Annotated in this window: 53 protein-coding genes and 1 pseudogene (2 of these 54 running past the window's edge); 26 read left to right on the forward strand and 28 right to left on the reverse strand. The window is 75.4% G+C overall.

Annotated features, from left to right (window positions below; translation table 11 throughout):
• From ABZ497_RS09955 to ABZ497_RS10005, 11 genes are all read right to left on the reverse strand, one after another.
• Positions 1–1462 carry the 5' portion of a glycosyl hydrolase family 18 protein gene (locus ABZ497_RS09955; protein WP_359804221.1) on the reverse strand. Its footprint begins 593 nt before the window's first position, so 1462 of the gene's 2055 nt are visible here — the first part of the coding sequence; the start codon lies at positions 1460–1462; its stop codon lies beyond the left edge, outside the window.
• Between the two features lie 458 nt (positions 1463–1920).
• A complete protein-coding gene (locus tag ABZ497_RS09960; protein WP_359804222.1) occupies positions 1921–2523 on the reverse strand; it encodes a hypothetical protein in 603 nt (200 codons plus the stop codon).
• 247 nt (positions 2524–2770) lie between these two features.
• Entirely contained in the window at positions 2771–3376 is a 606-nt protein-coding gene (locus ABZ497_RS09965; RefSeq protein ID WP_329490472.1) for a hypothetical protein, read from the reverse strand.
• A gap of 195 nt (positions 3377–3571) precedes the next feature.
• Entirely contained in the window at positions 3572–4513 is a 942-nt protein-coding gene (locus ABZ497_RS09970) for an ABC transporter substrate-binding protein (protein ID WP_329490473.1), read from the reverse strand.
• Positions 4514–4581: 68 nt separating this feature from the next.
• Complete coding sequence (locus ABZ497_RS09975) at positions 4582–5277, reverse strand: ABC transporter permease (RefSeq protein WP_329490475.1); 696 nt, start codon at positions 5275–5277, stop codon at positions 4582–4584.
• A complete protein-coding gene (locus ABZ497_RS09980; RefSeq protein ID WP_359804223.1) occupies positions 5274–5942 on the reverse strand; it encodes an ABC transporter permease in 669 nt (222 codons plus the stop codon). The genes ABZ497_RS09975 and ABZ497_RS09980 overlap by 4 nt, the downstream gene beginning before the upstream one ends.
• A complete protein-coding gene (locus ABZ497_RS09985) occupies positions 5932–7068 on the reverse strand; it encodes an ATP-binding cassette domain-containing protein (RefSeq protein ID WP_359804224.1) in 1137 nt (378 codons plus the stop codon). Before ABZ497_RS09985 ends, ABZ497_RS09980 begins: the two co-directional genes overlap by 11 nt.
• Before the next feature lie 390 nt (positions 7069–7458).
• Entirely contained in the window at positions 7459–7845 is a 387-nt protein-coding gene (locus ABZ497_RS09990; RefSeq protein ID WP_359804225.1) for a rhodanese-like domain-containing protein, read from the reverse strand.
• Entirely contained in the window at positions 7839–8405 is a 567-nt protein-coding gene (locus tag ABZ497_RS09995) for a cysteine dioxygenase family protein (RefSeq protein WP_359804226.1), read from the reverse strand. The genes ABZ497_RS09990 and ABZ497_RS09995 overlap by 7 nt, the downstream gene beginning before the upstream one ends.
• Before the next feature lie 175 nt (positions 8406–8580).
• Positions 8581–8658 (reverse strand): putative leader peptide, encoded by a 78-nt coding sequence (locus ABZ497_RS10000; RefSeq protein ID WP_101948289.1) that lies wholly within the window; start codon positions 8656–8658, stop codon positions 8581–8583.
• 47 nt (positions 8659–8705) lie between these two features.
• Positions 8706–11783: a hypothetical protein gene (locus tag ABZ497_RS10005; protein ID WP_359804227.1), complete on the reverse strand. Its 3078-nt coding sequence runs from the start codon at positions 11781–11783 to the stop codon at positions 8706–8708.
• Between the two features lie 411 nt (positions 11784–12194).
• On the opposite strand from ABZ497_RS10005, the gene ABZ497_RS10010 reads away from it, so the two are divergent.
• From ABZ497_RS10010 to ABZ497_RS10025, 4 genes are all read left to right on the forward strand, one after another.
• A complete protein-coding gene (locus tag ABZ497_RS10010; RefSeq protein ID WP_329490481.1) occupies positions 12195–13037 on the forward strand; it encodes a nitrilase-related carbon-nitrogen hydrolase in 843 nt (280 codons plus the stop codon).
• Positions 13038–13051: 14 nt separating this feature from the next.
• Positions 13052–14464 carry a dihydropyrimidinase gene (hydA, locus tag ABZ497_RS10015; RefSeq protein ID WP_329490482.1) on the forward strand — a complete coding sequence of 471 codons (1413 nt, stop codon included), beginning with the start codon at positions 13052–13054 and terminating at the stop codon, positions 14462–14464.
• A 75-nt stretch (positions 14465–14539) separates the two neighbouring features.
• Entirely contained in the window at positions 14540–15577 is a 1038-nt protein-coding gene (locus ABZ497_RS10020; RefSeq protein ID WP_359804228.1) for a TIGR03842 family LLM class F420-dependent oxidoreductase, read from the forward strand.
• On the forward strand, positions 15567–17096 hold the full coding sequence (locus ABZ497_RS10025; protein ID WP_359804229.1) for an NCS1 family nucleobase:cation symporter-1: 1530 nt from the start codon (positions 15567–15569) through the stop codon (positions 17094–17096). Before ABZ497_RS10020 ends, ABZ497_RS10025 begins: the two co-directional genes overlap by 11 nt.
• Before the next feature lie 80 nt (positions 17097–17176).
• On the opposite strand, the gene ABZ497_RS10030 is transcribed toward ABZ497_RS10025, so the two are convergent.
• Positions 17177–18415, reverse strand: coding sequence for a glycosyltransferase (locus ABZ497_RS10030; RefSeq protein ID WP_359804230.1), 1239 nt, complete (start codon positions 18413–18415; stop codon positions 17177–17179).
• Between the two features lie 136 nt (positions 18416–18551).
• Between ABZ497_RS10030 and ABZ497_RS10035 the strand changes: the two genes are divergently transcribed.
• Positions 18552–18818: a GlsB/YeaQ/YmgE family stress response membrane protein gene (locus ABZ497_RS10035; protein WP_329490487.1), complete on the forward strand. Its 267-nt coding sequence runs from the start codon at positions 18552–18554 to the stop codon at positions 18816–18818.
• Positions 18819–18927: 109 nt separating this feature from the next.
• On the opposite strand, the pseudogene ABZ497_RS10040 reads toward ABZ497_RS10035, so the two are convergent.
• The 5 genes and pseudogenes from ABZ497_RS10040 to ABZ497_RS10060 form a co-directional block, all read right to left on the reverse strand.
• Positions 18928–19689: pseudogene (locus ABZ497_RS10040) on the reverse strand (ADP-ribosylglycohydrolase family protein); the annotation flags it as partial.
• A gap of 15 nt (positions 19690–19704) precedes the next feature.
• Positions 19705–19860 carry a hypothetical protein gene (locus ABZ497_RS10045; protein WP_359804231.1) on the reverse strand — a complete coding sequence of 52 codons (156 nt, stop codon included), beginning with the start codon at positions 19858–19860 and terminating at the stop codon, positions 19705–19707.
• Between the two features lie 137 nt (positions 19861–19997).
• Positions 19998–20585: a TetR family transcriptional regulator gene (locus ABZ497_RS10050; RefSeq protein ID WP_329490489.1), complete on the reverse strand. Its 588-nt coding sequence runs from the start codon at positions 20583–20585 to the stop codon at positions 19998–20000.
• 123 nt (positions 20586–20708) lie between these two features.
• On the reverse strand, positions 20709–21722 hold the full coding sequence (locus ABZ497_RS10055; protein WP_359804232.1) for an aldo/keto reductase: 1014 nt from the start codon (positions 21720–21722) through the stop codon (positions 20709–20711).
• 159 nt (positions 21723–21881) lie between these two features.
• Positions 21882–22184 carry a GNAT family N-acetyltransferase gene (locus tag ABZ497_RS10060; protein WP_359804233.1) on the reverse strand — a complete coding sequence of 101 codons (303 nt, stop codon included), beginning with the start codon at positions 22182–22184 and terminating at the stop codon, positions 21882–21884.
• 1206 nt (positions 22185–23390) lie between these two features.
• Here ABZ497_RS10060 and ABZ497_RS10065 point away from each other — a divergent pair.
• The 6 genes from ABZ497_RS10065 to paaE all read left to right on the forward strand — a co-directional run bounded on the left by ABZ497_RS10065 (position 23391) and on the right by paaE (position 29045).
• Positions 23391–24620 carry a M20/M25/M40 family metallo-hydrolase gene (locus ABZ497_RS10065; protein ID WP_359804234.1) on the forward strand — a complete coding sequence of 410 codons (1230 nt, stop codon included), beginning with the start codon at positions 23391–23393 and terminating at the stop codon, positions 24618–24620.
• A gap of 498 nt (positions 24621–25118) precedes the next feature.
• The gene (gene paaA / locus ABZ497_RS10070; RefSeq protein WP_359804235.1) at positions 25119–26174 is read left to right on the forward strand and encodes a 1,2-phenylacetyl-CoA epoxidase subunit PaaA; all 1056 of its coding nucleotides are present in this window, start codon (positions 25119–25121) and stop codon (positions 26172–26174) included.
• Entirely contained in the window at positions 26171–26464 is a 294-nt protein-coding gene (gene paaB, locus ABZ497_RS10075) for a 1,2-phenylacetyl-CoA epoxidase subunit PaaB (RefSeq protein WP_329490494.1), read from the forward strand. Before paaA ends, paaB begins: the two co-directional genes overlap by 4 nt.
• Positions 26465–26481: 17 nt before the next feature.
• Positions 26482–27363, forward strand: coding sequence for a 1,2-phenylacetyl-CoA epoxidase subunit PaaC (paaC, locus tag ABZ497_RS10080; RefSeq protein WP_352291080.1), 882 nt, complete (start codon positions 26482–26484; stop codon positions 27361–27363).
• Positions 27357–27863: a 1,2-phenylacetyl-CoA epoxidase subunit PaaD gene (gene paaD, locus ABZ497_RS10085; RefSeq protein ID WP_359804236.1), complete on the forward strand. Its 507-nt coding sequence runs from the start codon at positions 27357–27359 to the stop codon at positions 27861–27863. Before paaC ends, paaD begins: the two co-directional genes overlap by 7 nt.
• Positions 27864–29045, forward strand: a complete 1182-nt coding sequence (gene paaE / locus ABZ497_RS10090; RefSeq protein ID WP_359804237.1) for a 1,2-phenylacetyl-CoA epoxidase subunit PaaE — start codon at positions 27864–27866, stop codon at positions 29043–29045.
• On the opposite strand, the gene ABZ497_RS10095 is transcribed toward paaE, so the two are convergent.
• Together ABZ497_RS10095 and ABZ497_RS10100 are read right to left on the reverse strand one after the other, a co-directional pair.
• Positions 29033–30124, reverse strand: coding sequence for an NAD(P)-binding domain-containing protein (locus tag ABZ497_RS10095; protein ID WP_359804336.1), 1092 nt, complete (start codon positions 30122–30124; stop codon positions 29033–29035). The two genes, paaE and ABZ497_RS10095, sit on opposite strands and share 13 nt — an antisense overlap.
• Positions 30125–30324: 200 nt before the next feature.
• Positions 30325–30696 (reverse strand): YbjQ family protein, encoded by a 372-nt coding sequence (locus tag ABZ497_RS10100; protein ID WP_329490498.1) that lies wholly within the window; start codon positions 30694–30696, stop codon positions 30325–30327.
• 122 nt (positions 30697–30818) lie between these two features.
• Here ABZ497_RS10100 and ABZ497_RS10105 point away from each other — a divergent pair, with 122 nt between their 5' ends.
• The 3 genes from ABZ497_RS10105 (at position 30819) to ABZ497_RS10115 (ending at position 33269) form a co-directional block, all read left to right on the forward strand.
• A complete protein-coding gene (locus ABZ497_RS10105) occupies positions 30819–31754 on the forward strand; it encodes a hypothetical protein (protein WP_329490499.1) in 936 nt (311 codons plus the stop codon).
• Between the two features lie 65 nt (positions 31755–31819).
• A complete protein-coding gene (locus tag ABZ497_RS10110) occupies positions 31820–32455 on the forward strand; it encodes a hypothetical protein (RefSeq protein WP_359804238.1) in 636 nt (211 codons plus the stop codon).
• Positions 32456–32552: 97 nt separating this feature from the next.
• Entirely contained in the window at positions 32553–33269 is a 717-nt protein-coding gene (locus ABZ497_RS10115) for an aminoacyl-tRNA hydrolase (protein WP_329490501.1), read from the forward strand.
• A gap of 36 nt (positions 33270–33305) precedes the next feature.
• Here ABZ497_RS10115 and ABZ497_RS10120 read toward each other — a convergent pair whose 3' ends face one another.
• The 3 genes from ABZ497_RS10120 to ABZ497_RS10130 are packed head-to-tail and all read right to left on the reverse strand — an operon-like array spanning position 33306 to position 35800.
• Positions 33306–34052, reverse strand: coding sequence for a hypothetical protein (locus tag ABZ497_RS10120; RefSeq protein WP_359804239.1), 747 nt, complete (start codon positions 34050–34052; stop codon positions 33306–33308).
• A 45-nt stretch (positions 34053–34097) separates the two neighbouring features.
• Positions 34098–34895, reverse strand: a complete 798-nt coding sequence (locus ABZ497_RS10125; RefSeq protein WP_359804240.1) for an ABC transporter permease — start codon at positions 34893–34895, stop codon at positions 34098–34100.
• Positions 34892–35800 carry an ABC transporter ATP-binding protein gene (locus ABZ497_RS10130; RefSeq protein WP_359804241.1) on the reverse strand — a complete coding sequence of 303 codons (909 nt, stop codon included), beginning with the start codon at positions 35798–35800 and terminating at the stop codon, positions 34892–34894. The genes ABZ497_RS10125 and ABZ497_RS10130 overlap by 4 nt, the downstream gene beginning before the upstream one ends.
• 131 nt (positions 35801–35931) lie before the next feature.
• Between ABZ497_RS10130 and ABZ497_RS10135 the strand changes: the two genes are divergently transcribed.
• On the forward strand, positions 35932–37179 hold the full coding sequence (locus ABZ497_RS10135; protein WP_359804242.1) for a histidine kinase: 1248 nt from the start codon (positions 35932–35934) through the stop codon (positions 37177–37179).
• Complete coding sequence (locus tag ABZ497_RS10140; protein ID WP_359804243.1) at positions 37176–37838, forward strand: response regulator transcription factor; 663 nt, start codon at positions 37176–37178, stop codon at positions 37836–37838. Before ABZ497_RS10135 ends, ABZ497_RS10140 begins: the two co-directional genes overlap by 4 nt.
• Positions 37839–37874: 36 nt before the next feature.
• Here the strand turns inward: ABZ497_RS10140 and ABZ497_RS10145 are convergent, their stop codons facing one another.
• The 3 genes from ABZ497_RS10145 to modA all read right to left on the reverse strand — a co-directional run bounded on the left by ABZ497_RS10145 (position 37875) and on the right by modA (position 40781).
• Positions 37875–38942, reverse strand: coding sequence for an ATP-binding cassette domain-containing protein (locus ABZ497_RS10145; protein WP_359804244.1), 1068 nt, complete (start codon positions 38940–38942; stop codon positions 37875–37877).
• Positions 38943–39060: 118 nt separating this feature from the next.
• Positions 39061–39930 carry an ABC transporter permease gene (locus ABZ497_RS10150; RefSeq protein ID WP_359804245.1) on the reverse strand — a complete coding sequence of 290 codons (870 nt, stop codon included), beginning with the start codon at positions 39928–39930 and terminating at the stop codon, positions 39061–39063.
• On the reverse strand, positions 39927–40781 hold the full coding sequence (gene modA / locus ABZ497_RS10155) for a molybdate ABC transporter substrate-binding protein (protein ID WP_359804246.1): 855 nt from the start codon (positions 40779–40781) through the stop codon (positions 39927–39929). The genes ABZ497_RS10150 and modA overlap by 4 nt, the downstream gene beginning before the upstream one ends.
• A gap of 451 nt (positions 40782–41232) precedes the next feature.
• On the opposite strand from modA, the gene ABZ497_RS10160 reads away from it, so the two are divergent.
• Entirely contained in the window at positions 41233–42300 is a 1068-nt protein-coding gene (locus tag ABZ497_RS10160) for an RNA ligase (ATP) (protein ID WP_329490510.1), read from the forward strand.
• 288 nt (positions 42301–42588) lie between these two features.
• A complete protein-coding gene (locus ABZ497_RS10165; RefSeq protein WP_359804247.1) occupies positions 42589–43392 on the forward strand; it encodes an MHYT domain-containing protein in 804 nt (267 codons plus the stop codon).
• Between the two features lie 104 nt (positions 43393–43496).
• Here ABZ497_RS10165 and ABZ497_RS10170 read toward each other — a convergent pair whose 3' ends face one another.
• Complete coding sequence (locus ABZ497_RS10170) at positions 43497–43868, reverse strand: hypothetical protein (protein ID WP_359804248.1); 372 nt, start codon at positions 43866–43868, stop codon at positions 43497–43499.
• Positions 43869–44071: 203 nt separating this feature from the next.
• Here ABZ497_RS10170 and ABZ497_RS10175 point away from each other — a divergent pair, with 203 nt between their 5' ends.
• Both ABZ497_RS10175 and ABZ497_RS10180 read left to right on the forward strand, forming a co-directional pair.
• Positions 44072–44827 carry an RNA polymerase sigma factor gene (locus ABZ497_RS10175; protein WP_359804249.1) on the forward strand — a complete coding sequence of 252 codons (756 nt, stop codon included), beginning with the start codon at positions 44072–44074 and terminating at the stop codon, positions 44825–44827.
• Between the two features lie 45 nt (positions 44828–44872).
• Complete coding sequence (locus ABZ497_RS10180) at positions 44873–45829, forward strand: hypothetical protein (protein WP_359804250.1); 957 nt, start codon at positions 44873–44875, stop codon at positions 45827–45829.
• A gap of 123 nt (positions 45830–45952) precedes the next feature.
• On the opposite strand, the gene ABZ497_RS10185 is transcribed toward ABZ497_RS10180, so the two are convergent.
• The gene (locus tag ABZ497_RS10185) at positions 45953–47350 is read right to left on the reverse strand and encodes a cation:dicarboxylase symporter family transporter (RefSeq protein WP_359804251.1); all 1398 of its coding nucleotides are present in this window, start codon (positions 47348–47350) and stop codon (positions 45953–45955) included.
• 182 nt (positions 47351–47532) lie between these two features.
• Here ABZ497_RS10185 and ABZ497_RS10190 point away from each other — a divergent pair, with 182 nt between their 5' ends.
• The gene (locus ABZ497_RS10190; protein WP_359804252.1) at positions 47533–49173 is read left to right on the forward strand and encodes a sensor histidine kinase; all 1641 of its coding nucleotides are present in this window, start codon (positions 47533–47535) and stop codon (positions 49171–49173) included.
• Positions 49170–49919 (forward strand): response regulator, encoded by a 750-nt coding sequence (locus tag ABZ497_RS10195; protein WP_359804253.1) that lies wholly within the window; start codon positions 49170–49172, stop codon positions 49917–49919. The genes ABZ497_RS10190 and ABZ497_RS10195 overlap by 4 nt, the downstream gene beginning before the upstream one ends.
• Before the next feature lie 48 nt (positions 49920–49967).
• Here ABZ497_RS10195 and ABZ497_RS10200 read toward each other — a convergent pair whose 3' ends face one another.
• On the reverse strand, positions 49968–50627 hold the full coding sequence (locus ABZ497_RS10200; protein ID WP_359804254.1) for a methyltransferase domain-containing protein: 660 nt from the start codon (positions 50625–50627) through the stop codon (positions 49968–49970).
• Between the two features lie 157 nt (positions 50628–50784).
• Here ABZ497_RS10200 and ABZ497_RS10205 point away from each other — a divergent pair, with 157 nt between their 5' ends.
• The 4 genes from ABZ497_RS10205 to ABZ497_RS10220 all read left to right on the forward strand — a co-directional run.
• Positions 50785–52170, forward strand: a complete 1386-nt coding sequence (locus ABZ497_RS10205; protein ID WP_359804255.1) for a diaminobutyrate--2-oxoglutarate transaminase — start codon at positions 50785–50787, stop codon at positions 52168–52170.
• The gene (locus ABZ497_RS10210; protein ID WP_359804256.1) at positions 52167–53720 is read left to right on the forward strand and encodes a pyridoxal-dependent decarboxylase; all 1554 of its coding nucleotides are present in this window, start codon (positions 52167–52169) and stop codon (positions 53718–53720) included. The genes ABZ497_RS10205 and ABZ497_RS10210 overlap by 4 nt, the downstream gene beginning before the upstream one ends.
• A gap of 476 nt (positions 53721–54196) precedes the next feature.
• The gene (locus ABZ497_RS10215; RefSeq protein ID WP_359804257.1) at positions 54197–54955 is read left to right on the forward strand and encodes a tRNA-dependent cyclodipeptide synthase; all 759 of its coding nucleotides are present in this window, start codon (positions 54197–54199) and stop codon (positions 54953–54955) included.
• Between the two features lie 225 nt (positions 54956–55180).
• Positions 55181–55858: the 5' portion of a cytochrome P450 gene (locus ABZ497_RS10220; RefSeq protein WP_359804258.1), read on the forward strand. Its footprint extends 510 nt past the window's final position; the window shows 678 of its 1188 coding nt (coding positions 1–678); its start codon is at positions 55181–55183; the stop codon falls past the right edge of the window.

Genomic DNA, 55858 nt, shown 5'->3' on the forward strand with positions numbered 1-55858 from the left:
GGGCGGAGCCGGCCGTCACGGCGGTGGAGACGGTCGCGCTGGTGGCGGAACCGGCCGCCACGGTGCCGGAGTTCGGGTTCACCGCGACCGAGAAGTCGTTGCCGGGCTGGGTGCTCGTCACCTTCAGCGAGTAACTGCTGGTGTGGCTGCCGGAGGTGGCGTTGCCGGTGATCGTCAGCGGGTAGGTCCCGGCGGCGGTCGCGGCGGTGGTGGTGATGTTCAGGGTGGCGGTGCCGCCGGCGGTGACGCTGCCGGGGGTGACGGTGGCGGTGACGCCGGCCGGGGCGCCGGTGACGGTGAGGTTGACGCTCTGGGCGGAGCCGGCCGTCACGGCGGTGGAGATCGTCGCGCTGGTGGCGGAACCGGCCGCCACGGTGCCGGAGTTCGGGTTCACCGCGACCGAGAAGTCGTTACCCACCGGGGTGCTGCTGGTGTACTGGGAGAAGATGTGGCTGAAGTCCCACTTGCCCTGGCTGATCCCGGAGCAGTCGTCCCGCCCGCCGGTGCCCGGGCAGCCGCCGTTGTCGCGCTGGAGGGCCCAGAACGACAGCGTGTTGATGCCCTTCGAGACCGCCCAGTTGTACACCGCGGTCGCGTTGGCGACGGTGAAGGTCTCCGCCGGGCCGAAGTCGTCGATGCCGACCATCTCGGTGACGCCGATGGAACCCCACAGCTGCGCCGGGGTCCTGGTCGGGTAGAGCTTGGCCAGCTGGTTGTAGAGGCCGGTCGCCGCGGTCTGGGTGTCGGCGGCCATGTCGTGCGCGGCGTTGTCGTAGTAGTCGAAGGTCATCAGGTTGACGACGTCGATCCGGGCGTTGTTCGTGACGGCGTTCTTCAGCACCGCGAGGCCGCTGGAGGCGAGTCCGCTGGTCGTCGTCGGCAGCGTGTAGGAGAACTGGATCGAGCGGCCGTTGGCGGCGGCCCAGTCCTGCACCAGCTTGATCGCCTTGTTGCGGCGGTCGATGCCCGCGGTGTTGGTCAGCGAGTTGTCCTCGATGTCCAGGTCGATCCGGCTGATGTCGTACGTGGTGATGACGTTCTCGAAGGCGGCCGCGATCTGGTTGACATCCGTGCAGCTGTCGGCCAGTTCGGTACCGGTGTTGTCGGCGGTGTAGCCGCCGAACGACGGGATCACGTCACCGCCGTTGGCCCGGATGGTGGCGATGTCCGCGCCGAAGGTGGCCTGCGAGACCGGCATCGAGCTGTCGCCGTTCCAGTACGGCGTGCAGGAGCCCTTGGTGGCGGCCTGGAGGAACGCCATCGTCAGGTGCTTGGCACCGGACTGGGCGGCGAGCGCGGCCGGGCTCTCGCCCGTCCAGGCCTCGAAGTACGGGGCGAAGACCCGGGTCGGCAGCGGGGTGGCGGCTTCGGCCGAGGCCGTCCCGACGGCGACCAGGCCGGCCGACGCGGCCAGTGTGACACAGGCCGTCAGGGCGGCCTGGAGTGTTCTGCGTAGACGCATGGAATTCTCCAACAGACTTGGTGGGGCGAGACGTTGGTGAAGAGCGGGGCTGCGCGGCGAAACCGTGGGACCGCGCAGCTGGCATTGCTGCGGAGCGGATGCTGCGGAATGTGGTGGGGGCGTGCGGCGGGTGGGCGTACGGAGCCCCCGTGCCACCCGGACGGGCGGACGACAGTGTGTGGGCAGGCGTGCGCCGTGCGGGTCGGGGGTGGAGCGGAGCAGGGCAGGGCAATGCCTCAGCCGCCGGTGGTCACACCCCCACAGTGCATCCCGGTCGGATCGACATGCTTATGGTTGGACTAGACCACTCGTCTGTCAAGAGTCCTAACTGTTCGTCGGCGGACGGGTCGGGCGGTCACCGGACGCACCGTCAGGTCCGCGCGGGCGGCGCCGCCGGAGCCCCACCGGCCCCAGGGGCGCGGCTCGGCGGGAGGGCCGCCGCCGGGGCCGGGAGCGTCTCAGGAGGCCTGTGCGAGCAGCTCGTCGACGAGCTCGGCGACCCCGTCCGGCCGGCGCCACCGGACGGCGGGGCGGTGCGCCGCCAGCCCGCGGATGGCGGTGGTCAGCCAGGCGTCGTCACCCAGCAGCTCGGCCCGCTTCCGGTCGACGACGAGGCCGAGCAGCGACTGCAGGAGCACGATCTCGCGGGAGGGGTAGAACGCGCGGTGGTGGCTGAACCCGGCCGACCACATGTCGTAGGGATGCCGGACCATGGCCCGCAGGCAGGAGCCGTGGGTGGTGATGCCCGGGGTCCTGCTCAGCAGGCCGCCGACCCTGGAGCTGGAGAACCGGTCGGCGGTGACCGCCACGCCCAGCTCCATCAGCCGGTCCCAGGCCACCGGGTGCGGCTCCCGGCCCACGACGCGGTGCACCAGGCCCTCGGGCTCGAAGGTGAGGTGGGCCCGCTGTCGGTGGTCGCCCAGGATCCAGCGGCCGTCGACCCGGACCAGCGGGCCGAGGCGGTCCGCGACGGGCTCGGCGCGCCCGGCGGCGGCGGACGCGGCGGACGCGGTGGTCGCGGCGGCGGGTGGCGGGGCGGCGGCGTTCGGCTCGGTGGCCACGGTGCTCCTCGGGCAGGCGTCGGCATCATGCCGACCAGTCTTCCCGGCTCACCTGGTAGCGACCGTACACCTTCGCACCGCTACCCCGTACGGCAGTTCGGGAATCGCCGCCGCACGGCGGGCGATCCGGACGGTGCCACGCCGCCTTGGTGCCGTGGCCGCGCGCCGGTCGTTGCGCGCGGCCACGGCGGGCCCGGTGCTCAGGACACCGGGCGGCTCGGGGCGGTCCGCCCGTGGTGCGGGACCGTCAGGCCGGCGGGCAGAGGGTGGCGCGCAGGGCGTCGATGATCTTCTCGGCCTTCTCGGCGCCGAAGCCCTGCGGGTGGTCGGGCGCGGTGAAGCGCTGGTTCACCAGCTCGACCAGCTTGGCCCGGTCCTTGGGGAACTGGTACATCGCCTGGCACTGGTTGCGGGCCCGGTCGACGGCCTCGTCGGGCTTGCCGCCGACGATCGCCGGGTCGATCGCGTCGAGCGCGGCGACCAGCTTGGCGGCGTCGGCCGAGCCCGGCTTGGCGGGCAGCCCGGCATCGGCCGGAGGCGCGGGCTTCGGCGGCGCCGACGTGGCGGGGGCGTCGGGGGCGTCGGGGGTGGCGGGCGGGGTCGATCCCGGCGCGGGCCCGTCGGGGCTGCCCGTGGCGGGCGCGCCGGGTGCGGTCGGGGTGGCCGGCGCGCCGGTGCCCGAGGGGTCGGCGGTACCGCCGGGGGCGGGGGTGCCCGGTGCGGACGCGGTGGCGGCGGCCGGGGTGGTGGGGGAGCCGGCCGCGGATCCGTCCGAACCCGAGCCGGACGAACAGGCAGCCAGGCTCACCGCGGCGAACGCCGTGAGGGTGGCGGCGAGGAGACGAGTGCGCATTCCGCCACACTGTCATGTTCGCGCCGCTCAAGGGAAGATCCCCCGACGGCGAAGCGGCGGCGGCCCGGGGGTCGCCCCCCGGACCGCCGCCGCGTGCTGTCACCGGCCGTACGGTCGGCCGGCTCGTACCGTCGGCCCGGCGCGTACGGTCCGCCGGTCGCCGTCACTGCCGGTCGGGCCGTCCGGCCGCCCGGCTCAGCTCAGGCCGTTGGCCTTCAGCCACTCCTTGGCCACGGCGGACGGGTCCTCCTTGTCCACCGCGACCTTCTTCATCAGCGTCGCCAGGCCGTCGGTGCTGAGCTTGGCCGACACGGCGTTCAGCGCGGCGACGGCGGGGGCGTCGACGGCCGTCTTGTTCACCAGCGGGGTGATGTTCTGCGCGCCGAACAGGTGCTTCGGGTCGGTCAGCGGGACGAGCTTCAGCTGGGCGATCTTCGGGTCGGTGGAGAAGACGTTGCCGACCTGGATCGAGCCGTCCTTGATCGCGTTGGCGGTGGTCTCGCCGGTCGGCTTCCACTCCTTGAAGGTCAGCCCGTAGACGTCCTTGAGCGGCTGCTCCTGGCGGGTCTTGAACTCCGGCGGCCCGCCGATGGTGAACTCGCCCGCCTTGGCGGCCAGGTCCTCGATGCTCTTCAGCTGGTACTTGTCGGCGCTCTCCTGGCTGATGCTCAGGGTGTCGTTGTCCTCGGCGGGCGAGGAGTCCAGGATGGCCAGCGAGGCGGGCAGCGTCTTCGCCAGTTCGGCGTTGACCTCGTCCTTGGTCGCGGCCGGCTTGCCGCCGAGGTAGGAGAGCAGCGCGCCGTTGTACTCGGGCAGCACGGTCAGGCTGCCGTTCTGCAGCTGCCCGTAGAGCACCTCGCGGCTGCCGATGTTGAACTTCTCCTCGACCTTGACGCCCTTGGCCTTCAGCGCCTGCGAGTAGATCGAGCCGAGGAGCACGTTCTCGGGGAAGTTGGCCGAGCCGACCACCACGGTCGAGCCCGAGCCACCGGTCGTCGCGCCGGCCGGGGCCGAGGCGCCGCCGCCGAGCGGGTCGCCGCCGGAGGAGGAGCAGGCGGTGGCGCCGAGGGCGAGCGCGGCGACCGTACCGAGGAGCAGGGCCCGGCGGCCGCTTCGGCGGCGTGCGGATGTCGACATGGTGATTGGTGTCCTTTCGGGACGGCAGATGCTCGGTGGGACGAGCGGGACAAGCCTGCGGAGCGGGATCAGGGGGACTCGCGCGAGGAGCGGGCGCGGCGCTGGGCGCGCAGCCCGGGCGGGAGCGCGTAGCGGGCGAGCAGCGCGAAGAACAGCTGGGCGCCGACCGCGAGCAGCACCACGAGCAGCGCGCCGCCCACCGTCACGGCGTAGTTCCGGGTGGCCAGCCCGTCCATCACGTACCGGCCGAGCCCGCCGAGGCCGACGTACGCGGCGACCGTGGCCGTCGCGACCACCTGGACGGTCGCGGTCCGGAAGCCGGCCAGCAGGGTGGGCAGCGCGGACGGCAGGCAGACCTGCCGCAGCACCTGCGGGTGGGTCAGCCCGACGCCGCGCGCCGCGTCCCGGACGTCCGGATCGGTCCCGCGCACCCCCTCCACGGCGGCGACCAGCAGCGGCGGCGCGGCGAGCGCGACCAGTGGGATCAGCACGGCCGTGTCGCCGACCCCGGCGAGCAGCACCGCGAGCGTCACCAGGCCGAGCGTCGGCAACGCGCGGGCGGCGCCGGCCAGCGAGGTGACGGCGGTGGCGCCGCGGCCGGTGTAGCCGATCAGCAGGCCGAGCGGCACGGCCAGCAGGGCCGCGAGGAGCAGGGCCTCGCCGGAGAGCACCAGGTGCTCGGTCACGCGGTGCACGATCGAGTCCGGACCGCTGCGGCGGTCCGGGGAGGAGAAGAAGTCCCCCAGCCAGGAGAGCCAGTTCATCGGCCGGCCCCCTTCTCCCGGACGGCCCAGGGCGCGAGCAGCCGCCGGGCGCCGACCAGGAGCAGGTCCACCGCCAGCGCCAGCGCGGCGATCAGCACGATGCCGGCCACGATCGGGGTCGGGAAGGTGCGCTGGAAGCCGTCGATGAAGAGGTAGCCCAGCCCGCCGCGTCCGACCAGGGCGCCGACGCTCGCCAGCGAGATGCTGGAGACCGCGGCGACCCGCAGGCCGGCGACCAGGTACGGCACGGAGGCGGGCAGTTCGACGGCCGTCAGCCGGTGCCACGGCCCGTAGCCCATCGCGGTGGCCGCCTGGCGGACCGAGTCGGGGACGGCGTGCAGGCCGTCCACGGTGGTGGGCAGCAGGACGGCGACCGCGTAGAAGGTCAGCGGGATCATCACGGTGGCCTGGGTGGCCAGCCCGGTGTAGGGGATGAGCACCACGAAGACCGCCAGCGAGGGCAGCGCGTAGACGACGTTGAAGACGGCGGCCAGCGGCTGGTAGAGCCGGGGGTGGCGGGCGCAGGCCAGGCCGAGCGGGACGGCCAGCAGCAGGCCGATCAGGACCGGGAGCAGCGCGATCACCGCGTGGTCGGCGAGCAGGTCGCCCAGGTAGCCGAGGTGGTCGCCGATCCAGTACCACCGGACGATCGGTTCATCGTCCACCGGTGGCTCCGTCGATCGCGTCCTCGTCCACCTCGCCCGCCCCGGGCGGGTCGTAGGCCTTGGCCATCGCTATCTCCTCGGCCCTGGGAGCGGGCGCGGCCGCCAGGGCGGTCAGGACGGCCTCCCGGCTCGCCGTGCCGGTGGCCCGGCCCTCGGCGTCCAGGGCGACCGCGACCCCGGCGGGGGAGAGGACGGCGGCGTCCAGCGCGGAGCGCAGGGTGTCCGCCTGCGGGTGGTACCCGGCGACGGGGTGCAGCGCGGCGGCCGGGGCGTCCCGGTCGATCCAGCCGATCGGGCGGCGCTCGTCGTCCAGCGTCAACTCCCACCGGCCGTAGCGCAGTCCGTCGGCCACCGGGCGGACGGTGACGGCGGTGGCCGGGCGCAGGCCGAGCCCGCGCAGCCCGCGGTCACGGCCGAGGAAGGCGGCGACCTCGGCGTCGGCGGGCGCGGTGAGCAGCGTGTGCGGGTCGGCGAGCTGGGCGATCCGGCCCTGCTCGCGCAGCACCACGACCTGGTCGCCGAGCCGGATGGCCTCCTCGATGTCGTGCGTGACGAAGAGGACCGTCTTGTGCAGTTCGGACTGCAGCCGCAGCAGCTCGTCCTGGAGTCCGGCCCGCACCACCGGGTCGACGGCGCTGAACGGCTCGTCCATCAGCAGCACCGGCGGATCGGCGGCCAGCGCCCGGGCCACGCCGACCCGCTGCTGCTGGCCGCCGGAGAGCTGGAACGGGTACCGCTTGCCGGTCTCGGGCGCGAGCCCGACCAGCTCCAGCAGCTCGGCGGCCCGGGCCCGGGCCCGCTTCTTGTCCCAGCCGAGCAGGTAGGGGACGGTGGCGATGTTGTCGATCACCTTGCGGTGCGGGAAGAGGCCGGCCTGCTGGATCACGTAGCCGATGCCGCGGCGCAGCTTGGCCGGCTCCAGCTCGGCGACGTCCGTGCCGTCCAGGAGCACCCGGCCCGAGGTCGGCTCCACCATCCGGTTGACCATGCGCAGCAGGGTCGTCTTGCCGCAGCCGGACGGGCCGACCAGCACCGTCGTCCGGCCGGTGGGCACATCGAGGTCCAGGCCCCCGACGGCGATGGTGCCGTCGGGATGGCGCTTGCCGGCGCCGTCGAATCTGATCACGGGGAGTTTCCTCTGTCTCGGCGCCGCCCGGTGGTGGCGCCGATGGTGTCGGTCTGTCGGTCGTGGCGGTTTGTCGACAAGTGACGGCCCGTGAAGCGGCCGCCCTTCGTCGGATCAACTGCCCGGGCGTTCTTCCGCCCGCGTGGCTGCCCTGCGTCGGACCGGCGGAAACTCCGATCAGACTATGACCTGAATCATCTCCTGTCCGTGATTTACCCTCCGCGTGGGGCGGCCGCCCCCGGGAGGCCGGGCCCGGCCCGGGTCCGTCGGGCCGGCCGCCGAGGGGCCGCGTCGGCGCTGCCACCGGGCCGGACGCGCCCCGGACCAGGTGGGTGGGAGCGCCCTGCGGGCGCTCCGCTCAGCCGCCCTGCCGTTCAGTCGCCCTGCCGTTCAGCCGCCCTGACGCGTCGGCAGTCCGGCGGCCGCCCAGCCGACGAAACCGTTGTCCAGGTCGGTCGCCCGGTGCAGCCCCAGCTCGCGCAGCGAGGCGGCGGCCAGGCTGGAGGCGTAGCCCTCCGAGCAGACCACGACCACCTCGACGTCGTAGCCCTCGGCCTCCGGGATCCGGTGACTGCCCGTCGGATCGAGCCTCCACTCCAGCACGTTGCGCTCGATGATCAGCGAGCCGGGGATCTCGCCCTCGGCCGCCCGCTGCGCCGCCGGCCGGATGTCCACCAGCAGCGCGCCGCCCAGCTGGGCCTGGTACGCCTCCCGGGCCCGGGGCCGGTGGACCCCTTCGCGGGCGCGCTCCACCAGGTCGTCGATCGTGGTCACCATTGCTCCGGTCCTTCCTGCGAGGTGCGGACCAGTCCGCCGGCCCGCAGTTCGTAGTGCGCCATCGAGTCCAACGGCGGTGAGTAGGCGTGCAGCGTGACCGCGGGGCCGGCGCCCGTGTTGCGGACGTCGTGCACGTATTCCGGGCCGAAGGCCCGGGCGGTGCCGGCCGTGATCCGGCGGATCAGCAGGCCCTGCTCCGGCCCGCCGAGCGAGAGCTCCTCCAGCTCGCCGAGGGCGACGGCGAACGCGCCGCGCGAGCCGCCGTGGTCGTGGAAGCCGGTGGACTGGCCGGGCAGCCAGCTGATCAGCCAGACCTCGTGGTCCTCGTCGGCCACCAGGCGCCGGTACCAGCGTTCCTCGGTGGAGAGCCGGACGTGGTGGATCCACTGGTCGGGCTGCTCGGCGAGGTCGCGGACGATCGCGCGCAGGGACTTCGGGGTGAGCGGGGTACCGGTCCGCGCGGGCGCGGTGGTGGCGGAGCCGGCGGCGGTCGGGGCGTCGGGGGCGGCTTCGGTGCGGGCCGGGCCGGCCGGGGTGCCGGGGGCGAGGTCCAGGCTCATGTGGGCGTCCTCGGGGAAGGCGGAGCGAGCGGAGGTACGGCCGTACCCGGCGAGGGATGCAGGCCTGCCGGGTACGGGTGCGCCGGGAAACGGGGCGCGTCAGGAAGACGGGTACGGCTGCGCGGCGCGGGCCCTGGCGGACGTCACAGGGCGGGACCGGCGAGGAGGGTCAAGGTCAACAGGCACAGATGGAGCTCGCCTGGCGTCGCAGATCGACGTGCAGGCGGCAAACCAGAGTGGTGCCGGAGTCCATGCGCCGGATCTTTCCCGACCCGCGGGGCGTGAGTCAAGCGGGCCCGGTCACTCGTGCGTGGCGCGCCGGGGTGCGGGAGGCGCCGCGGCCGGGCGCGCTGCCGTGCTGGTCGGAGCCGCCGGGGCGGTCGGCGCGGGGGCCGGCGCCGGGGTCGGTGCGGGGTCGGCCAGCGTCGCGCCGAGCACCGGGGCGGCCTGCTCGCCCAGATGGCGGCCGAGCGTCTGGTAGGCGTCGAACTGCCGGTGGTCGAACCACTGGTCGCTGGTGCTGTCGTTGGGGAACGCCGCGTTGGCCGCCGCGTAGGCGTGCAGCTCGTACGGCATGCCGACGGTGAGGACGGCCTGGACGACGATCAGCGTGCCGTGGTGCCGCCACTCGTCGCCGTGGGAGCCGTGGTGCCGGTCGCCGACGGCCGGGCCGACGCGGGTGTCGTCGCCGGGGGCGTCGAACGGGTCCGGGTAGCGGATGTCCCCGGTGATCACGGCCCGGGCGGAGAGCCGGCCCGCCAGGCGTGCCGCCAGACCGCGCAGCGACGTGTCGTCGCTGCCGGGGATCAGCAGCTCCGGCCGGTGCAGGGTGATGACGATGCCGAGCTCCTCGCGGGCAAGGGTGATCGCCGCCGCCAGACTCGCCGCGACCGGGGCGTCCCCGCTGGCGTCGACGCAGACCGCCGTCCGCACGCGGTGCCGGAGCAGCTCGACCAGGCCGAGGTTCTCGTAGTGGCCGCCGTCGGTGGTGAGCAGGAAGCGGTCGTCCATCGGGAAGCGGCCGCTCAGCTCGCGCAGCTGGTAGGGGAGCCGGCGGACGGCGGGCTGGGAGGGGAGCCGCCAGTCCCGCCCCGGCGCCCAGAGCGGCCCGAGCGCGGCCGGGTTGGGCAGCCAGGTGCCCAGCCGGGCGTTGGTGACGGCGAACAGGCCCTGGTAGGCGCGGGACTGACGGCCCATCGCGGAGGAGAACGCGGCGCCCGAGACGGCCATCGCGGACTGCACGGTGAGGTCCCTGGCGATGTGCCGCCGGGTGCGCCGCTCCAGCAGGTCGGTGCGGGCGTAGCCGACGTCCGGCCCGCCCACGTAGTCGTGCGAGAAGGTGAAGGAGACGGCCCGGCGCCCGGGCGGCGTGCGGGAGCTGCCGGACAGGTTGGCCGCCGCCGCGAAGATCATCTGAGGGACGTCGGGGTGCCGGGCGCCGTAGTGGCTGAGCCAGGTCTGCTCTCGGTAGAAGTGGTACGGCCGGGCCAGTGCCTCACCGTCCTCGGTGGCGCGGCGGACGGCGAAGGCGGAAGCCAGCCGGCGCCGGTAGAACGGGTGCAGGCTCATCCACGTCTGGTCGAGGTTGAGCCCCACCGTCCCGAGCACGAGGGGCAGCAGCACCTGCGCGGTGGCGGGCCAGGCGTGGCCGGTGGCGACCGCCCAGCCGAGCGCGAGCAGCGCGCCCGACGACAGCGTGGCGAGCGCCGCCCACACCAGCAGGTACTGGACCAGTCCGTCCGTCACCCCGCCGCCGAGCCGCCGGGTGCTGTGCAGCAGCCCGCCGAGCGCCGCCGCGCCCTGCTCGACGACCCGGCGGCCGCGCCACAGTATGCCGAGCAGCAGGGTGAGGTAGCTGAGGAGGACGGTCAGGCTGAGCCCGGCGCCGGTCTGCCGGGCGCCGACCGCCAGCTCCTGCTGCAGCCAGACCGCGCCCCAGGCCAGCCCGGGCACCACCAGCACCCCGGCGGCCACCAGCGCGGCCAGGGCGAGGGCGCCGTGCGAGAGCCGCCGCAGGGTGCGCGGCAGCGGGGTGTCCCAGCCGAGCTGCGAGAAGGCGAGCAGCCAGAGCAGCCAGCAGAGCGCGGCCGCCGCGAGCAGCCCGAGCAGCGCGAGGACGGCCGGCTGGCGGACGGCGAGCGCGCCGAGCCGGCCGGCCCCGCCGGTGCGCAGGCCGACGGCGGCCAGCGCGTCCAGGTCGGTCAGCGGGACGAAGTGGTAGAAGCGGCTGAGCCCCAGGCCGAGCACCAGGACGGCGGCGAGCAGCAGGGCCAGCGCCGCGACCAGGCCGCGGAGCAGCGTGCCGAGGGCGACCAGCCACTGGCCGGCCCCGTCCGCGAGGTACTTGGCGTGCCGCCGGAGGTGGTCCTCCTCCGGCGAGCCGGGCTCCAGGACGTCGTCCGCCGTCAGGCCGGAGACGGCGTGCTCCGGGCCGCCGGGCGCGGAGTCGCTGAGGGCGAGCTGCAGCGCGCCCGTGGTGTAGCCGCCGCCGGAGACGGAGACCAGGTAGCGGGCCTGCTTCAGCCAGGGCCGCAGCGCCTGGAGGACGCCGAGGGTGACGCAGGCGGAGCGGATGCCGCCGCCGGAGACGCAGAAGCCGAGCCGGGCGGGCTCCCGGCCGGGCGGCACCCGGGTGCCGTTGCGCCAGCGGGCGTGGCGGTCGAGCGGCCCGTGCGGGCGCGGGCCGGCCGGCCAGCGCCCGCCGTGGCGGGTGGCCACCGGCCACGGCGGGATCAGCTCGGGGCCGGCGTCGGCCGGTCCGGCGCTCCCGGCGCGGGCCGCCGCGGGCGGCCGCCGCAGGATGCCGCGCGCCGCGCGGTGGACGGTGATCGTGAGCACGGCCAGGGCCATCGCGCCGGCCGGCAGCAGGAGCAGCCACTTGACGGTGGCCAGCGCGGTGGCGGCGGCGAAGGGCGCGTCGGAGCCGGCGTGCGGGCCGGGGCCGGTGCCGAGCCCGTCCAGCCCGATGCCGAGCAGCGCGTTCTCCGCGATGTCCAGGGCGCCCGCGAGCAGGCCGACGGCCCCGGCGGCGATCGCGGTGAGCCGCCAGTGCGGACGGGTGAGCACGTACCGGCCGAGCAGCCCGGCCGCCGCGAGGGTCAGGGTCCAGCCGCCGAGCAGCCAGGGCTCGGCCCGCAGCGCCGCGAGGTGGTCGGCGGCCCGCCCGGCGACCACGGCTCCGGCGGAGGCGGCGGAACCGGCCAGTTGCAGCCGCACGCTCCGCACCGCGGGCGCCCACCGGGCGAAGAGCAGGCTCCCCAGCACGAGGGGCAGCGGCACGGCCAGGGCGAGCAGCAGCCCGGCCCACGGCGGTACCGGACCCGGCGGAGGGTCGGGGGGCGCGCCACCCGGCCCGGGCGCGGCGGATGCGGCCTTCACCTCGACCTCCCCCCGTGGGCCCGGCCCGGACGACCGCCGGGAACTCACCGTCCGGAGCGCCCCGGTGACGGACCGGAGCAGCGTCCACCGGCGTCTTACCCCGGCGCGCGGTACTTCGCACCCGGATTCACCCGAATGGGTAAGGAGTGCGGCAGTGGGGTAGTTGAGCGTTTCATCCCGTCCAGAAGCATCCGCGTGTCCGCGTAACAGGATCGCCCCGGCCGCGTTACGTCCGACGTATTGTCAGGCCACCGAGGCCGGGCCTACGGTCTACAGACCACGTTCTACGCACGTAGATGTGTGCGTCGCCGCATGCCGACGCGTGCCGGAACCCGAGGCAGATCCGCCCCGTCAACCCTCAGACCGCAGGCCCGACCCCCCCGGCCGGGCCACGGAGTTGCGGAGGTACCCATGTCGCAGATCGTCCGTGCCGCCCTCGTGCAGACCCGGTGGACCGGTGATCAGGAGACGATGATCGCCCTCCACGAGCGCCACGCCCGCGAGGCCGCCGCCCAGGGGGCGAAGATCATCGGTTTCCAGGAGGTCTTCAACGCCCCGTACTTCTGCCAGGTCCAGGACCCGGAGCACTACCGCTGGGCCGAGGCCGTCCCGGACGGGCCCACCGTCCGCCGGATGCGGGACCTCGCCCGCGAACTCGGCCTGGTCGTCGTCGTCCCCGTCTACGAGGAGGAGCAGCCCGGTGTCTACTACAACACCGCCGCCGTGATCGACGCCGACGGCAGCTACCTCGGCAAGTACCGCAAGCACCACATCCCCCAGGTCAAGGGCTTCTGGGAGAAGTACTACTTCAAGCCCGGCAACCTCGGCTGGCCCGTCTTCGACACCGCCGTCGGCAAGGTCGGCGTCTACATCTGCTACGACCGCCACTTCCCCGAGGGCTGGCGCGCCCTCGGCCTGGCCGGGGCCCAGATCGTCTACAACCCCTCCGCCACCAGCCGCGGCCTCTCCGGCTACCTCTGGCAGCTCGAACAGCCCGCCGCCGCCGTCGCCAACGAGTACTTCGTCGCCGCGATCAACCGGGTCGGCACCGAGGAGTACGGCGACAACGACTTCTACGGCACCTCCTACTTCGTGGACCCGCGCGGCCAGTTCGTCGGCGACGTCGCCTCCGACAAGGAGGAGGAACTCGTGGTCCGCGACCTCGACCTCGGCCTCATCGAGGAGGTCCGGCAGCAGTGGGCGTTCTACCGGGACCGCCGGCCCGAGGCCTACGGTCCGCTCACCGAGGCGTGAGGGAGGCACCCACCGTGACCCGCACCGTCATCCGCGGCGGCCTCGTCATCACCGCCACCGACGAGATCCACGCCGACGTCCTGATCGAGGGCGAGCGCATCGCCGCCCTCGCCGCCACCGACAGCGACGCCGCCCGGGCCTGGACCGCCGACACCGTCATCGACGCCACCGGCCACTACGTCGTCCCCGGCGGCGTCGACGCCCACACCCACATGGAGCTGCCCTTCGGCGGCACCGCCGCCTCCGACACCTTCGAGACCGGCACCCGCGCCGCCGCCTGGGGCGGCACCACCACCATCGTCGACTTCGCCGTCCAGCCGGTCGGCGGCTCGCTGCGCGAAGGCCTCGACACCTGGCACGCCAAGGCCGACGGCAACTGCGCCGTCGACTACGCGTTCCACACCATCGTCTCGGACGTCAACGACGCGGTCCTCAAGGAGATGGACGCCCTCGTCGACTCCGGCGAGTCCACCTCCTTCAAGCTCTTCATGGCCTACCCCGGCGTCTTCTACAGCGACGACGGCCGCATCCTGCGCGCCATGCAGCGCGGCGCCGCCAACGGCGGGCTGATCATGATGCACGCCGAGAACGGCATCGCCATCGACGTCCTCGTCGAGCAGGCGCTCGCGGCCGGCCGCACCGACCCCCGGTACCACGGCGAGGTCCGCCGCGAACTCCTGGAGGCCGAGGCCACCCACCGCGCCATCAAGCTCGCCCAGGTCGCCGGCAGCCCGCTCTACGTCGTCCACGTCTCCGCCGCCTCGGCCCTCGCCGAGCTCGCCCGGGCCCGTGACGAGGGCCTGAACGTCTTCGGCGAGACCTGCCCGCAGTACCTCTTCCTCTCCACCGACAACCTCGCCGAGACCGGGGCCGACGGCTTCGAGGGCGCCAAGTACGTCTGCAGCACGCCGCTGCGCCCCCGCGAGCACCAGGAGGCGCTCTGGCGCGGGCTGCGCACCAACGACCTCCAGGTGGTCTCCACCGACCACTGCCCGTTCTGCTTCGCCGGCCAGAAGGAACTCGGCCGCGGCGACTTCTCCAAGATCCCGAACGGGCTGCCCGGCGTGGAGAACCGGATGGACCTCCTCCACCAGGCCGTCGTCGACGGCCACCTGACCCGCCGCCGCTGGATCGAGGTGGCCTGCACCACCCCCGCCCGGATGTTCGGCCTGCACCCGCGCAAGGGCACCATCGCCCCCGGCGCCGACGCCGACGTGGTCGTCTACGACCCCACCGCCGTGCAGACCGTCTCCGCCGCCACCCACCACATGAACGTCGACTACTCGGCCTACGAGGGGCGCCGGCTCACCGGCCGGGCCCGCACGGTGCTCTCCCGCGGCACCGTGATCCTCGACGACGGCACCTGGCTGGGCCGCGCCGGACACGGCGCCTTCCTGCGCCGCGACACCTGCCAGTACCTCACCTGACCCGCTCCCCGTACCGCCGTGGCCCGGGGCCGTGCGTCGGCCCCGGGCGGCCCCACCCTTCCCTGGAGCTCCCCGATGGACATCGGCCTCGTCCTGCAGACCGACCCGCCCGCCCGCCTGCTCGTCGACCGCATGGTCCGCGCCGAACGGGCCGGGTTCAGCCACGGCTGGACCTTCGACTCCTGCGTCCTGTGGCAGGAACCCTTCGTGATCTACAGCCGGATCCTCGCCGAGACCACGACGCTGACCGTCGGCCCGATGGTCACCAACCCCTCCACCCGCACCTGGGAGGTGACCGCCTCCCTGTTCGCCACCCTCAACGACATGTACGGCAACCGCACCGTCTGCGGCATCGGCCGCGGCGACTCCGCGATGCGGGTGGCCGGCCGCCGCCCCGCGACCCTCGCCCGGCTCTCCGAGGCCATGCACGCCATCAAGGAGCTGGCCGAGGGCCGCACCGTCGAGGTGGACGGCACCGAGATGCACCTGCCGTGGGTCCGCGAAGGCGCCCTGCCGGTCTGGATGGGCGCCTACGGGCCCAAGGCGCTCGCCCTCACCGGACGCCAGGCCGACGGCTTCATCCTCCAACTCGCCGACCCCTACCTCACCGAGTACATGATCAAGGCCGTCCGCGCCGCCGCCGCCGAGGCGGGCCGCGACCCCGACACCGTCACCATCTGCGTCGCCGCCCCCGCCTACGTCACCACCGACGACTCCCCGGCCGCGCTCGCCCACGCCCGCGAACAGTGCCGCTGGTTCGGCGGCATGGTCGGCAACCACGTCGCCGACCTGGTCACCCACTACGGCGAGCACTCCAGCCTCGTCCCCGAGGCCCTCACCGCCTACATCAAGGACCGCCAGGGCTACGACTACAGCCACCACGGCCGGGCCGGGAACCCCGACACCGCGTTCGTGCCCGACGAGATCGTCGACCGCTTCTGCCTGATCGGCCCGCCCGCCGCCCACCGGGACCGCCTCGAACACCTCCGCTCCCTGGGCGTCGACCAGTTCGCCGTCTACGCCATGCACGACGCGGTCGAGGCCACCATCGACGCCTACGGCACCGACGTCATCCCCCGGCTCCGGCAGGAGGCGCGCCCCGGTGAAGGGTGACCCGCCGCCGACCGACCGCGCCGCCGCCACCGGCCAGTACGAGCACGGGGACGGCCGGGTCGAACCCGACCCCGCCGCCCCCGCGCTGCCCGCCAACGGCTTCACCAACGACGACCTGCGGCCCGTCCCGGTCGCCCGCCGCACCTGGACCACCTACAACTTCCTCGCGCTCTGGGTCGGCATGGCCCACAACATCCCGTCCTGGACGCTCGCCTCCGGCCTGGTCGCGCTCGGCATGGACTGGAAGCAGGCCGTCCTCACCATCGCCCTGGCCAACCTCGTCGTGCTCATACCGATGCTGCTCACCGGCCACGCGGGTACCAAGTACGGCATCCCGTTCCCGGTCTTCGCCCGCGCCTCCTTCGGCCTGCGCGGCGCCAACCTGCCGGCGCTGCTGCGGGCCGCCGTCGCCTGCGCCTGGTTCGGCATCCAGACCTGGATCGGCGGCGAGGGCATCTTCCTGCTCGCCGGCAAGCTCCTCGGCGAATCCTGGCGCACCGCGGCCGAGTTGGGCGGCCACCCGTGGACGCAGTGGCTCTCCTTCCTGCTGTTCTGGCTGATCGAGATGGCCGTGATCGCCCGCGGCATGGAGACCCTGCGCCGGTTCGAGAACTGGGCGGCCCCGTTCGTCATCGTCGGGGCCCTGGCCCTGCTGGCCTGGATCACCGTCAAGGCGGGCGGCTTCGGGCCGCTGCTCGACCAGCCGTCCCGGCTCGGCTGGGGCGGCGACTTCTGGAAGGTCTTCTTCCCCGCGCTGATGGGCATGATCGGGTTCTGGTCGACCCTCTCGCTCAACATCCCCGACTTCACCCGCTTCGGCGGCAGCCAGCGCGCCCAGATCCGCGGCCAGGCGCTCGGGCTGCCCACCACGATGACCCTCTTCGCGCTGCTCTCGGTGCTGGTCACCTCCGGCTCCCAGGCCGTCTACGGCGAACCGGTCTGGGACCCGATCGCGCTCGCCGCGAAGATGGAGAGCCCGGTGGGCATCCTGTTCGCCCTGCTGACCGTGCTGGTCGCCACGCTCTCCGTCAACATCGCGGCCAACGTCGTCTCGCCCGCGTACGACCTCGCCAACCTGCTGCCCCGGCTGATCACCTTCCGGACCGGGGCACTGATCACGGGTGTGATCGGGATCGCGCTCTTCCCCTGGAAGCTGATCTCCGACCCGCACGTCTACATCTTCACCTGGCTCGGCCTGGTCGGCGGCCTGCTCGGCACGGTGGCCGGCGTGCTGATCGCCGACTACTGGGCGCTGCGGCGCACCCGTCTGCTGCCGGCCGAGCTCTACCGGCCGCACGGCGCCTACTGGTACACCGCCGGCTGGAACTGGCGGGCCGTGGCCGCCCTGGCCACCGGCGGCGTGCTGGCCGTCGGCGGCTCCTACGGCGGCCCGTTCCCGGTCGACGGCCTGCTGCCCGCCCTCAAACCGCTGGCCGACTACGGGTGGGCCGTCGGCTTCGCCACCTCGTTCGCCCTCTACCTCGTGCTGAGCCGGGGGACGGGCCGGCGCCGGCGGTAGGGGCGGGCCCGCCGGGGCCGTGCCGGGGGCCGTTCCGGGGGCGCGTGGGGGCGGGTGGGGGCCGGTGGGGCCGTTCGGGGTCAGGAGGCGAGGCGGTCGACGGCGGCCAGGACCCCGGCGGTGCCGTCCTCGGCGGCCAGCGCGGCGGCGACGGCCCGGGCGCGCTCCCGGTAGTGCGGCGTGTCCAGCGTGCGGCGGACGGCGGCGGCCAGGCGGGCGGACGTGAGGGCGGGGAGCGGGACCGGCCCGGGGGAGGTGCCCAGGCGGGTGAGGCGCGCGGACCAGAACGGCGCGTCGAGCTGGGCGGGCACGGGGACGGCGGGCGTGCCGGCCCGCAGGGTGGCGGCGGTGGTGCCGGCCCCGGCGTGGTGGACGACGGCGGCCATCCGCGGGAACAGCCAGTCGTGCGGGGTGTCGTCGATGGTGAGGACGTCGTCGGAGTCGGCCGCGCCGAGGCCGCTCCAGCCGGCCTGGAGGACGGCCCGCACCCCGGCGGCACGCAGTCCGGCGAGGACGGTGGCGCTCAGCGCCGCCGGATCGGGGACGACCAGGCTGCCGAAGCCGACGAAGACCGGCGGCGGCCCGGCGGCGAGGAAGTCGACGAGGCGGTCCGGCGGTCGCCACCCGGGCTCGCTGTGCGGCCACCAGTACCCGGCGACCTCCAGGCCGGGTCGCCAGTCGGCGGGGCGCGGCACGACGGTCGGGGAGAAGCCGTGCAGCACGGCGTGGGCGCGCCGGGTCCGGGCGATGCCGCGCGCCGGCAGGCCGAGCCGGTGGCGCAGCCCGCGGACGGCGGGGGCGAAGAGGCGGTCGGCGGCGGCCTCCACGGCGTGGCCGGCGAGCAGGTTCCCGGTCCGGCCCAACGACCGGGTGCCGGTCACGGAGGGCGCGAACTCCCGGGTGGGGGCGATCGGTTGGAGGTAGAGGCCGATGCTGGGGATGCCGGCGGCCTCGGCGGCGACCTGGCCGAGCGGGGTGGTGGCACTGGTGGTGAGCAGCAGGTCGGTGCCCTGGGCGGTGGCCGCCACGATGGCGTCGCCGAGGGCGGGCATGAAGGAGCGGCCGAGGCGCAGGAGTTGGAGGAGGGACAGCGGTCCGGAGCCGGACCGCAGGACCCGCTGGCCGCGGTCGGAGGCGAGTTCGGCGCGCGGATCGACCGGGAGCGGGCGGAACTCCAGGCCCGCGGCGCGCACCTGGCCGGCGAAGGTGGTGTGGGTGGCGACGGCCACCTGGTGGCCGGCCGAGCGGAGCCGGGCGCCCAGACCGGTGAAGGGCGCCACATCGCCCCGGGACCCGGCGGTGGCGATCAGGATGCGCATGGCCGCAGTATCGCGGCGCGGCCGGTCGCGCCGCCGGGTGCCACGCCCGGCGCACTGCAACCGAGGGGGCGCACGGCGGCGTCCTCGCCGGTGAGACGGCCCGCTGGGAGTGCCGTGACGGAGGGCGGGAGGACGCATGAGCATCATCGCGTGGATCGTGCTGGGTCTGGTGGCCGGGGCGCTGGCGAAGCTGCTGCTGCCGGGCAGGGACCCGGGCGGTCTGGTGGTGACCACCCTGATCGGCATCGCCGGGTCGTTCGTCGGCGGCTGGATCTCCTCGCGAATCCTGGACAAGCCGGTCTCGGCGCACTTCTTCGACCTGGCCACCTGGGGCTCGGCGATCGGTGGCGCGCTGGTCCTGCTGATCCTCTACCGGATCTTCTTCGGCAACTCCCGCAGCTGAGCGCCGTAGGTGACCGCCTGCGGTGGCCCCTGCCGGTGACCGGCAGGCCGGGTCGGGCGTCGGAACCGCCCGACCCGCCCGAACCGCCCGACCCGGCCGGCCGTGCCGGCTACGGCTCGGCCACCCACCCGGGCAGGTCCTCGCGGGCGTCCAGCCAGGCGGCGGGCACCCCGGCGAGGCCGGTCCGGGCGGCGACCACGCCGCCCGCGATCGCGCACGTGGTGTCCATGTCGCCCCAGCCCTCCAGGGTGTGCCAGAGCGCGTCCGGCAGGGAGTCCGGGTGCGTGGCGGCGGACCAGAGGGCGAACGGCACGGTGTCCGGGGCGGAGATCAGGAGCCCGGACCCGAGGACCTGAGCGGCGTGCCGGACGCTGGTGTGCCCCGGCAGCCGGGCGGCGGTCCGCAGTCCGGAGCGGACGTCGCTGTCGGGCAGCCGGGCGGCGACCTCGGTGAGCCACTCGGCCCTACCGGGCGGTCGCTGCCCCCGGCTGCGGGCGGCGAGCGCCGCCGCCAGCGCGACCGCGACGGCCCCCGCCACCGCCTCCGGGTGGAAGTGCGTGGTGAGCGCCTGCAGTTCGGCCTGCCGGGCCACGGTGTCCAGGTCTTCGGCGAACCAGGCGCCCAGCGGGGCGGCCCGCATGGCGGCGCCGTTCCCGTAGGAGCCCTGCCCGCCGAACTGCTCCGCGGTGACGCTCCGCCAGTCGGCGCCCGCACCCACCGCCCGCAGCACGCCGTGCATCGACGGCCCGTACTTGCGCCCGTACGCGGTGGCGTACTCCTCGGCGAACCCGGCCGCCAGTTCGTCCTGGTGGACCGCGCCGCGGTGACGGAGATGACGGACCAGGACGAGCGCCATCGCGGTGTCGTCCGTCCAGTGCCAGGGCGCCTAGCGGGGCAGCCGGGCGGCCAGTGCGGCGGGAGCCTCGTCGAGCGGGGCGGAGAACCAGCGGTCGCCGAAGGCGTCGCCGAGGGCGAGTCCTTGCAGGCTGTCCAGCGCCGGTCCGGTGGCACGCAGGCCGTCCTCCCGAGGGGAATCGATCATGCGTGGGAGTCTGCCGGGTGCCGCCACGGCGGGGCGAACGCTTTTCGGCGGTGGGGCCGGGCGCGAGCCGGGCCAGGATGTGCGGCCCCGGGTGAGCGGCCCCGGGTGTGCGGGTCCGGGCACGAGGGTGTGGTCGGTCAGCGGGTGAGGAGGCCGCCGAGGAGGAGCTTCCAGAGGGCGGCGAAGCGCTCCGGTGCCTGGGGGTCGGACCACTCGGCGGCGTACGCGGGGTCGTGGAAGTGTGCGGTCGCCTCGAACAGGGCCCGGGCGGTCGGGCCGACCGGAGCCGGCCCGAACTCCCCGCTGTTCACCCCGGCCTGGACGATCCGGCCGATCTGTTCGACCAGGGTGTCGATGTGGGCCTCGACGGTGCTGCTGGTCTCCGCGACCAGCACCAGGTAGGTCGCGAACAACTGGGGGTCGTCGAGCGCCTTCTTCCGCTTGGCGGCGAACAGCGTCTCCAGCCAGCGGTGCAGGCGCTCCACCGCCGGGCCGGACTCGGCGGTGATAGACGCCAGGCTGTCGTGCGCCTGGTCGAGCCAGCGCTGGGTGACGGCCTCGCGCAGCGCCGCCTTGCTGGGGAAGTGGCGGTAGACGCTGCCGTGGCTGACGCCGAGGGTGCGGGCGACGTCCACCACGGTGGCCTTGGCGGGGCCGAACCGCCGGAGGACCTCCTCCGTCGCGCCCAGGATCTGCTCGGGAGTGAGTGCGCTGTCCGTGGTCACGGGGAGGTACGTCCTAACGGGGTGGTGCGTCCGTCGCCGGGGCGGCGGACGGTGCTGCGGCTGACGGGCGGGCCGGGGCAGGGCCCCGCCCCGGCCGCGAACCGGCGACCGCCGGGGTGCCGGTCAGTGCTCGCTGTCGAGGTGGGCCATCTGAGCGGCAGCGTACCTGTCCCCGGCGGCGGACCCGGCGGGGACGGCGGCCTCGATGGCGGCGAGGTCGGCCGGGGTGAGGGCGACGTCCAGCGCACCGAGGGCTTCGGCGAGCCGGTCGCGACGGCGGGCGCCGACCAGCGGCACGATGTCCTCGCCGCGCGAGGCGACCCAGGCGATCGCGACCTGGGCGACGCTCGCGCCCCGCTGCTCGGCGACCGCGCGCAGCGCCTCGACCAGGTCGAGGTTGTGGGCCAGGTTGTCGCCCTGGAAGCGGGGGCTGTGGCCGCGGAAGTCCGAGCCGGCCAGCGCGCGCCCGTTGTCCCAGTGCCCGCTGAGCAGCCCGCGCGAGAGCACGCCGTACGCGGTGACGCCGATGCCCAGCTCGCGGGCGGTGGGCAGGATCTCGGCCTCGATGGACCGCGAGAGCAGTGAGTACTCGATCTGCAGGTCGCTGATCGGGTGCACGGCGGCGGCCCGGCGCAGCGAGTCGGCGCCGACCTCGGAGAGGCCGATGTGGCGGACGTGACCGGCCTTGACGAGGTCGGCGATCGCGCCGACCGTCTCCTCGATCGGAACGCTCGGGTCCAGCCGGGCCGGGCGGTAGATGTCGACGTAGTCGGTCCGCAGCCGGCGCAGCGTGTAGGCGAGGGCGGTCTTGGTGGCGGCCGGGCTCGCGTCGTAGCCGAGCCACTGGCCGTCCGGGGCGCGCTGGGCGCCGAACTTCACGCTGATCTGCACGCTCGCGCGGTCCCGGCCGCGCAGCGCGTCGTGGATCAGCAGTTCGTTGTGGCCCATGCCGTAGAAGTCGCCGGTGTCGAGCAGGGTGATGCCCGCCTCGAGTGCGGCGTGCACGGTCGCGATGCTCTCGGCCTCGTCGGCCGGGCCGTAGAGGTCGGACATGCCCATGCAGCCGAGGCCGAGGGCGGAGGTGGTGGGGCCGGCGGCGCCGAGCGGGCGCTGCGGGATCCGGGAGGTCGTGGTCACGGGGTGCTCCGGCGGGGTGAGGGGGTGGAGGTCCGGCGGCCACGCGGGGCGCGGGCCCGCCGGATTCCACTATGGCACCTCGACTGACAGATTTCAAAGTTTGTCAGCCGTCATCTGTCAGTCGTCACCTGTCACCTGTCATCTGTCACCTGTCATTCGTCAGTCGCTCACCCGGCTGCGGTTCTCGTAGGCCAGATCCGTGTACTCGGGGTGGCGCAGCATCCAGCCCTTGATGAACGGGCAGGTCGCCAGTACCGCCAGGCCCCGTTCGCGTGCGTTGTCCAGCGCGGCCCGAGCCAGCGCGCTGCCGATCCCCTGCCCCTCGTACGCCGGCTCGACCACGGTGTGCGGGTAGACCACCAGCCGGTCGCTGCGGATGTACTCGGCGAAGCCCGCCGGGGCGCCGTCCACCCGGGCCTCGAAGCGGTTCTCGGCTTCGGCGTCGTGCACGGTGACGGTCATCGAAGGCTCCTCGCGGTAGGTCGCGGAGCCGGGGCCGGCCCCGGTCCATCATCGAGTTCCGGAGGCCGCACCGCCCGTCGGTCGGCCCGGTGTTACCGCGGCCGCGCCGTCTCCACGCCGGACGGCCTCGCCGTCCGGTGGACCGCGGGTCGCCCCCGACGAGGGGCAACCGGGCGCCGGGGCACCGCACTTGGGCCGGTGCCGGGTCGCCCGGGCCGGTGCCGGGCGCGCCGCCCCGGTGCTCTCGCCCGGTCACCTCCGCCGCGACGTCCACCCGGCCGACGGGTCGCGCCACGAGTGCCTCCGCCGCCGCCGCGTATCGCGACGGACGGCCGCGCCGACGGCCCGCTTCCTCGTACCGGGCGCTGAGCCGGGGTCACCCATCCGGCGTGGAAAACCCGCGCCTTGGGCGTTTGGGCTGCCGAACCCGGGCGCCGGGTCCATGGTGGAGATGGGCGCGATCCGGCGACCGCGCTCGCGCGCCGATCCAGGCCCGCGCGCCGTGCGCCCGCCGCCGTTCTCCGACGGGTGCCCGAGGCAGGGCCCGGCCCTCCGGCGCGCTGGGAGCAGGGCCACCTCGCAGGAAGCCGAACGGTTCTTCTAGGCTCACATCTCGGCTTCCCCGTGGCGGTGCCGTAGCTGCGCCCGCCGCATCGAAGCCGCCGTCCACGGGGGCTCCGGGCCGACCGGGGCCTCCGGATCGAGCGAGGAGGACGCAATGCCAAGCATGCCGCCCAGCCGTTCCACCGCACTTGGGCCAGACGGGCCGGCCTGGCAGGTCGTACGCCGGGCCGGGGCCGCGCGCCCCGGCTGGTCCGGGCACCCGGGCTGGTCCGGTCGGCCGGTCCGGCCGCTGAATACCGGCGGCGGCCGCGGAGGCGAGCGTTGAGTCCTCAAACCGTCCGGCCGCCCGCCGCGTCGACCGTGACCACCGCGGCCGCCGGCCCCTCCTCGGCCACCGTCGCCCCTGTGACTCTCGCCACAGCCACAGCCACAGCCACGGCCACAGCCACAGCCACGGCCACAGCCACAGCTGCGGCCACGGCCCCAGGTCCAACCACCACCACACCCAAGGCCGCGGCCATCGCGGAGGCGGTGCAGGCGGTGCGGTCCGCACCGACACCGGCCGCGACACCAGCCGCGACGCCGCCCCGGCCCGAGCCCGCCCCCTCGGCCCGCCCCACCGCCTCCGCCCAGGCGTTGCCCGTGGGGCCGCCCGCCCCTCCGGCCGCCGACGGTGATCCCCACGCCGGCCTGACCGCCGCCCTCCCCGGACTGCCCCAGGCCCTCAGCTCCCGCGCCCGTACGCTGGCCGGAGCCGTCCGACGCCGCTGCGCGGACCTCGCCCGCATCGAGTCGCCCAGTGGCGACGCGCCCCGACTCGACGCCCTCGCCGAGGAGTTGGCCGCCGGATTCCGCGCGACCGGCGCCACCGCCCACCGCGAGCCCGGCCCCGCCGGTGATCACCTGGTGCTCCAGTGGGACGGCCAGGACGAGAGCCTGCCGCACCTCCTCGTGGTCGGCCACCACGACACCGTCTGGCCGGCCGGGATCCTGAACGACTGGCCGGTGACCGAGCAGGACGGCACCCTCAGCGGCCCCGGCGTCGTCGACATGAAGGGCGGACTCGCCGTCCTGGAGGGCGCGTTCGCACTGCTGGCCGACCTCGGTCAGCGCCCGCACCGCACCGTCCGGCTGGTCGTGGTCTCGGACGAGGAGGTCGGCAGCCCGGACGGCAGGCGCCTGGTCGAGCGCCAACTGCGCGGCGCGGCGGCCGTCCTGGGGCTCGAACCGCCGCACCCGGACGGCCGGCTCAAGACGGCCCGCCGGGGCAGCACCCGGGTGCGGCTCACCGTCACCGGGCGGGAGGCGCACGCCGGCAACGACGCCGGCGAGGGGGTCTCCGCGGTGGACGAGCTGGTCGACCAGCTGGTCGCGGTCCGTGACCTCGCCCGCCGGCCCGGTACCGAGCTCAACGCCGGGCGGATCAGCGGCGGTACCCGCGCCAACGTGGTGGCCGGCCGGGCCGAGGCCGAGCTGGGTCTGCGCTTCTCCACCGGTGAGGCGCAGCGCCGCACGCTCGACAGCCTCGCCCGGCTCACCGCGCTGCGGCCCGGGGCCCGGGTGCGGACGGAGGTCCTGTCCAGCCGGCCGGCCTGGCCGGAGCGCACCGCCAACCCGCTGCTGCGGCACGTCCGATCGCTCGCGGCGGTGCTCGGGCAGCAGTTGGACGGCGGCCCGGCCGGCGGCGCCGGTGACACCAACTTGCCGGGCTCGCGCGGCCTGCCGACGCTGGACGGCTTCGGCGCGGTCGGGGCCGGGGCGCACGCCCGGCACGAGCACATCCGGATCGATCAGCTGGCGCCCCGGATCGCGCTGCTGGCGGCGCTCCTCGCCGTACCGCTGCCGCGCCTGCGGGACCGGTCGGAGGGGTGAGCGCGCCCCCGTCGCGGTAGCGGCGGGCCGGGCCGGGTGGGCCCGTCGTCCGACCCCGGACGGCGGGCCCACCGCCGTGGGGCCGGTTGCGGTGAGCGGCTCCCCCGCCGGGGCCGCCGTGACGCGCCGCGACGGACGGGTCGCTGCCCAGCGGGGTCCGGCGAGGCCACAGCGGGGCCCCGGTGAGGCCCCCGGGGAGACGGCGGCCGCCACCCGCGCCCCCGCCCGGGGCGGTCCCCGGCGCGGGAGCGAGTCCCGGCGGACCCCGGGCGGCCCGGTTCCCTTGTCAGGGCGCCGCCTCACCGCGCACAATGGTACCGACCGAACGGTCAGTCGGTTGCCGTGAGGGCGGCGGCCGAGCCCGGCACACCGCGCTGCCGGTGGCCGGTGCACGGGGCGCCGCTGCGGGGACGCGAGCGGATCGCGCCCGGGCACCGGCCACCGGGGCACCGGCCGCCGGGCGCGGACCGCAGGGACAGGACGCGAGAGGGGCGAGTGGTGACAACAGAGGTGGCCGAACCGGCCTCCGCGCAGACGCAGGAGGAGCGGTTCGAGGCGGTCGTCGCCGCCGAGCAGCGGATCGAACCCCGGGACTGGATGCCCGACGCCTACCGGGCCACCCTGATCCGCCAGATCGCCCAGCACGCCCACTCCGAGATCATCGGCATGCAGCCCGAGGGCAACTGGCTCACCCGTGCCCCGTCGCTGCGCCGCAAGGCGATCCTGCTCGCCAAGGCCCAGGACGAGGCCGGCCACGGCCTCTACCTGTACGCCGCCGCCGAGACCCTCGGCGTGGACCGGGCGGAGCTGACCGAGAAGCTGATCTCCGGCCGCCAGAAGTACTCCTCGATCTTCAACTACCCGACCCTCACCTTCGCCGACGTCGGTGTGATCGGCTGGCTGGTCGACGGCGCCGCGATCTGCAACCAGGTACCGCTCTGCCGCTGCAGCTACGGCCCGTACGCGCGCGCGATGGTCCGGATCTGCAAGGAGGAGTCCTTCCACCAGCGCCAGGGCTACGAACTGCTGATGACGCTGATGCGCGGCACCGACGCCCAGCGGCGGATGGTCCAGGACGCGGTGGACCGCTGGTGGTGGCCGTCCCTGATGATGTTCGGTCCCTCCGACGCGGAGTCGCCGAACACCGCCCGCTCGATGGGCTGGCGGATCAAGCGCCACACCAACGACGAGCTGCGGCAGCGCTTCGTCGACATGACCGTCCCGCAGGCGGACCACCTCGGGGTCACGCTGCCCGACCCGGCGCTGCGCTGGAACGAGGACCGGGGCTGCTGGGACTTCGGCGAGCCGGACTGGTCCGAGCTGACCAGGGTCATCCAGGGCCAGGGCCCGTGCAACGCCCAGCGGGTGGACCGCCGCCGCGCGGCCCACGAGGACGGCGCCTGGGTCCGCGAGGCGGCCACCGCCTACGCGCGCAAGCGCCGGGCGGAGAGCCGCCCGACCGCCCCGGCCGCCACCTCCCCGGCCGCCACCGCCCCGGCCCCGACGGCCGGACCCGAAGCGCCGAGCGCGCAGAGCGAGGAGAACGGAAAGTGACCGAGTCCAAGGCCGGCTGGCCGCTCTACGAGGTGTTCGTGCGCCCCCGGCGCGGACTGAACCACGTCCACGTCGGCTCGCTGCACGCGGCCGACGACCGGATGGCGCTGCTCGCCGCCCGTGACCTCTACACCCGGCGCAACGAGGGCGTCAGCCTCTGGGTGGTCCCCTCCGCCGCGATCACCGCCTCGACCCCGGACGAGCGCGACCCCTTCTTCGCCCCCAGCGGCGACAAGGTGTACCGCCACCCGACCTTCTACGACATCCCCGAGGATGTCCCGCACATCTGACGGGGAGCAGCACGACCATGACAGACGACCACGTCTACCTGAGCCTCTCCGAGGCGTCCGACGAGCCCGAGGGCGAAGGCCGCTGGGCGTACGGGACGGGCTTCGCCGACCCGCTGCTCGGGGTGGACACCGCCGTGCCGCCCGGTCTGGACGGCGCCGACCTCGCCGCCTACTGCCTGATGCTGGGCGACGACGCCCTCGTCCTCGCCCAGCGGCTCACCGAGTGGTGCACCCGGGCGCCGGAGCTGGAGGAGGAGGTCGCGCTCGCCAACCTGGGCCTCGACCTGCTCGGCCAGGCCCGCCAGCTGCTCACCCGGGCCGGCCAGGCGGACGGCTCCGGCCGCACCGAGGACGACCTGGCGTACTGGCGCGAGGAGCACGACTTCCGCAACGTCCGGCTGGTCGAGGCGGAGAACGGGGACTTCGCGTTCTCGGTCGCCCGGCTGCTGGTCTTCGCGACCGCGCGCGGCGCGCTGTACGAGGCGCTGGCTACGCACCGCGACCCCGTGCTGGCGGCGGTCGCCGCCCGGGGCGTCAAGGAGCTGGCCTACCACCGCGAGTACGCCACCGCCTGGACGCTCCGGCTCGGCGACGGGACGCCGTACTCGGCGCTGCGGATGCAGGCCGGTCTGGACGCGGTCTGGCCGCTGGTGGAGGAGCTGTTCACGGCGCACCCGGTGGAGCTGCGGGTCGGCGTGGACCCGGCCGGCCTGCGCGAGCCGGTGCTGCGCTCGCTGGCCGCCGTCCTCGCCGAGGCCGGGCTGACCGTGCCCGAGGTGCCGGGGCTGGCCACGGTCGGCGGCCGGGCCGGGCGGGACGGCGTGCACACCGAGGCGCTCGGTCCGCTGCTGGCCGAGTTCCAGGTGGTGGCCCGCGCGCACCCGGGGGCGACATGGTGACCACCACGCGCGGCCGGGCCTGGGAGGTCGCGGCGAGCGTCCCGGATCCGGAGCTGCCCATGCTCACCCTGGCCGACCTCGGGGTGCTGGCCGAGGTGGAGGAGGGCGGTTCGACGGTGACCGCCTGGCTGACCCCGACCTACTCCGGGTGCCCTGCCGTCGCCGAGATGGCGGCCGATGTGGACCGCCGCCTGCACGCGGCGGGGTACCCGGACGTCCGGGTGCGGCTGCGGCTGGACCCGCCGTGGTCGACGGACCTGATCACCGAGGAGGGCCGCCGCAAGCTCGCCGAGGCGGGCATCGCGCCGCCCGACCGGGCGTCGGCGCACCGGTCGTCCCCCGGCCTGCTGGCCCTCGGCCCGACCCGCCGTGTGGTGGCCTGCCCGCTCTGCGGCGGCACCGACACCGAGGAGCTGTCCCGCTTCGGCTCGACCGCCTGCAAGGCGCTGTGGCGCTGCCGGGACTGCCGCGAGCCCTTCGAACGCGTCAAGGAGATCTGAATGGCCGCCAGCCCCGCCCCGGCCACCGGCCCCGTCCCGGCCACCAGTGCCGAGCAGGCCGCCGGCCCCGCCCCGGCCACCAGTGCCGAGCAGGCCGCCGGCCCCGCCCCGGCCGCCCGGCGTCCGGCCTTCCACCACCTGCGGATCGCCGAGGTGGAGCGGCTCTGCGACGACGCCGTCGCGGTGACCTTCGAGGTGCCGGAGGCGCTCGCCGAGGAGTTCGCGTTCCGCCCCGGACAGACGCTGACGCTGCGCCAGGTGGTGGACGGCACCGACGAGCGCCGCTCGTACTCGATCTGCGCCCCCGTCGGCGGCCCGCTGCGGATCGCCGTCCGCGAGGTGCCCGGCGGACTGTTCTCCCGCCGGCTGGTGCGCGAGGCGCGGGCGGGCGAGGAGGTCGAGGTGCTGACCCCGTCCGGGCTCTTCACCCCCGCGCTCGGCGAGCCCGCCGACCACGTGCTGCTGGCGGCCGGCTCCGGCATCACCCCGATGCTCTCCATCGCCGCCTCCGTCCTGGCCGCCGACCGCACCTCCACCGTCACGCTGCTCTACGGCAACCGGCGCAGCGACACCGTGATGTTCGCCGACGAGCTGGCCGACCTGAAGGACCGCTACCTCGGCCGGTTCCAGCTGGTGCACGTGCTCTCCCGGGAGACCCGGGACGCCGAGCTGCTCAGCGGGCGGCTGGACCCGGAGCGGGTCGAGGCGCTGCTGACCGCGCTGGTGGACGTGCCGGCGGTCGGTCACTGGTGGCTCTGCGGGCCGTTCGGGATGGTCACCGGCGCCAAGGAGCTGCTGGCCGGGCTGGGCGTGCCGACCGCGCGGGTGCACCAGGAGCTGTTCCACGCCGAGGACGAGCCGGCCGCCGAGCGGACCGAGCCGGCCGGTCCGGCGGACGGCGTCGCGCACAGCGAGGTCACCGTCGTCCTCGACGGGCGCGGCAGCACGCTCACGCTGCCGCGCGACCGGTCCGTCCTGGACGGCGCCCAGCGCTCCCGCCCCGACCTGCCGTTCGCCTGCAAGGGCGGGGTCTGCGGTACGTGCCGCGCCCTGGTCACCGAGGGCGAGGTGGAGATGCGCCGCAACTTCGCGCTGGAGGAGAAGGAGCTGGCCGCCGGCTACGTGCTGACCTGCCAGGCCCGCCCGCTCACCGACCGGGTGACGGTCGACTACGACCGCTGAGCGGGCACCGCGGCCGCCCCGGCCGGCGGTCCGAGCAGCGCGACGATGTCGTGGACGGCGGCCCGGCCCGCCCGGTTGGCACCGACGGTGCTGGCGGACGGGCCGTAGCCGACCAGGTGGACGCGCGGGTCGGCGGTGGCCCGGGTGCCGGTGAGGGCGATCCCGCCGCCGGGGGAGCGCAGGCCGAGCGGGGCGAGGTGGCCCACCTCGGGGCGGAACCCGGTGGCCCAGACGATCGCGTCGACCGCCAGCTCCCGCTCGCCCCAGGCGACGCCGTGCTCGGTGAGGCGGTCGAACATCGGCCGGCGGTGCAGGGCGCCGAGCTCCTCGGCCCGGCGGTAGGCGACGGACGGGCCGAGCCCGGTCACGCTCACCACGCTGCGCACCGGCAGCCCCTGGCGGACCCGCTCCTCGACCTTGGCGACCACCGCGCGGCCGTACTCGGGGGTGAACGGGCCCTCGTGGAAGACGGGCGGGGTGCGGGTGACCCAGACCGTCTCGCCGACGGCCGCGACCTCGGACAGCACCTGGACCGCCGAGGCGCCGCCGCCGACCACCAGGACGCGCTTTCCGGCGAACTCCGCCGGCCCCCGGTACTCGGCGTAGTGCAGCTGCCGCCCGGCGAAGTGGCCGGGGTAGTGCGGCACGAAGGGGCGGGTCCAGGTGCCGGTGGCGTTGATCAGCGCCCGGGTGGACCAGGTACCGGCGTCCGTCCCGACCAGCAGGCGGGCGTCCGGCCGGTCGGACTCGGAGCGCACCGCCCGGACGTGGACGGGGCGCACCACCGGGAGCGCGTGCTTCGCCTCGTACGCCGTGAAGTACCCCGGGACCACCTCGCGCGCGGGCGCGTCCGGGTCGGGCTCGGGCAGTTCGAAGTCGGGCAGGTCGTGGAAGCCGTGCACGGTGGCCATCCGCAGCGAGGGCGCGCGGTGCGCCCAGGCGCCGCCGGGGGCGGAACCGGCGTCGAGGACGACGAAGCCGCCGTCGGCGTCCTCCCGGTAGGGGGCGAAGCCGCGGCGGCGCAGATGGTAGGCGGCGGACAGACCGGCCTGCCCGGCCCCGACCACCAGGACGTCCACCCGTCGGGTCGTCCGGCCGGCCCCCGGGGCGGCGTCGGCGGCGAGCGGGGCGGCCCCGGGCTCGACCGCCCCCAGGTTGGTTGCACCGTAAACAGTCACGCCGGTGAAACATCCGGCGGGCGGGGAGTGTTCCCGGCGCGGGGGAGGACCCTCGCGCCGGGTCCCGGCGGTGGGTGCGGCCAGGGGCTCCGGCGGCCGGCTCAGGTGAGCGGGGAGATCACCACGGCAGTGCCGTAGGCGCAGACCTCGGTCCCCGCGTCCAGCGCCTCCGTCACGTCGAACCGGAACATCAGGACCGCGTTGCCGCCGCGTGCCTTGGTCTGCTCGACCAGGCGCTCCATCGCCTCGTTGCGGCTCTCCACCAGGGTCTTCGTCAGACCCCGCAGCTCGCCGCCGACCAGTGACTTCAGGGAGGCGCCGATCTGGCTGCCGATGTGCCGGCTGCGGACCGTCAGGCCGAAGACCTCGCCGATGACGTGGTCGACCCGGAAGCCGGGGATGTCGTTGGTGGTCACGACCAGGACCTGGGCGTCCGGGCGCTGCCCGCCGCCGAATTCGTCGATGTTAGCCATGGGGCCATCCTGCGGGCTGCGTACCGCCGGTGGGCAGAGGCATGGCCGGGAACCGGCGGAGAAGGCGTCGAGATGCCGGACGGACCGGTGATCGGTCGGCGGAAAGGCCGTACCGTAGCCCCATGGGCGAGCGAAGCGATCATCCACAGGGGCCGGGCGCGGCGGAGGACTCGGGCGCGCAGGAGATCGAGGCGACGGTGGTGCTGGGCCTGCGGATCACCGACTGGCCGGCGTTGCGGGCGGCCGCGATCGCGGCCGTCGAGGAGCTGGACTTCGCGGGCGTCGACCCGGCGGGTCAGCGGCGTGAGCTGCTGCGCGAGGTGTCGGAGGACGCCAACGCGGCGCTCGGCGCGTTGCTGCACCCGGACCGGCTGGTGGCCGCGATCGCCGGTGTCGAGGCGATCGGCGGCACGCTGGAGATCAGCGTGACCGAGGACTTCGCGCCGGATTTCGCCGAGTTGTTCCCGCTGGACGGCGGCGAGGACGAGGACGGCGGCGGCGGGGCCGGCGACTGGACGCTGACCCCGCGCACGGCCTGCCTCCTCCACGCCCAGCTGCTGGGCCTGGCCGACGCCGCGTACGACGACCTGGAGGAGCACGAGGACGAGCCGGTCGGCGACGGGGACGAGACGGACTGGACGGTCTTCGCCCGGCTGCCGCAGCGCACGTGGCGCCAGCACCGGAACTGGCGCCGGGCGATGGCCCGCGCCTTCGACGACCTCGCCGACGACCTCGCGCTCGGTGAGTGGCCGCTGCCGCGGAACCTGGCCGAGGAGATCGCGCTGCGGATGGCCCTGGTGGACGCCCGCACGCTGCTCGGCGCGCAGCCGGAGTCGGTCGCCGACATGATGGGCGACCTGCCGGCCGACCTCTACGACTACGACTGGGACGGCTGCCACGACGAGCTCTTCGGGGTCTTCGGGCCGGACGACGGCGATCCGGAGCTGAGCACCGAGCAGCGCACCGAACTGCTGCTCGCGGCGACCCACCCGGAGGGCTGGTTCCTGGTGTACGAGGACGCCGAGGAGCGGGATCCGCAGCGTGGCTACCGGCGCTGACGGCGCGGGTCGGGGCGGCCCGGCCGGGTGGGGCGGGGGGCGCGGCGGCCGGTTAGGCTGCGGGCATGTCCGATTTGTCAGACATTCCTGACGGGCCCGCCCCCGGCGCGGGCCTCGCCGACGCCGGTGCGGCCGCCGCGCTGGGTACCGCCGTCTCCGGCGCCCGCGCCACCGGAGCCGCCGCCGGAGCCGGTGCCCACGACGCCGCCGGAGCCGCCGATGCCGGGGCCCACGACGCCGCCGGTGCCGACGACCGCGTGCTGGAGCGGCTCACGCTGGGCCTGGAGGGCGTCGAGGCCGCCCAGCGCGGGCGGCGGGCGCAGGCCCGGGAGAGCTTCGAGCGGCTCTGGCACGAGCTCGGTGAACGCGGCGACGTCTTCCACCGCTGCGTGCTCGCCCACTACCTGGCCGATCTGCAGGACGATCCGCACGCCGAGCTGGAGTGGGACCGCCGGGCCCTGGCCGCCGCCGACTCGCTGACCGCCGAGCGCGCGCAGACCTACGCGGCCGCCCTCCAGGTCCGGGCGTTCTACCCGGCCCTGCACCTCAACCTGGCCTCCGACCACCTCAAGCTCGGCGAGCCCGAGCCGGCGCGCGAGCAGCTGGAGCGCGCCGTGCGGAGCCTCGACGCGCTGCCGCAGGACGCGTACAGCGCGGGTATCCGGACCGCCGTCGAGGAGTTGCGGCAGCGCCTGCGCTGACCGGCCCGCCGGCCCCCGGTGGGAGCCCCGGGCCCGGCGGTGCGTCCCGGCCGACCTGGCGTGATCACCGCCGCGTGCGGGCTGGCATGCTGGACGGGTGACTTCTCCGTTCGACGCCCCCGTCCCCGCCCCTGCTCCCGAGGACCGCGACGCCCGGCCGCAGTACGTGCTGCCGCTGGTCGTCCGGCTGGAGCGGGCCACCCCGCCCGGGCGGACCGACGCGCTGGAGACCTCGGCGCGGGCCGTGCTCACCCTGCTCTCCGACCCCCGGGTCACCGCGCCGGACGGCGAGTGGGCCGAGCGGGTCGAGGCCTGGGAGGACGCCCGGATCCGCAAGGTCGTCCGGCGCGCCCGGGGCGGCGAGTGGCGCCGGGCGGGCGAGCTGCCGGGCATCACGGTGGCCGGCCGGGAGGCGGAGGTGCGGGTGTTCCCGCCGGTCCCGCTCGATGGCTGGCCCAAGGAGCTCGCCAAGCTCCAGGTCTCCGGCACCGATCTGGAGGAGAGCGGTCCGGTCGCCGAGTCCGGGGCGGGCCTGCCGGTGCTCTGGCTCAACCCGGAGCTGGAGATGAGCGCCGGCAAGACGATGGCCCAGACCGGCCACGCCGCCCAGCTCGCCTGGTGGCGGCTGGACGACGCGCAGCGCAAGGAGTGGGCGGAGTCCGGCTTCGCGCTGGCGGTCCGGACAGCCACCCCGCAGGCCTGGGCGGAGCTGGTGGCGAGCGGTCTGCCGCTGGTCCAGGACGCGGGGTTCACCGAGATCGCCCCGGGGAGCTGCACGGTGGTCGCGGAGCACCCGGCGCTGCGGCGCGGCTGACCGGGGCCGGTGGGCGGGCCGGGCGACCGCCGCCGGTCACCCGGCGCGGACCGCGTACCGGCGCACCGAGCGCAGACCGGCGCAGGCCGCCGCGGCCGCCCAGAGGGCCATGATCAGCAGACCGGTCCAGTGGCCGTAGTGCACCGTCGGGTCCGCCTGGGTGCGCATCGCGTGGAAGCCGGCCCGGTCGGGCAGGAACTGCGCCGCCTCGCGCACCCCGGGGATCGCCGTCAGCACGGTGGTGCCGAGGAAGAGCATCGGGGTGAGCAGGCCGAGCGCGGCGCTGAGGTTGCGCAGGACGGCGGTCAGCCCGAGGCAGAGCACGATCAGCAGCGGGTGGTAGAGCACCCCGGCGAGGAAGCTGCGCCCGGTACCGGGAACGGTGAGGTCCACCCCCACGGTCGCGGCGGTGGCCAGGAACGAGCCGGCCGTGGAGACCAGCCCCAGCAGCAGCCCGAGCCCGGCGCCGAGGGCCAGCTTCGCGCCGTAGAGGCGCCCGCGCCGGGGGACGGCGGTGAGCGAGGCGGCGATCATGCGGGTGTTGAACTCCTGCCCGATCAGCAGGACGCCCACGCAGGCCACCGCGACATGGCCGAACTGCAGGCCGTAGTAGATCCCGATGGACGGGTCCTCGCCGGGGGTGTGGTCCACCTGCCCGTACGCGGCGTTGACGGCGGCGGTGATGCCGACGGTCAGCGCGAGGGCGACGAGCGGAGTGCTCCACTGCGAGCGGAGGGTGGTGAACTTGAGCCGCTCCGAGCGGAGCACGGCGGCGGTGGTCATCGCGGGGGTGTCCTTTCCGGCAGGTCCGGTCGTGGGGAGTGGCGGTCAGGCGTCGGCCCGGCGCAGCGCGCGCAGGCCGCCGTACGCGGCCGCGGCCGCCCAGAGGGCCATGATCAGCAGGCCGGTCCAGTGCCCGTAGACGACCTGCGGATCGTCGGCGTAGTGCAGCGCGTACTGGCCGGCCCGGTCGGGCAGGAACTGCACCACGCGGCGGACCCCCGGCACGCCGGCCAGCAGCGGGGAGAGCAGGAAGACCGTCGGTACCAGCAGGCCCATCGCGGCGGTGAGGTTGCGCAGCACGGCGGTCAGGCCGACGCAGGTCACCACCAGCAGCACCGGGTACAGCACCCCGACGGTGGCGCTGCGGAGCAGGGCGGGGCCGTCCCAGGCACCGGTGGCGTAGGCGGCGTAGCCCGCGAAGGAGCCGGCCGTCCCGAGCAGGCCGACGACGAGGGCCACCAGCGCGCCCAGGGTGAGCTTCCCGGCGTAGAACCGCCCGCGCCGGGGGACGGCGGTGAGCGAGACGCCGATCATGCGGGTGTTGAACTCCTGCCCGACCAGCAGGACGCCGAAGCAGGTCAGGGCGGCCTGGCCGAAGTTGAGGCCGTAGTGGATCCCGATGCCGGGGTCGTCGATCAGGCTGGCGTCCTCGTCGCCGAGCGCCGCGGCGGTGGCGGTGCCGAGCCCGGCCGTCAGCAGGACCGCCAGGAGCGGCGTCAGCCAGAGCGAGCGCAGGGTGACGAGCTTGATCCACTCGGACCGCAGGACCTGCCCGAAGCCCGTCGGGGCGGACCCCGGGGCCGGCGCCCTGCCGGTGCGGACGGGCGTGCCGGTGGCGCTCATGCCGCCACCGCCCGGTACTCGACACTGTCGGCGGTCATCCGCATGAAGGCCTCCTCCAGCGAGTCCTGTTGGACGGCGATCTCGTACAGCACCACGCCGTTGGCCGCCGCCAGTGCGGCGATCCGTTCCGGCTCGGCGCCGGTGACCTCCCAGGCGCCGCCGTCCACCGCCTCGGCGGCCAGGTCGGAGCCGGCCAGCAGGGCGGCCAGCTTCACCGGGTCCACCGCGCGGACCCGGACCCGGGTGCGGCCGTGGCGGTCGAGGAAGTCGGAGGTGGCGGCGTCCGCCAGCAGCCGGCCCCGGCCGATCACCACCAGGTGGTCGGCGGTGAGCGCCATCTCGGTCATCAGGTGCGAGGAGACCAGCACCGACCGTCCCTCGGCGGCGAGTTCGCGCAGCAGGGTGCGGATCCACCGGATGCCCTCCGGGTCGAGGCCGTTGACCGGCTCGTCGAGCATCAGCACCGGCGGATCGCCGAGGAGCGCGGCGGCCACGCCGAGGCGCTGGCGCATGCCGAGCGAGAAGCCGCGGATCCGGCGGCCGGCCGCGTCGGCGAGACCGACCTGGCCGAGCACCTCGGCCACCCGGCGCTCCGGCAGGCCGCCCGCGGCGGCCAGCCAGCGCAGGTGGCCGCGGGCGGTGCGGCCGCCGTGCAGGGCGTGGGCGTCCAGCAGCGCGCCGACCTGCCGCAGCGGGTCGGCCAGTTCGGCGTAGGGGCGGCCGCCGACCAGCGCGCGGCCGGCGGTCGGCCGGTCCAGGCCGAGGACCAGTCGCATGGTGGTGGTCTTGCCCGCGCCGTTCGGCCCGAGGAAGCCCGTCACCACACCGGGCCGGACCTCGAAGTCGAGGTCGTCGACCACGCGTGTGCCGTCGTACTCCTTGGTGAGGCCCTGAACCTGGATCACGGCTGCCCTCCCTCTCTGTCGATGGCCCTATTCGACCGGAGCGGAGGCTGCGGCGGATCCCGCCGGGGAGGGGACCGGCCTCCCTCCCGGGAGGGAGGCCGTCCGTGCCCCTGGCCTGGCAGGATGGCCGGATGCCCAGGATCCTCGCGCCGCTGCTGAGCGCCGCCACCTACGCGCGGTGGCTCCATCTGCTGATCGGTCTGATCTTCGCCGGCGTCGTCCTGCTGGTCTTCCCGGGGACGGAGGGGCGCAGCCTCGGCGGGCTGCTCGCGCTGGCCGTCCCGCTGGACGTCGCGCTGCTCGTGGCGGCCGCCCTGGTACCCGCGATGCGCCGGGCGGAGGGTGTCCAGGCCCGGTTGCTGCTGATGCCCGCGCGGGAGCAGGACATCGCGGCCGAGCCGGCCCGCGGCTTCGCCGACCGGCGCCGTACGGCGGCCTGGCTGATCGGGCGGGTGGCCCTCGGGACGGCCGTCGGCTTCCCGTCCGTCCTGGTGCCGGCCGCCGCCGTCGGGCTGCTCGTCCGGCCGGAGCCGGACCTCTTCGGCCTCCGGCTCCCGGCGCGCGAGGGGTTCACCTGGTACCCGCTGCTGGCACCGGTGCTGATGTTCGCCCTCGGCTGGCTGGTGGTCTGGGCGGGCCGTCTCCAACTCGCCATGGCGGTGCGGTTGCTGGGGCCGTCCCCGGCCGAGCGGCTGGCCGCCGCCGAGCTGCGGGCCGAACGCCTGCTGGAGCGCAACCGGCTGGCCCGGGAGCTGCACGACTCCATCGGCCACGCGCTGACGGTGACGGTCATCCAGGCGGGCGCGGCGCGGGAGGTGGGCGACCCGGCGTTCGTCGCCAAGGCGCTCGAAGTCATCGAGGAGACCGGCCGGCAGGCGATGGAGGACCTGGAACGCACGCTCGTCCTGCTCCGCGAGACCCGCGACACCGCCGGTACGGGCGGGGCCTTCGAGGGCGCGGACGGCGCCGACGGCCCGGCCACCGAGCGGCCCGGCATCGGGCAGCTGCCCGCCCTCTTCGACACCGCGCGCGCGGCCGGCAGCCCGGTCGAGGCGTGGATCGGCGTACCGGCGGCGAAACTGCCCGGGGTGCTCTCCCGGGAGGGTTACCGGATCGTCCAGGAGGGTGTCACCAACGCCCTCAAGTACGCGCCGGGTGAGCCGATCACCGTCCGGATCACGGTGCGGGAGGGGCAGTTGGAGCTGCGCTGCACCAACGCGCTGGCGTCGTCCGCCGTCCGCGCGACACCACACCGGGGCGGCAAGGGACTTCGCGGCATCCGCGAACGGGCCACCCTGCTCGGCGGCGAGGCCGCGGCGGGGCCGGAGGCCGGGCAGTGGGTGCTGGCCGTGCGGATGCCCCTACGCTTGGGCGCGTGATGATCGACATTCTGCTGGCCGACGACGAGGAGCTGGTCCGGGCCGGGCTGCGGGCCGTCCTGGAGGCGCAGGGCGACCTGCGGGTGGTCGGCGAGGCCGCCGACGGCGCCGAGGCGGTCGCGATGGCGCGCGAACTGCGCCCGCACGTGGTGCTGATGGACGTCCGGATGCCCCGGCTGGACGGTCTCGCGGCGACCCGCGCGCTCGTCGGGGCCGTGCCGCCCGGCGGGCAGCCGCCGAAGATCCTGGTCGTCACCACCTTCGAGAACGACGACTACGTCTACCAGGCCCTGCGCGCCGGGGCCGACGGCTTCCTGCTGAAGCGCTCCCGCCCGGCGGAGATCGCCCACGCCGTCCGGCTGGTCGCGGCGGGTGAGTCGCTGCTCTTCCCGACCGCGATCCGCCGTCTGGCCGCCGGCCAGGGCAACCGGGCGGCCCGGGACACGATGGCCCGCGCCGCGCTGACCGAGCGCGAGGCCGAGGTGCTGCGCCTGGTGGCCCGGGGGCTGACCAACGGTGAGATCGCCGAGCAGCTCTTCCTCGGCGTGCAGACGGTGAAGACGCACGTCAGCAGCGTGCTGGCGAAGCTCGGGGCGCGGGACCGCACCCAGGCGGTGATCGCCGCGTACGAGTCCGGGTTCGTGGAGCCCTCGGAGTAGCCGGGCGCCGGCCGGCGGCTCCGGGCGGCGGCCCGCTCAGGCCGGGTAGGCGTGGGTCTGGACGGCCTTGACCGAGGCCCAGACGGACGTGCCGGTCGCCAGGTCGAGTTCGGCCGCGGCGGCGGGGGTGAGGTCGGCCGCCATCGGGAGGGCGCCGGCCAGGTCGGCGCGGACCTGGTCGCCGTGCAGGTCCAGCCCCGCGATCTCCAGCTTCCAGACGTTGCGCGCACTGCCGTGCGGCCGCTCCCGGTGCAGCGTCACGGCGGCCGGCGGGAAGGCCACGAAGGCCGGGCCGGTCAGCTCCTCGGAGGTGGCCAGCTCGGTGCCGTCGGCCAGCGTGACCCGGCGGCCGTCCGCGAGGCCCTGGTACAGGTTGAGACCGACCAGGCGGGCGATGTAGTCGGTGCGCGGCCGCCGGGCGATCTCGGCGGGGCTCCCGGACTGCACCACGCGGCCGTCCTCGATCACCACCAGCCGGTCGGCCAGCACCATGGCGTCCAGCGGATCGTGCGTCACCAGCACCGCCACTGCCTCGAACTCGGCCAGGTGGCGCCGAAGTTGTGAGCGGACGTCGAGCCGGGTGCGGGCGTCCAGGGCGGCCAGCGGCTCGTCGAGCAGCAGCAGCCGGGGCCGGACGGCCAGCGCCCGGGCGAGCGCGACCCGCTGGGCCTGGCCGCCGGAGAGCCGGCTGGGGCGGGTGCCCGCGTGCTCGGCCAGGCCCAGCCGCTCCAGCCAGCCGGCCGCCTCGGCCCGGGCCGCGCGCTTGGGCCGGCCCTGGCAGCGCGGGCCGAACGCCACGTTGTCGAGTGCGCTGAGGTGCGGGAAGAGCAGGTAGTCCTGGAACACCACGCCGACCGGCCGTTCCTCGGCGGGGGTGTGCAGCCGCTCGGCCGGGTCCTCCAGCACCCGGCCGTCCAGCCGCAGATGGCCCGCGGTGAGCGGGAGCAGCCCGGCGAGGGCCCGCAGCGCGGTGGACTTGCCTGCGCCGTTCGGCCCGAGCAGGGCGACCACCTCGCCGGGGGCGGCGGTGAGCGCGAGGTCGAGGCTGAAGGCGGCGCGGTCCACCCGCAGCCGGGCGTCGAGGGCGTGCTTCGCGGCGGTCATCGTGGCAGTGTCCCGGGGGAGGTGCGGGGCGGCGGGGCGCCCACGGAGGTGGCGGGCAGGGCGCGGGTGGGCAGGGAGCGGGCGGAGGGCTCGGCGCGGCCGCCGGCCGGGGTGCCGGTCACGGGGTGGACAGCCAGCGGTCGCGCAGGCCCGCCAGGACGGCGATGGAGACCACCAGCAGGACGAGCGAGAGCGCGATCGCCGCCTCCGGATCCGACTCCATGGCCAGGTAGACGGCGAGCGGCATGGTCTGCGTCCGGCCCGGGAAGTTGCCGGCGAAGGTGATCGTCGCGCCGAACTCGCCGAGCGCCCGGGCCCAGGCCAGCACCGCGCCGGCCCCGATGCCGGGGGCGATCAGTGGCAGGGTGACCCGGCGGAAGGCGGTCAGCCGGGAGGCACCCAGGGTGGCGGCCGCCTCCTCGTAGCGCGGGTCGGCGGCCCGCAGCGCGCCCTCGACGCTGATCACCAGGAAGGGCATCGCGACGAACGCCTCGGCGATCACCACACCGGTGGTGGTGAACGGCAGGGTGATCCCGAAGGCGGAGTCCAGCCAGGAGCCGACGATGCCGCGCCGCCCGAGCACCAGCAGCAGCGCCACCCCGCCGACCACCGGCGGCAGCACCAGCGGCAGCGTGACCAGCGCACGGACCAGCCGGCGGGCGGGCAGTTCGGTCCGCGCCAGCACCCAGGCCAGTGGCACCCCGAGGACCAGCGACACCCCGGTGGCCGCCGTCGCGCAGAACAGCGAGAGCCGCAGCGCGTCCCACACCTCGGTACTGGTGAGCTGTTCCGGCAGCGTGCTCCAGGGGGCCCGGACCAGCAGGCCGACCAGCGGCAGGGTCAGGAACGCCAGCCCGAGCAGGGCCGGGAGCAGCAGCGCGACCGGGACGCGCCGCCCGCGCCGTCGCCGGTGCGCCGTGCCCGCTCGCGGGGGCTCGGCGCCGGAGGCGGCGCGGACGCCGGAGCCGGCGGTGGTGCGGCGGCTCATGGTGCCTGGAAGCCCGCCGCGGTGAGCACCTGCTGGGCCTCGGGCGACTGGATGTAGGCCACGAAGGCGGCGGCGCCGTCCTTGTGCGGCGCCTTGGCGAGGGCGGCGATCGGGTAGTCGTTCACGGCCCTGGCGGCCTCGGGGAAGTCCACGCCGTCGATCTTCGCAGCATCGGCCTTCACATCGGTCCGGTAGACCAGCGAGGCGTCGACCTCGCCCAGCTCGACCTTGGTGAGCGCGCCCTTGACGTCCTGCTCCAGGGTGACCGGGGTCAGGTTGACGTCGGCGGCCTTGAGCGCGGTCAGGGCGGCGGCGCCGCAGGGCACCTCCTTCGCGCAGAGGGCGACCTTGACCCCGGGGGCGGTGAGGTCGTTCAACCCGGCGACGTGCTTGGGGTTGCCCTTCGGCACGGCGATGGTGAGCGTGTTCCTGACGAAGGTCTTCGGCTCACCGGTGGCGCCGCCCGCGTCGGTGACCGTCTTCATGGTCGCAGGGCTGGCGGCGGCGAACACGTCCGCCGGGGCACCGGAGTTGATGCTGGTGGCGAGGCTGGAGCTGCCGCCGAAGTTGAAGGTGACCTTGGCGCCCGGGTTGGCCGCCTCGAACGTCTTGCCGAGGTCGGTGAAGGTCTCCTTCAGCGAGGCGGCGGCGAAGACGGTGATCGAGCCGGACACCCTGGCGGCGCCGGTCGACGCCGGGGTGTCCGCCCCGGCGGCCGGGGCTGCGGTGGACGAGCCGCCGGAGGCCTTGTCGCCGCCGTCGCTGCCGCAGGCGGTGACCCCGAGGCTGAGGGCGAGGGCCGCTGCGGCGGCGACGGCGAGTCTGCGGGAGCGCACGGCACGGATGCTCATCGGTATTCCCCTCCTGGGCGCGCCGGAAGGGGCGCGGGGACGCTGCCGCAGGTGCGGCCATTACGCCGATCATAGTGCCGCAAATGCGAGCGGAAAGTGCCTGTCTCATTGCACAGGCAGGTGCCGCCGGGATTCGTGCCCCGGCTGTGGGAAGGCTCAAACCGGGCGGTCGGCCGGCCCCTCGGCGAGGGGGCCGACGCCGCTGCGCGCCCCTGCCGAGCCCGCCGCCCGGCACCTCCGCGGCGGGCGGGCGTCGAGCGGGGGATCCCCGCGCCGGCCGGGAAAACCCGTCGCGCGCGAGCAGCACGAGGGGCGAGAGTGCTCACCGGGCGTGAGCGCGCCCGGTCAACCCGGCCGGGCAGCGGTCCGCCCGTGCGCACCCGCGCCCGTACACACCCGCGCCCGTACGCACCGCCGGCCGACCGGCCGGGCCAAGGGGAGGAGCCCACCCGTGTCCACACTGCGTGTCACCGCCGAACGGCTGACCGTCCTGGCGCACCCGAACGCCGACGCCCTGGAGCTGGCACAGGTCGGGCTCTACCGGGCGGTGGTGGCCAAGGGCGCGTACCGGACCGGCGACTACGCCGTCTACATCCCCGAGCAGGCCGTGCTGCCCGCGCCGCTGATCGAGGAGCTGGGCCTGACCGGGCGGCTGGCCGGGAGCGGCGCCGACCGGGTGAAGGCCGTCCGGCTGCGCGGCGAACTGTCGCAGGGCATCGTCTGCCGGCCCGGTGCGCTGGCCGGCACCGATCTGGCGGCCGCCGCCGAGCGCGGCGAGGACTTCGCCGAACGGCTGGGCGTGGTGAAGTGGCGGCCGCCGATCCCCACGGCGATGAACGGCGAGGTGGTCCGCGCGCCGGACCTGCTGCCGTGGGTGGACATCGAGAACCTCAAGCGCTTCCCCGGGATCTTCGAGCCCGGCGAGCCGGTCGTACTGACCGAGAAGCTGCACGGCAGTTGCTGCCTCGTCACCTACCACGCCGCCGGGGGAGAGGTGCAGGTGGCCTCGAAGGGCATCGGCGCCCAGGGGCTGGCGCTGGCCGAGGACGGGCGGAACCTCTACTGGCGGGCCGTCCGGGCACACGGCATACCGGCGGTGGCCGCCCGGCTGGCGGAGCGGCTCGGCGCCGAGCGGGTGGGCATCTTCGGCGAGGTGTTCGGCGCCGGTGTGCAGGACCTCACGTACGGCGAGTCCGGCCGCACCGAGCTGCCCGGCTACGCGGCGTTCGACGTCTCGGCGGTGGTGGACGGGCAGCTGCGCTGGCTGTCGGCGGCCGAACTGCTCGGCGGTGAGCTGCCGGTGGTGCCCGAGCTGTGGCGCGGCCCGTTCGACCCGGACACCGTGCTGGCGCTGGCCCAGGGGCGCGAGACGGTCTCCGGGCGCGAACTGCACGTGCGCGAGGGCGTGGTGGTCCGTCCGGTGGCCGAGCGGTACAGCCCGGTGGTGGGCGGCCGGGCGATCGCCAAGGTGGTCGGCGACGCCTATCTGACCCGCAAGGGCGGCACCGAGTACGAGTAGGAGGGCTCGCCGGCCGACCGCCGGGCGGGGCGGCGCAGGACCGGTTCATTCGAGCACAGCCTCCCCAGGGTGCGGGCAGCTTTCCATATCTTCGGGTGACTTCTTTCGGGGTCCCGATAGCGTCCCACGCACCCCGGACCGGAAGCGCACGTTCGGACGGCATATGACGGGTGATCGGCCCCTCCGGACCGGTCACCCGCCCGCCGGCCGTGCGGAGCCCGCCCGGTCCAGGGAACCCGGGGCGCGGCGGGGGCCGCCCCGGGCCCCGACCGCTCGACCGGAGGTCCCATGGGCACGACGAGCCACCTCGGCTCCGGCTGGGTGACGCCCGCGCTGTCGTGCGTGGTGGCCTGCGCCCTCGCGGCGCTCGGCCTGCGCCGCACCCTGCGCGGTCTCGCGGCGACCGGCGCCGCCCGGCGGAACCGGCTGCTCACCGCGGCGGCGGCGATCGGCTCCGGCATCTGGACGATGGACGTCGTGGCGATGTCCGGCTTCACCCCCGACGGCGCCGAAGCGTGCCACGGCGTTCCGGCGGCGGTGCTCGGCCTGCCGGTGGCCGTCCTGGTCACCGGTCCGGGGGTGTGCGCCGTCGGGTACGGGCGCCGCCGCGGCCCCGCGCTCCTGGCCGGCGGCGTGATCACCGGCCTCGGGATCGCCGCGGTGCACTACCTCGACCTGGCGGCCCTGCGGACCCGCGGCGGCCTGCGCTTCGACCCGGGCACGGTGGCGCTCTCGGTGCTGGTCGCGGTCGGGGCGGCCACCGGCTCGCTCTGGGCCGTCGTCACCCTCTGCAGCGCGGCGGCCGAGACCGCCGCCTCCCTGGTGATGGGGCTCGCCGTCAGCTGTCTGCACTGCGCGCGGACGGCCGCCGTGCCCGCCCGGGCCGGGCTCGACGGGACCGACCCGATGGAGTTCGTCCTTCCGCTCGCCGTCGGGACCGGGTCCTTCCTCTTCCTCGCCGCCGCCTTCGCCGCGCTCTCGCCGCCGGCCCCGGACCGCGCCGCCCGCCGGGAGGCGAGCGAGCTGACCATCGAGGAGTTCCCGGCGGCGCCCGCGCGCCCCGGGCCGGGCCGGCACGACCGCGCGGCCTGACGCCGTCCCGGCCGCCGGCCCGCCGGGCGCGACGGGCCGTCCGGAACGGTTCGGGGGCGCCACCCGCGGACGGGTGGCGCCCCCGCGCCGGTGCGCGGAACGGGTCAGCCGCGGGTCTGGAACGCGATCCTGGTCCAGCTGGAGCCCGGGCAGTTGCCCCAGACCGCCCACGGCTGCGTCCGGGCGCCGATCCAGAGCCCGGTGGTGGAAGTGCCGTTGGCGCAGTAGGTGATGGTGCGCAGCTCGCCCGAGTAGATCCGGCAGTTGCCCTCCCAGCGCCAGCCGTAGTCGGCGGTGATGGTGCAGCGGTAGGAGGCGGTGACGGCCTCGGCGGACGCGCCCGGACCGGCGGAGATGGACTGGTCGCCGGCGGCCGGCGCGGCGGACGCCGGCAGGGTGGTGGCGCCGACCGCGCCGAGGGCGGCCGCGGCCACCATCCCGAACTTGGCGATGTTCCTGGCGATACAACCTGACATGGGTGCTCTCTCCTCGCTCGTGGTGCCTGCCCCGGCCGGGCGTCGGGAGCCGGAAGTCCCCGGCTGCGCCCGGACGATGACGCGTTGCACACGAATGACTGCGGAGCGTGAGACGACAATCTATGATGTGACCTGTGTCACAGGCTGGTTGTCGGCCGGGCCGTCAACCGTGCCTCCGGGGTGCCGATGTCCGAGGGGGCGGCATGGAGTTCAGTGGTGGGTGCCGGGGCGGGCGGGAGCCGGATCCCGGACCCGCCTCCGACACGGCCGAGTTCAACCGGGTGTTCACGGATCTGCTGCCCCGGCTCCACCGCGCGGCCGTCGGGCTCACCGGTAGTCGGGCCGCCGCCGACGACGTCGTCCACGACGCGTATCTGCGGATCGCCCGCGGCCCCGACCGGTTCCTCGGCCATCCGCAGCCCTACGCCTACGCGTTCACCACGATGGCGAACCTCGTCCGGGACCAGTGGCGGCGCGAACGCCGCCGGGTGCCGCCGCCCGAGTGGGCGGCCGACGAGCAGGCCTGCGCCGATCCGCTCGGCGGCGGGCTGGGGGAGCTGCTGGCGCGCTGGGAGGTGCTCCGGCTGCTGGGCCGGCTGACCGCCAAGCAGGCCCGGGTGGTGCAGCTGGTCGACCTCGACGGGTACAGCGTCGACGAGGCCGCCGCGCTGCTCGGCCTGCACCGCTCCACGTTGGCGGTCACCCGGCGCCGGGCGCTGGCCCGGCTCCGGGCGGTCCTCGAAGGCGAACGCGAGCACGGACGCGGTGACGAGGGAGGCCGGGGGTGCGAGGGGCAGTGTGCCGGCGGGCTCCCCGGCCGCAACCCGGTCGAACGCGCGGGAGACCGCGACCGCGACCGTGCCCGCCGCTGCGACCCGGTCCGGGGCCGCTCCGGCCCCGAGGCGCGGCCGTGCGCCCAGCGGTGGCGGCGGGGAGGGGCCGCCGACGCACCGAACTGACGGCAAGTCAGCTGATGCGGGTCCCCGGCCCGTACGCTGCCCATCGTGATCGCGTACGAGGAACACCGGATCCGCACCCTGGCCGAGGACGGCCGCTGGTCCGAGCTGCTCGGCCACTACCGGCGCGCCCGGGCCCTCGCGGCGGCGCGCGACGGCGAGCAGCGGGCGGCGGCGGAGACCGCGTCGCTCGGCCACCTGATCGCCTACGCCGCGCCGCCCGAGCTGGCCGTCCGCCTGTTCGACCGCGATGGCGGCCCGGGCAGCGCCGCCGGAACGGCGGACCACGACGCCGGTCCGCTCTGGGAGGTACTGGCGACCCGGCACTCCTGGCTGCGGCTGGCCCCGCTGCTCGGTCCGGCCCCGGTGCGCCGGCTGGTCGCGCACACCCGGGTGCTGATCGGCGAGGACCTCTCGTACGGGGCCGAGCCCGATCCGGAGGGCGTCCCGCTGCAACTGGAGCCCTGGGAGACGGCCGGCTGGGGCGAGGGCGTGCGGGTCCGGGACTACCTGCCGGCCGGCGGTTCGCGCAGCGCCCTGCTGACGCTGCCCGCCACCCGGGAGGGGCTCGGCCCCGTCCTGCTGCCCGAGCCCGGTACCCGGCTGCGCGGGCAGCGGGCCACCCGGGGGCTGGCCGCGCTGGCGGACTGGGTGGAGGTGGTCTGCGCCCGCGGGCCGGCCCCGCAGGCCGCCGCCCTGGTGGCGCCGGGGCGGCGGGTCACCGGGGGGTACCTGCCGTTCGCGCTGGCCTACCCGGTGCTGCTGCTGGCCGGTGTGGTGGACCGGGCGCACGGCTCGGCACAGGGCCGGCTGGCGCTGTGGCGGGCGCTCGGCGCGATGGCCGGCGCGGGCGGCCCGAACCGCGCCGAGGTGAACGCCCTGGTGGCCCGGATGCGCTGCTTCACCTGGTGCGAACCGGAGGACGGGCTGCGCCATCTGCACATCGCGGTGGAGGATCCGGCGAGCGGTCTGAGCTGGGCGGTCAGCGGATCCGACGATTTCTGACCTCGCCCGGCGGCGTTCACCCGGTCGCCGGGCGGCGACCGGGTGCGGACGGGCGGATCCCCGGCCCGGCGCCGCTCGGGGGGTTGGGCGGGGCGCCGGGCCGGGGGGCTCGGTGGCGGTGGCTCAGGCCGCCGGGGCGGCGCTCTGCGCGGGGACCGGGTCCGGCCGCACCTCGGGGGTGGCGGGCGCGTCGGGCGCGCCGTGGGTGTCCACCAGCGTCCGCTCGTCGAACGGGATCGTGCCCGCCAGCACCTGCCGGGCCCGCTCGCGGTCGAACTCGCCCGTCCAGTGCCCGATCAGCACGGTGGCCACGGCGTTGCCCGCGAAGTTGGTCAGTGCCCGGGCCTCGGACATGAAGCGGTCGATGCCGACGATCAGGCCGACCCCGTCCACCAGCGCCGGCTTGTGCGACTGCAGTCCGCCCGCGAGGGTGGCCAGCCCGGCGCCGGTGACCCCGGCCGCGCCCTTGCTGGCGATCACCATGAAGACCAGCAGCGACAGCTGCTCGCCGATCGACATCGGCTTGTCCATCGCCTCGGAGATGAAGATCGAGGCCATCGTGAGGTAGATCGCGGTGCCGTCCAGGTTGAAGCTGTAGCCGGTCGGCACGGTGATGCCGACGACCGGGCGGCTGACGCCCAGGTGCTCCATCTTGGCGATCAGGCGGGGCAGCGCGCTCTCCGAGGACGAGGTGGAGAGGATCAGCAGGAACTCGCGGCCGAGGTAGCGCAGCAGGGTGAACACGTTCACCCCGGCGACCAGCCGCAGCAGCGTGCCGAGCACCACGACGACGAAGAGTCCGCAGGTGAGGTAGAAGCCGATCATGATCACGGCGAGGCTCTTCAGGGCGGCCGTGCCGGTCGCGCCGACCACCGCCGCCATCGCCCCGAAGGCGCCGACCGGCGCCACCCACATGATCATCGACATGACCCGGAACACCAGTCGCTGCACGTGCTCGATCCCGCGCAGCACCGGCGCCCCGGCGGTGCCCATCGCCTGGAGGGCGAAGCCGGCCAGCAGGGCGACCAGCAGGGTCTGCAGCACCTTGCCCTCGGTGAGGGCCGAGAACATGGTGGTCGGGATCATCCCGAGCAGGAAGTCGGCGGTGGACTGGGCGCCCCCGGCGGCCGCCTGGGCGTGTCCGGACTTGGCCAGCGCGGCGGTCAGGTGCAGCCCGCCGCCGGGCTCCAGCAGGTTGCCGACCAGCAGGCCGATGGCCAGGGCCACGGTCGACATGGCGAGGAAGTAGCCGAGGGCCAGTCCGCCGACCTTGCCGACCTTAGCCGCCTTGGTCACCGAGCCGATGCCCAGCACGATGGTGCAGAAGATCACCGGGCTGATCATCATCTTGATCAGATTGACGAAGCCGGTGCCGATCGGCTTCAGCTCCACCGCGAACGACGGTGCGGCCAAGCCGACCACCACGCCCGCGACCACCGCCACGATCACCGCGAGGTAGAGGTAGTGGGTGCGGTCCCGGCGTCTGCCTCCCGCCTGTGGCCCTGCTCCAGTGATCGACATCCGCGGCTCCTTCGCCTGCAGTCCTGGCGGCCCCGGGTGGTGGGCCGCTCCGACTATGGGCCGCGCCGTGACGGAGGTCACGTTTGCGTTCATAGAGTTCACACCCCGCCCGGGCCCGCGGCGGACCGGGCGGGGCCCGCGGGGGCCGGGCCGGGTTCCGGCGGTGGTGCACACTGTCAGGCATGTCCGCGCGCACCCTCCCCTCGCCGCGCCGGCCGGTGCGCAGCCTGGCCGGACAGCTCTTCGTCGTCCAGGTGGTGATCGTCGCCGCCGTGGTGGCCGGTGGCGCCGTGCTGGCCTACCTGTTCACCGCCGACCGCACGGAGGACGCCGCCCGCCGCCAGGTCACCGCCGTCGCCCGCTCGGTGGCCGACGCCCCGTCGGTGCGGGCGGCCGTCGCCGGGCCGGACCCGACCGCCGTCCTGCAGCCCTACGCCGAGCAGGTGCGGGTGGACACCGGGGTCTCCTTCATCACCGTGATGGACACCACCGGGGTGCGTTGGACGCACCCGCTGCCCGAGCAGATCGGCAAGACCTTCCTCGGGCACATCGACTGGGCGCTCGCCGGGGAGACCCGCAGCGAGACGTACACCGGCACGCTCGGGCCGTCGGTGCGGGTGGTCACCCCGGTCCTGGACGCGGACCACCGGGTGGTCGCGCTGGTCAGCGCCGGCATCACGGTGCAGTCCATCTCCGCGCAGCTGCGCGGGCCGCTGCTCGCGCTGGTCGGCGTCGCGGTGGCCGCGCTCGCCCTCGGCGGTCTCGGCACCTACCTCGCCAACTCCCGGCTGCGGCGGCACACCCACGGCATGGGGCCGGCCGAGCTCAGCCACCTCTACGAGTACCACCAGGCGACCCTGCACTCGGTGCGGGAGGGGCTGGTGCTGCTCGACCGCAAGCACCGGGTGGTGCTCTGCAACGACGCGGCCCGCGAACTCCTGTCGCTGGCGGGGGAGGTGGAGCGGCGGCCGATCGACGGGCTGGGGCTGCCGGCGGCCCTGGTGGCCGCCGTGCTCGGGCACGAGCCGGTCCGGGACGAGGTGCACCTCACCGCCGAGCGGGTGCTGGTGCTCAACACCTCCACCATCGGTACCGGCCTCGGCCGGGTCGTCACCCTCCGCGACCACACCGAACTGCAGTCGCTCACCGGCGAGCTGGACTCCGTGAAGAGCTTCACCGAGGCGCTGGGCGCGCAGGCGCACGAGGCCGCCAACCGGCTGCACGCCGTCGTCTCACTGATCGAACTCGGCCGCCACGAACAGGCGGTGGAGTTCGCCACCGCCGAACTCGAACTCGCCCAGCAGCTCACCGACCGCGTCGTCGCGGCCGTCGGTGAGCCGGTCCTGGCCGCCCTGCTGCTCGGCAAGGCGGCCCAGGCGGCCGAGCGGGGCGTGGAGTTGACGCTCACCGAGGACAGCCGGATCGACGACGGTGTGCTGCCGCCCGGGCTCGCCGCCCGCGACCTGATCACCGTCCTCGGCAACCTGCTCGACAACGCGGTGGACGCCGCGATCGCCGGCGCCGCCGGGCACCCGGACCAGCCCGAGGTCACCGTCACCGCCCGGGTCGACGGCGACCACCTGCTGCTGCGGGTCGCCGACACCGGCGCCGGGATCGACCCGGGCGCGGTGGACGACGTGTTCCGGCGCGGCTGGAGCACCAAGCAGGACGGCCACGGGCACGGCCTCGGGCTCGCCCTGGTCGCCCAGACCGCCCGGCGCAACGGCGGCACGGTCGAGGTCGGCCGGGACCGCGGCGCGGTGCTCACCGTCCGGCTGCCGCTCGCCCGCCGGCCCCGGCAGCCCGAGACGGCGGCGTCATGAACAGCCCATCGGACCGGCCCGAGATCTCCGTCCTGGTGGTCGAGGACGACCCGGTGGCCGCCGCCGCCCACACCCTGTACGTCGGGCGCGAGCCCGGCTTCCGCGCCGCCGGGACGGTGCACAGCTGCGCCGACGCGCTGCGCTTCCTGGACCGCGCCCGGGCGGCCGGCCGGCCCGTCGACCTCACCCTGCTCGACCTCTACCTGCCGGACGGCCACGGCCTCCAGCTCTGCGGCACGCTGCGCGCGGCCGGCCACACCACCGACGTCATCGCCGTCACCTCGGCCCGCGACCTCGCGATGGTCCGCCAGGCCGTCTCGGCGGGCGTGGTCCAGTACCTGCTGAAGCCGTTCGGCGCGGCCGCCCTGCACGACCGGCTGGAGCGCTACGCCCGCTACCGCGACACCCTGGGCCGCACCGGCGAGGCCACCGGCCAGGACGAGGTCGACCAGGCGCTCGCCCTACTGCGCACCCCCGAACGCACCGCCCTCCCCAAGGGGTTGAGCGCCCCCACACTGGACACCGTCGCCACCGTGCTGCGGGAGGCCCGCACCGGGATCTCCGCGGCGGCCGCCGGAACCGCCGCCGGCGTCTCCCGGATCACCGCCCGCCGCTACCTGGAACACCTCGTCGACACCGGCCTGGCGGCCCGCGAACCGCAGTACGGCAACGTCGGCCGCCCGGAGCTCTGCTACCGCTGGACGGGCGGCGGCGAGCGGAAGGGCGTCCCACCGGGACGAGCGTGATCCGCCCGTCGCCCTCGCCCGCCGGGGGCCGGCCCCCGATGGCGGCACCTAGCCGGCGGTCCTGACCGCTCGGGCGAGGTACTGGTCGTCGGTGTCGGTGTACCTGTCCAGGTGCCAGCCGGTGGCGGTCAGGAGGGGGCGGAGGTTGGGTTCGGCGCGGAGGTCGTCGGGGGTGAGCGCGCGGCCGTGGCGGGCGGCCAGGGCGGAGCGGCCGACGGGGTGGAAGAGGGCCAGCACGGCGCCGGGGCGGGTGACGCGGGCGAGTTCGCGCAGGGCGCGGTCCGGATCGTCGAGGTGGGAGATCAGCCCGGCGGCGAAGACGGCGTCGAGGGCGGCGTCCGGGAGCGGGAGACGGGCGCAGTCGGCGAGCAGCAGGGCCGCGGTGCCGGGGTGGTGGGCGCCGGCCTCGTGCAGCATCTCGGGGGTGACGTCGACGCCGAGCACCAGGCCGTCGGGGCCGACCGCCGCCCGCAGCGGGGGGAGGGCGCGGCCGGTGCCGCAGCCCGCGTCCAGGACGCGACCGCCCGGGAGCAGGCCGAGGGTGGCGACGGCGGCGTCGTACCGCGGGCCGTCGTCGGGGAACTTGGCGTCCCAGCCGGCCGCGCGGGAGGCGAAGAACGCGCGGGTGCGGGCCAGCTCGGCGGAGTGCTGGGCGTCGCGCCCGGCCGGGTCGGGGGCGCCGGGGGCGGGGGAGGGTGAGGGCGGCATGGGGGCGAGAGTAGCGCGCGGGCCGTAACCGGTGGGCGGTTCACTCGTTGGGGAGGCGGGCTCCGCGTCACCCGCTCGGGTGGTTCTCGCCTCCCGGAGCCCGTGAGACCAGGTCAGGGAAGTAAAGTTAGGCTTACCTAACTTTTTGGAGTCCGCCTTGACGCTCGCCGCCGTCCCCGCCACCGGGCCCGCTGCCGTCCCCGCCCAGGCCCCGGGCGACGCCATCCTGCGCCGCCAGCGCGTTCGCGAGTCCGCCGCCCGCACCTACGCCCGCTCGTTCCCGATCGTCCCGGTGCGCGCCCACGGCATGACGGTCGAGGGCGCCGACGGCCGCCGTTACCTGGACTGCCTCTCCGGAGCCGGCACGCTCGCCCTCGGTCACAACCACCCGGTGGTGCTGGAGGCGATCCGCCGCACCCTGGACAGCGGCGCGCCCCTGCACCTGCTCGACCTCGCCACCGCCGAGAAGGACGACTTCACCACCGCCCTGTTCGAGAGCCTGCCGCCGGAGTTCGCCCGACAGGCCCGGGTGCACTTCTGTGGGCCCGCGGGGACGGACGCCGTCGAGGCGGCGCTCAAGCTGATGCAGACCGCCACCGGCCGCTCCGGCGCCCTCGCCTTCACCGGCGCCTACCACGGCATGACGGCCGGGGCCCTGGCGCTGACCGGCAACGTCGCCGTCAAGGAACCCCTGCCGGGCGGCGGCGAGGTGGTCCGGCTGCCCTACCCGTACGGCTACCGCTGCCCGTTCGGCGTCGGCGGCGAGGCCGGCACCGAGCTCGCCGCGACCTACGCCGAGCGGCTGCTGGACGACCCCTCGGGCGGGGTGGTCCGGCCCGCCGCGATGATCCTGGAGGCGGTCCAGGGCGAGGGCGGCGTCGTCCCCGCTCCCGACGGCTGGCTGCGCGCGATGCGCCGGATCACCGCCGAGCGCGGCATCCCGCTGATCGTCGACGAGGTGCAGACCGGGGTCGGCCGCACCGGTGCGATGTGGGCGGTCGAGCACAGCGGGATCGTCCCGGACGCCATGGTGCTCTCCAAGGCGATCGGCGGCAGCCTGCCGCTCGCCGTCGTCGTCTACCGCGAGGAGTACGACCGCTGGCGGCCGGGCGCCCACACCGGCACCTTCCGCGGCAACACCCTCGCCATGGCGGCGGGCGCCGCCACTCTGCGGTACGTCGCCGCGAACGGCCTGGCCGCGCGGGCCGAGCTGGTCGGCGCCCGGATGGTCGAGCGGCTGCGGGCGCTGGCCGGTGAGCTGCCGGTGATCGGCGACGTGCGCGGGCGGGGGCTGATGCTGGGCGTCGAACTCGTCGACCCGGCCGCCGAACCGGACGCCTGCGGGGCCCGCCCGGCCGCGCCCGCGCTCGCCGTCAAGGTCCGGGAGGCCTGCCTGGCCCGCGGCCTGATCGTCGAACTCGGCGGCCGGCACGACGCCGTCCTGCGGCTGCTGCCGCCGCTCACCATCACCGACGAGCAGGCCGCCGCCGTGCTCGACCGCCTGGCCGACGCCATCGCGGCGGCTGCGGCGGGCGTACGGTGACGACCCCGGTCGAGCCCGGCCGCCCCGACCGGGAGCCCGCCCGCCTCGCCGCGGTGCCCGGAACCGCCCCGGCCCCCGCCCCCGACGCGCTGGCCGGTGGCGCCGGCGGCGGCGCGGCGCTCGCCCCGCTGGTCGCCGAGGTGCTGGCCGCGCTGGCCGCCGGAGCCGCCCGCCGGGCCGGTCCGCTGCCCGCCGGCCGACCCGGGGAGCTCGCCGCGCTGGCCCGCGCGGAGCTGGCCGACGCGCACGGCCCGCAGGCACTCGCCCGGCTCACCGAACTCCTCGCCCACGGCGCCGCCGACCCGGCCGACCCGTCCTGCGCCGCCCACCTGCACTGCCCGCCGCTGGCCGTCGCGGCCGCCGCCGACCTCGCGGTCAGCGCGCTGAACCCCTCGCAGGACTCCTGGGACCAGGCCCCCGCCGCGACGGCCCTGGAGACGGCGCTGATCACCGAGCTGGCCGCCCTGGTCGGCTACGACCCGGCCGGCGCGGCCGGGGTGCTCACCTCCGGCGGCACCGAGTCCAACCTGATGGGCCTGATGCTGGCCCGCGACCAGAAGCTCGACGGCATCGTCGAGCTGGAGGGGATCCCGGCCGGCGTCGAGCCGCGGATCATCGCCTCCCGCGCCGCGCACTTCTCCGTCCAGCGCGCCGCGGCGCTGCTCGGCCTCGGCGAACGCGCCGTCGTCCCCGTCCCCGTCGACCGCGACCAGCGGATGGACCCGGACGCGCTGGCGAGCGCCCTGGCCGGGGCGAGCTGGGCCGGACAGACCCCGATCGCCGTGGTGGCCACCGCCGGCACCACCGACACCGGTGCGATCGACCCGCTGCACGCCGCCGCCGACCTCGCCGCCCGCTACGGCGCCTGGCTGCACGTGGACGCCGCGTACGGGGGCGGCGCGCTGCTCTCGGACCGGCTCGCCCCGCTGCTCGACGGCATCGCCCGCGCCGACTCCGTCTCGCTCGACTGGCACAAGCTCGGCTGGCAGCCCGCCGCCGCCGGCATCTTCCTGGTCCGCCGTGCCGAGACCTATGTCTCGCTCGCCCGCCGGGCCGAGTACCTCAACCCGGCCGACGACGAACAGGCCGGCTACCCGAGCCTGTTGGGCCGCTCGCTGCGCACCACCCGGCGGGCCGACGCCTTCAAGATCGCCGTCACGCTGCGCACCCTCGGCCGCGCCGGGCTCGGCCGGCTGGTCGACGCCTGCCACCGGCTGGCGCTGGACGCCGCCGAGGCCGTCCGGGCGGAGCCGGCGCTGGAGCTGTACGCCGAACCCGTCCTGACCACCGTGCTGTTCCGCTACCTCCCGCCGGGCCGCCCGGGCGCCGGCGCCGCCGACCCGGCCACCGTGGACGCGCTCAACGGCGAGCTGCGCCGGGAGCTGCTGCGCACCGGCCGGGCCGTTGTCGGCCGGACCGAACTCCCGGGCGAGGGCCCCGGGCGGGTCCGGCTGAAGCTGACGCTGCTCAATCCGCACACCACCGCCGCCGAGGTCGGCGTCCTGCTGGGCCGGGTGGTGCGGGCCGGGCGGGACATCGCGGCCGGCTGACCGCCGCGGTCGACCGGTGGGCCCCGCGTCCGGCCGGCTGGTCCCCGCATCCGGCCGAATTGCCGAGGCAAAGACAAAGGCCTTTTCGGGAGCGGATGTTGGAGGAATGCACACTGGCGTGCCATGCTGTCCGGGGGATATTCGGCCGCCCCCGGAAAGCCTCCGTGGACATACCTTCCCGGAGGAGTACAGGCTGATTCCGGCCGCCTGGTGATCAGAATCCGCCAACCCCTCGGCAGGGCTTGCGGAGATCCCGAACGGCGGCGGTAACTTCATGTGGTCGCCGCCCCACCGGGAGCACACGGCTCCCCGGGGCAGGCCGCCTGACCAGGCGCGCGTCATCAGCATGCGGTGCCCCCACCCCCGACTCCGGGTGAACTCCGGCTGCCGTCATGCACTTCTGTGAATTCCCGGTAAAACCGCGTGAACCACCTGAAGCCAGTTCTGTGACCATTCCTGCGAAGCGGAGGCAAGGCATGCGCGAAACCCTCCCGGGTGAACGTGCCACACCCATCGATACGACCGGGTACGAGGCCCTTCCGTTCTCCGACCGCTGCCGCGAGATCTGGCGCCGCGGTGAGCACCTGCTCATCGGTGTCAGTCCCGGGAACAGCTATTTCAGTCACCGCCGAATCGCCGAACTCATCGGGTGGGGGCTGGAGTTCTTCGAGCGGATCGACATCGTCCACGCCGATCTGCATGTCGAGGCACAGTACGAGACCTTCGGTTACACCCCCGAACACGCGCACCGGCGGGCTGCCAAGGAGATCAAGGCCACCGCCCGCCGGATCGCCCGCGGCGTCGAGGAGGCCGGCCACCGCGACGCCGTCCGGGCGCACGCGCTCTCCGAGTTCACCGGCCACCCCGTCTACCGGCGGTTGCACCGGGAGGCCCTCGACGCCCTCCGCGCCGACCGGGACTTCGGCGCGGCCGCCGAGGCGATGGCGCGCGGCTTCCTGGCCGCCCGGCTGGACGAGGGGCTGGCGCCGAACGAGCCCCAACTGGCCGCCGGGCTCCGCTACATAGCCGCCGAGCTGCCGTTCTTCCTGGACACTCCGGCGCTGCTCGGCGTGCGCTCCTCGGTGAGCTGCTACCACCTCCAACTCCCGCTCACCCCAGTGCTGTTCGGTCGCTCGGAGGGTCTGCGGGCGGCGCCCGGCCAGGGCTACGCGGTGGTCCGCCCGGCCGCGCCGACGGCCGCCGCGGGCGCCGTCGCCGGGACCCGCGCGGCCTGACCGCACCCGACCTGACCGCGCCCGGCCTGACCCGTGCCCGACCTGACCCGTGCGGCCCGACCCGGCCGCGCCCGCACGTACCCGCGCCGCGCCCCGCACGTACCCGTGCCGCGGTCAGCCCGGCCGACCGCCCGCGCGCCCGTGCCCCGACCGGTGCCCGCACACCCGCCCCGCCCTCGTGGGGCCGCCCCCCGTACCCGCTGCCCGATTCCAGGGAGTACCCCCATGACCGACCTCACCTTCCCGCTCTCCCGCCGGGGCGACGTCCTGCCCGAGGAGGCGAACCGGCTGCGCGCCGCGCAGCCCGTCGCCCCGGTCCGCACCATGACCGGCGACCCGGCCTGGCTGGTCAGCAGCTACCCGCTGGCCAAGCAGGTGCTGGAGGACGAGCGCTTCAGCCTCAAGGACACCGCCAACCCCGGCGTTCCCCGCCAGTACGCGCTGACCATCCCGCCCGAGGTGGTCGACAACATGGGCAAGATCAACGGCGCCGGCCTGCGCAACGCCGTCATGAAGACCCTCTCGCCACGCGCGGACAAGGAGCTGGACGGCTGGCTGCAGGCCGAGGCGCACCGGTTGATCGACGCCCTGGTCGGCCAGGGCGCCCCGGCCGACCTGCGGGACGGCTTCGCCGAGCCCTACTCCGCCGCCCTGCACTGCCGGCTGCTCGGCCTGCCCGTCGAGGACTGGCGGCGGCTGATGGCGGGCATCGACGTCGCCTTCCTCACCAGCCCGGTGCCGTTCGAGGGCTCCGCGCCCAACTGGTACAAGGACCTCGGCTACGTGCGGGAGCGGCTCGCGGCGGAGCCGGCGCCCACCGAGGGCCTGCTGGGCCGGTTCGCCGAACTGCGGCGCTCGCCGGACGCCGCGGACCGGGTCGGCGACGAGCTGCTGGCCACCGTC

Origin of the sequence: Kitasatospora sp. NPDC005751 (genome assembly GCF_040630835.1) — a bacterium.
Taxonomy (GTDB): domain Bacteria; phylum Actinomycetota; class Actinomycetes; order Streptomycetales; family Streptomycetaceae; genus Kitasatospora.

Bases quoted from the DNA above. Each gene is read 5' to 3' on its own strand.
- ABZ497_RS09965 (WP_329490472.1), bottom strand. From the start codon at position 3,376: ATGCGCACTCGTCTCCTCGCCGCCACCCTCACGGCGTTCGCCGCGGTG.
- ABZ497_RS09970 (WP_329490473.1), bottom strand. From the start codon at position 4,513: ATGTCGACATCCGCACGCCGCCGAAGCGGCCGCCGGGCCCTGCTCCTC.
- ABZ497_RS09975 (WP_329490475.1), bottom strand. From the start codon at position 5,277: ATGAACTGGCTCTCCTGGCTGGGGGACTTCTTCTCCTCCCCGGACCGC.
- ABZ497_RS09990 (WP_359804225.1), bottom strand. From the start codon at position 7,845: ATGGTGACCACGATCGACGACCTGGTGGAGCGCGCCCGCGAAGGGGTC.
- ABZ497_RS09995 (WP_359804226.1), bottom strand. From the start codon at position 8,405: ATGAGCCTGGACCTCGCCCCCGGCACCCCGGCCGGCCCGGCCCGCACC.
- ABZ497_RS10000 (WP_101948289.1), bottom strand. From the start codon at position 8,658: ATGGACTCCGGCACCACTCTGGTTTGCCGCCTGCACGTCGATCTGCGA.
- ABZ497_RS10010 (WP_329490481.1), top strand. From the start codon at position 12,195: ATGTCGCAGATCGTCCGTGCCGCCCTCGTGCAGACCCGGTGGACCGGT.
- ABZ497_RS10020 (WP_359804228.1), top strand. From the start codon at position 14,540: ATGGACATCGGCCTCGTCCTGCAGACCGACCCGCCCGCCCGCCTGCTC.
- ABZ497_RS10030 (WP_359804230.1), bottom strand. From the start codon at position 18,415: ATGCGCATCCTGATCGCCACCGCCGGGTCCCGGGGCGATGTGGCGCCC.
- ABZ497_RS10035 (WP_329490487.1), top strand. From the start codon at position 18,552: ATGAGCATCATCGCGTGGATCGTGCTGGGTCTGGTGGCCGGGGCGCTG.
- ABZ497_RS10045 (WP_359804231.1), bottom strand. From the start codon at position 19,860: ATGATCGATTCCCCTCGGGAGGACGGCCTGCGTGCCACCGGACCGGCG.
- ABZ497_RS10060 (WP_359804233.1), bottom strand. From the start codon at position 22,184: ATGACCGTCACCGTGCACGACGCCGAAGCCGAGAACCGCTTCGAGGCC.
- paaC (WP_352291080.1), top strand. From the start codon at position 26,482: ATGACAGACGACCACGTCTACCTGAGCCTCTCCGAGGCGTCCGACGAG.
- paaD (WP_359804236.1), top strand. From the start codon at position 27,357: ATGGTGACCACCACGCGCGGCCGGGCCTGGGAGGTCGCGGCGAGCGTC.
- paaE (WP_359804237.1), top strand. From the start codon at position 27,864: ATGGCCGCCAGCCCCGCCCCGGCCACCGGCCCCGTCCCGGCCACCAGT.
- ABZ497_RS10100 (WP_329490498.1), bottom strand. From the start codon at position 30,696: ATGGCTAACATCGACGAATTCGGCGGCGGGCAGCGCCCGGACGCCCAG.
- ABZ497_RS10105 (WP_329490499.1), top strand. From the start codon at position 30,819: ATGGGCGAGCGAAGCGATCATCCACAGGGGCCGGGCGCGGCGGAGGAC.
- ABZ497_RS10110 (WP_359804238.1), top strand. From the start codon at position 31,820: ATGTCCGATTTGTCAGACATTCCTGACGGGCCCGCCCCCGGCGCGGGC.
- ABZ497_RS10120 (WP_359804239.1), bottom strand. From the start codon at position 34,052: ATGACCACCGCCGCCGTGCTCCGCTCGGAGCGGCTCAAGTTCACCACC.
- ABZ497_RS10125 (WP_359804240.1), bottom strand. From the start codon at position 34,895: ATGAGCGCCACCGGCACGCCCGTCCGCACCGGCAGGGCGCCGGCCCCG.
- ABZ497_RS10135 (WP_359804242.1), top strand. From the start codon at position 35,932: ATGCCCAGGATCCTCGCGCCGCTGCTGAGCGCCGCCACCTACGCGCGG.
- ABZ497_RS10145 (WP_359804244.1), bottom strand. From the start codon at position 38,942: ATGACCGCCGCGAAGCACGCCCTCGACGCCCGGCTGCGGGTGGACCGC.
- ABZ497_RS10150 (WP_359804245.1), bottom strand. From the start codon at position 39,930: ATGAGCCGCCGCACCACCGCCGGCTCCGGCGTCCGCGCCGCCTCCGGC.
- modA (WP_359804246.1), bottom strand. From the start codon at position 40,781: ATGAGCATCCGTGCCGTGCGCTCCCGCAGACTCGCCGTCGCCGCCGCA.
- ABZ497_RS10165 (WP_359804247.1), top strand. From the start codon at position 42,589: ATGGGCACGACGAGCCACCTCGGCTCCGGCTGGGTGACGCCCGCGCTG.
- ABZ497_RS10170 (WP_359804248.1), bottom strand. From the start codon at position 43,868: ATGTCAGGTTGTATCGCCAGGAACATCGCCAAGTTCGGGATGGTGGCC.
- ABZ497_RS10175 (WP_359804249.1), top strand. From the start codon at position 44,072: ATGGAGTTCAGTGGTGGGTGCCGGGGCGGGCGGGAGCCGGATCCCGGA.
- ABZ497_RS10185 (WP_359804251.1), bottom strand. From the start codon at position 47,350: ATGTCGATCACTGGAGCAGGGCCACAGGCGGGAGGCAGACGCCGGGAC.
- ABZ497_RS10190 (WP_359804252.1), top strand. From the start codon at position 47,533: ATGTCCGCGCGCACCCTCCCCTCGCCGCGCCGGCCGGTGCGCAGCCTG.
- ABZ497_RS10195 (WP_359804253.1), top strand. From the start codon at position 49,170: ATGAACAGCCCATCGGACCGGCCCGAGATCTCCGTCCTGGTGGTCGAG.
- ABZ497_RS10200 (WP_359804254.1), bottom strand. From the start codon at position 50,627: ATGCCGCCCTCACCCTCCCCCGCCCCCGGCGCCCCCGACCCGGCCGGG.
- ABZ497_RS10215 (WP_359804257.1), top strand. From the start codon at position 54,197: ATGCGCGAAACCCTCCCGGGTGAACGTGCCACACCCATCGATACGACC.